Genomic DNA, 57,671 nt, shown 5'->3' with positions numbered 1-57,671 from the left:
TTCACCCCGTACCATCCGGTTGAATAGTGACTGGGGTATACCATCGGTGAGATCACGTCTACGTTTTCGGATATTTTAACAAAATCCTGTCCAATGCCTTCAGCTGCGGGTACAGAAGCGGCATAACCGAAAATATCAACCGAGACACGAACACCTAACGGTGCGAGCTCCTTACGTGCATATTGCACAAATTCAGCCACAACATCCACGCGGGTCTTGTCAGATTTGGTGTATTTCAGTACATCGGCACGAGTCTCGAAACCTTCCGGGAAACGAACATAGTCAAATTGAATCTCCTTGAATCCAAGCTTTGCCGCTTCCTTGGCGATCTCAATATTATAATCCCATACTTCCTTGCTGTATGGATTCACGAAGCTGTCGCCTTTGCCATTCGCCCATACAGATCCATCTTTGTTTCGGAAGGAAAGCTCCGGATTTTTCTTGGCAAGAATCGTATCTTTGAACACAACGACACGTGCGATCGGGTAGACCTCATGTTTTTGCAAACGTTTCATCAAGGCATCGATATCCCGAATAAAGGGTTGGGATTTGCCCATTTTCTGTAATGCTTTGTTTTCTGTAGGATAAGTTATGTATCCAAGATCGTCTTTGATATCAATAACCATGGCATTCAGTTCTGTACTGTCTGTCAGTTCCAGCAATTCTTTCATACGTGCGCCGCCAGCGCTGTAGGCTGTTACATAAATCCCTTTGACCACGGGTGCGTCAGGTTGAGGATCAATTTTGGCAGGTGGATTATCGGCATCAATAACAACCTGATCTTTTTGAGATTGGATAATTGCGGTGTTAAAACTGTTGGTTAACGATTGGAACTGGGGATTTCCCTGATCCGCGACTGCGGGGGCACCACCAAAACTTCCAAAGGCCATAGCCAGTAAAGCCCAAAACATATTCATTCATTTCCACTCCCTTATGTGCATTCCATGTATGAATTATACATTAAAGCCTCCGGGCTTTTACCCATATTTATCAAGAAATGAAACACATGGAAAAAATGAAAACCGCTTCCTGCTGAGGAAATCCTCTGCAAGAAGCGGCGTGATCAATCTGAAAAAAATTATTGAATGTAAATCTCGTTTTGATGCTCACAAATACTGTACTGAATGATTTCCATTGCGTCTCCCTGTTCCAGGATGCCCAGCCCATCCCGGAGGACAATCAGTGAGTCGAGTTCATTCGGTTTCAAGAAAGGGAGCATTTCCGGGCACCATCTGTTGACAATTTCAAACAGTTTTACCGTTTCCATATCCACAATAATCACCCTTTCCTACTCGAATTCCAAAATGGTAAGTCATTCGGTGCAATTCGGGAAAGCATATGGCCTGTGAAATTGAAGGGTTGAACCTGCTATACAACATATTTAGGAGCCGTACACCGTTATTATACCACAATGTTGTGAATTGTTAACCGTACAGGTGTCTTAACTTCTGCGAAAAGAACCCATAACACCAACCGTTTCCACAATGTTAACAAAAGCGTTTGGATCTGTGTCCTTGATAATACGTTTAATTTCAACCAACTCGTAACGGGTGGTTACGGTCATGAGCATGTCCTTCTCAATATCCGTGTACGCTCCCTGAGTCTTGATTTTGGTAACTCCGCGAGGCCGAACAAGTAATTTTTTTAACATGGCTTCGGTTTCGTTTGTGATAATGTACAGTGTTACCTTGACGTGACTGATATGAATCAGATCAAGCACTTTGCCCGTAATGTAGATGGATACCATGGACGCCAGGGCTGTATTCCAATTGTCACCCAGGTATCCAGCCAGCATAATGATTGCACCGTTCATGCCAGCCATCACTGTTCCAATCGGAAAGTCACGTTTACGCGTGAAGATGGAGCCAACAATGTCGAGTCCACCTGTGGAGCCGCCGACGCGGAAGGAAAAACCAGTGCCTATTCCGATAAGCACACCGCCAAATACAGAACTAAGTAAAGGGTCTGTAGCCACAGCAAAAACAGGCAGAAGCGCAATGAACCAAGAAGTGGCTGCTACCGAGAGAATGCTTAATGTAATGAAGCGTCGTCCAAGAATAAACCAACCTGCAATGAGCAGGGGAATGTTAAGAACAAAATACATTATACTAAGATTCAACGTTGTAAAATAACCCAGAAGCATTGAAATACCGGACACCCCGCCGCTTAAAAGCTGATGGGGGACCAAGAACCAGTTAAAGCCGCAAGCAATAGCTGCAGCACCCAAAATGATCACTATAGAGTGCCAAATTATTTTGGGCAATTTAATCACCTCATTTATATTTAAAACCAGATTGCTGGTAATCTTGAATTGTTTTGTGATATAATGATTTGTGGATATTCTTGAGTAGGAAACTTTTCCCAAATGGAACAATGAAATTTGAAATGTTTCAAACACATGTATGTAGTTTTAGTCTTATGTTGGGGACCCATTCATGGAATTATAATCATTGATGAAAATAATTTGCCCTGTTGGGATACCCTATAAATATTAATGCTACTTAAGAATACAGACAACAAAGTGGATTGTCCACCATGTCCACCATATAAAAGGAGTATGAATAATTTTGACAAATTTAAATTTCACAGATTTCAATCTTGAACCGCTGGTGCTGCAAGCCATCACTGAGCTCGGGTTTGAAGAAGCAACACCGATTCAATCCAAATCCATTCCTTTGGCACTCGAAGGAAGAGACTTGATTGGTCAAGCACAAACTGGTACTGGTAAAACAGCTGCGTTCGGTATTCCGTTGATCAGCAAAATTTCGAAAAGTGACGAAAAAATTCGCGCCCTCATTATGGCACCTACACGTGAACTTGCAATCCAAGTTGCTGAAGAGATCGAAAAACTCACTCGCTTCAAAGGTCTGCGCTCCCTGCCAATCTATGGCGGACAAGATATCGTTCGTCAGATTCGTGCACTGAAAAGAAAACCACAAATTATCATTGGTACACCTGGACGTCTCCTTGACCACATCAACCGCAAAACAATCAAACTTGATGATGTACAAACTGTTGTATTGGATGAAGCAGATGAAATGCTCGACATGGGTTTCATGGAGGATATTCAATCTATCCTGAAACAAGTACCAGACGAGCGTCAAACAATGCTGTTCTCAGCAACAATGCCTCCTAACATTCAAAAATTGGCTCAACAATTCTTGAACAACCCTGAACATGTATCTGTAATTCCTAAACAAGTAAGTGCACCATTGATTGACCAAGCTTACATTGAAGTTCCTGAGCGTCAAAAATTCGAAGCGCTTAGCCGTTTGCTGGATATGGAATCTCCTGAACTGGCGATCGTATTCGGACGTACCAAACGTCGTGTTGATGAATTGGCTGAAGCTCTGCAAAAACGTGGATATTCTGCTGATGGTCTCCATGGTGACCTTTCCCAGAATCAACGTGATACAGTAATGCGTAAGTTCCGTGACGGCAGCATTGATGTACTCGTTGCAACAGACGTAGCTGCACGTGGTCTCGATGTATCCGGCGTAACTCACGTTGTGAACTTCGACCTTCCGCAAGATCCGGAGAGTTATGTTCACCGTATCGGTCGTACAGGTCGTGCGGGTAAAGAGGGTGCTGCTTGGTCCTTTGTTACACCGCGTGAGATCGATCACTTGCACTTTATTGAGCGTGTGACACGTCACCGTATTCCACGCAAGCCACTGCCAACAATGGCTGAGGCTGTAGAAGGAAAACAACGTTTGACAGCAGAGCGTTTGCTCGAAATCGTACAATCAGGCGAACTGAACGAATACAAAGGTATCGCGATTCAAATGCTTGAGCAATATGATTCTGTTCAACTGTTGTCGGCTGCTCTGAAGCTCCTGACAGGTGATAAGAAAGATGCTCAAGTTGACCTGACTCCTGAAGATCCAATCCGTGCGAAGCGTCGCAAACCGGATGTTCGCTCTGGCGGACGTAAACCATCTGGCTATAGCGGTAACCGCAGCGGTGGAAGCAGCAGCGGTGGTGGCTACAACCGCGATCGTAACAGCAGTGGCGGCGGACGTGGCGGTTACAACCGTGATCGTAACAGCGGTAGCAGCACTGGTGGCGGAAGCAGAGAAGGTAGTTACAACCGTGACCGCAAACCGCGTCCGAGCAACAACGAAGGACGTCGTCCAGCGAAAGATTCTTCTTTCGAGTAATATATAGGTGTGGACTGGAAAATGGAGCAGGCAACTGCTCCATTTTTTTATTTTAGTGGCTAATCACTTTCTTGCTGACTACCAAAAGCACTCGGCGAGGGCGCGTACCCGATCTCTTTTCGGGAAGTACTGGCTTTTCCTATCTATAATAAGGTATATTAATATTAGAATTCAGGTAATACGCAAGGCTGCGGAGGAGGAGAAGTGTTTGGAATTTAAAGGAGCTATGGGTGGGATCTACCGGCTTACAGAGTGGATTACGAGACTGGCCGCAACCAATCTGTTGTGGGCTATTTGTTCGTCTCCGTTCTTGTTTTTCTTGATTATGAAACTGCTCGTTATGCAGCAGAACCTCGCCAACGAATCATTGCAAATGAACTGGGCTATAGCCATTGTGGCACCGCTTACACTGTTTCCGGCGACGTCTGCGCTGTTTACGGTTGTTCGTAAATGGAATATGGGGGATACGGATGTACCGATCTTCCGTACGTTCTTTGTAGGTTACAAGGAAAACTACAAGCAAAGTTTAATCGGGGGCATTTTTTACACATTGTTGTTCGCGATAATGTATCTGGATTATACCGTGTACATGACGCAGTTCCGCAACATGCAGCTCGTGGGAATCATTATGCTTGTGCTGCTTCTCTTGTTATTTGTGTCACTCTTTAACTTTTTCTCGATGGTTGTACATTATCACATGTCCATTGGACTCATCATTAAAAATGCAGTACTGTTAACGCTGATCAGACCATTCCGTGTGTTTTCCACATTGCTGGGAAGCGGCTTGCTGTTCTACATCGGTTTCCGTTATCCGGTTCTGTTCGTTTTCTTCATCATCAGCATTATTGCGTGGTTCGCGTTCTTTAATTTCTACGCAACCTTCAACAAGATGCAGGAGCAGATGGAGAAGATGCAGCTGAAGAAGGAAGAAGAGGAAGCTGCTGCGCTGGCTGAACAATCCGCAGAGAATGGTGGAACATCTGAGCCATCAGACGACAAAAACATTACATTGCAAAAATAAAACATGATGGTTCGCCATTTACTTTTTACACAGTTAGGGATATAATAATTGTACATCCTGCGATGTACGTTTCGGTTATTCGTTGTTTTGAACCAATGATGATGTCTTCGGGAGATCAACACAGAATGTTGCTGAAAAGCCCTGTCTATACGACATGGGGACTTCAAAAAACATTTTTGCGGTCACCCACCTGCCAAGCAGGTTCATAAGACAATGTAGCCGGACGGCATAGGCGGGTTTCTAAATTTTCATGTACAGCACCCTGACTTTCCCTCTTCTGAAGGAATCTCAGGGTGTTTTTAAGTTGTGATGATTGTTTTCGATCGGTTTTATGATAAATATGATGCTTACCCTTTTGTTACTACTTGAACAATGTTACACTTAGATACATAAATGGAACGGTTACAATCAAAGGAGGAAGGGTCTTGACCTTAAAGAGAACGCTCGTCGGTATCATCCGCAGCATGGAGGGGACCAGCGATCGAGCCAAGGATCCCAAATTAAAAACACGGTATTATAACTTATCCAAAGATAGAGCTTGGGAAGAGGTCTCTTCGACACTCAAAAAGATTCCAGGTTATAAAGTGCTGCATGAAGTGCCTTCTGTTGGAGAAGTTATTCTGGAGAAGCGGACTACCTTTGGACGGACGATGGACATTACAGTTTCCATTATCTCGGTAAGTCCTGTTCGTAGTGCGGTGGATATGTATTCAGCTTCACGTGGTTCACTTGGAGATTTGGGTTCCAATTATCGCACGATTATGAACTTATTCGCTGTCCTGGATAAGAAGCTAAGCAAGTATAAAGCAAATGATTGAAATAGATGATAAATAACAAAAAGCGAGTGAAGGTTAACCTTCCTCGCTTTTGTTCTGAGCGTATGATAACTTCTACAGCAAAGCTTTTACAGCAGCAATGGCTTGTTCGAAGTTAGGGGAGTCTGTCATTTCAGGCAGATACTCCACATATGTAATCCGGTCTTCAGCATCCAAAACAAAAATGGAGCGCATGTCGAGTTGGAATTCTTTGATCAGAACACCATAGTCTTCACCGAAAGAACGTGTTTTGTAGTCTGACAATGTAACTACGCGGTCAACACCAGCTGCTCCACACCAACGGGCTTGAGCGAACGGAAGGTCAACGCTTACTGTCAAGACAACAACGTTATCTCCGAGTTCTCCGGCTTCAACGTTGAAACGACGAGTTTGCGCATCGCATACGCCAGTATCCAGGGAAGGAACAACGCTGATTAATTTAATTTTGCCTGCGAAGTCTTTCAGGGAAGCATCTTCAACCAGGTTCTTGCTCAGGGTAAAATCAGGTGCTTGATCGCCCACTTTCAGTTCAGGGCCGATCAATGTAATAGGGTTGCCTTTGAATGTGGCTGCGCCTGTACGTTCTTGTGTCATAATAATGTTCCTCCTTATAAATTGGTGATCCGTGCCAAAATCCATTATAATCTTTTATGAAAGGCATTGTCCAATTCGGACATGTACCATTACGATGGATCAGAGATGTAAGTCCGATCTGAACAGGGTGGAGTGAAAGAAGAAATTTATGATATTTATTCGCTATGAGAACTGGAAAGGTTATTTGAAGTATTTCCCTTTGACGTCGATTTTTTTAATTGCCAATGTTGTGATGTTTATTGTGTTAACGGTGAACGGTGGCTCAACAAACAATATGGTGCTGCTGAAATTTGGAGCACTTACGAATCATGAACTGTTCGCACAGGAGTGGTGGCGTTACATCACTTCCATCTTCTTGCATGCGGGCTTCAGTCATTTATTGTTTAACAGCTTTGCGTTAATCGTATTTGCACCACCGATGGAAAGGTTACTTGGGTCGGTAAGGTATGGTGTATTGTACCTAGGTGGTGGCGTATTGGGTAATATTCTTGCTGTAGCATGGTATAACTCGATTGGGAGTATTACCATCTCGGTAGGTGCTTCAGGAGCGATCTATGCCGTCTATGGTGCATTCTTGTATGTAGCACTGTTCCAGCGGACAATGATGGATGAAGCTTCGCGCAAAACGATGTACACGTTACTTTTGTTCGGAATCATATTCTCCTTCGCCATGTCGGGCATCAATTGGATGGCACACCTTGGAGGATTGTTGGGTGGATTCTTCATTTACGGACTGTTGATCAGATTGTGGAAACCCCGTAGCTTAAAGCGGTAGTCAGAACGTTCTCAAGATGGAATGCAATCCAGGATAAGTAGGGTATAACAGATTGGAGCGATCAGGACGAGTGGAATTAAGACAGTTGCATTACTTTTTGAAAGTGGCACAGAAGGAACATGTAACACAGGCTGCTGAAGAGTTGCATGTGGCACAGTCGGCGGTGAGTCGTCAGATTCATCAGCTGGAAGAAGAACTGGGCGTGGACCTTTTTATGCAAAAGGGACGAAACCTGCAGTTGACTGCAGTAGGACAGCTTTTTTGCAAACGAATTGAAGGTATATTAAAAGATTTGGACAAGGCAGTGGGGGAAGTTCATGAATTTCTTGACCCGGAGCATGGGGAGATTCGAATTGGGTTCCCGCACAGCCTGGGGATACATCTCATTCCTTCCGTTGTGGCTGCTTTCCGGCAGCGCTACCCCAACGTGAAATTCAGATTCAAGCAGGGGATGTTTCCTACATTGATTCGTGATGTGTTATCGGGAGAGGTAGATCTGGCATTCATTTCTCCTTTTCCCGAGAAGCATGATCAAGTAGATGGTGATATTGTACTGACGGAAGAATTACATGCGATCCTTCCTCCTAATCACCCGTTAGCTGGTGAAGAGACCATTGCGCTTGAACAGCTCAAGGATGATAAATTTGTATTGTTTAGCAAAGGTTATTCTCTTCGTCCTATTGTATGGCATGCATGTCTGGAAGCAGGTTTCACACCCAAGATCGCTTTTGAAGGGGAAGAGACCGACACCATCCGTGGATTGGTCGCTGCGGGCATGGGGGTAAGTCTCCTGCCTGAGATGGCGTTATTCCAGACGAACCCGTTGCAGCCGGCACATGTGGCTATCTCTCATCCGAAAGTAACACGGACCATTGGCTTAATTCACCGGGCGGATGACAAACTGCCGCTGGTTGCCCAGTCCTTTCGTTCGTTCTTACTTCATTATTTTGGTTTACAACAGAATAATACCCCATCCGATTAACGGTGGGGTATTGTTTTTTTGTTGTATTGATATTCAATTAATCACGGCTGTTGAAGATTCCGATGTAACGAATCAACTCAAGCAGTGAGATCAACGCTGCAGCAACGTAAGTCAAGGCTGCGGCATTCAGAACTTTTGCAACACCTTTTTCTTCTTCGTTACGGATGTATCCTTCGGATACCATGATCTCTCTAGCACGATTACTTGCATTAAACTCAACCGGTAAAGTGATGAGTTGGAATGCTACAGTTACGGAGAAGAAGATGATACCGATCCCTACAAGGTTCATGGCATTGAAGAGGAATCCTGCAATCAACAGGAATGGAGCTAATCCGGATGCAAAGTTCACAATCGGGAAGATCCGGTGACGCAGTGCCAGCATCGGATAACTTTCTTTATGCTGAATGGCGTGACCAACTTCATGACACGCTACCGAGACAGCTGAGATTGAGTTTTCATAATATACTGGTTCTGATAAACGTACAACCCGATTGATCGGATCATAGTGATCAGAGAGCGTACCGCGTACGGGTTCAATTGGAACATCGTGTAGCCCGTTAGCATCAAGCATCTGGCGAGCGGCATCGTAACCCGTGATTCCGTTCTGGTTCGGTACCTCCGACCAACGTCTAAACGTACCTTTAACGCGAAATTGCGCCCATAAAGAGAGCAAAAAGGCGATAATGATCAATACGAACATACCGTTATTAAAACTCATATTCATTCCTCCGCTTTCTAGAAAATAAGCTACATCATGGTGTTCTCAAGCAAGATTTTCAGTGCCTCCATTGTACCGGCACTTTTGGTGAGAAGCCCTGCCATCATTTTGCGTGCTTGTACAGGTTTCATCTCTCCAAGTAGCGGTTTGAGTTCGTTAACCTCTCGCTCAAGTTGTTGTACATGAAGCTCTAATGTTGTCAATTTGCTGGCAACTTGCTCTTCTGTACTAACCAGACGCCACTTCTCAAGAGATTGCTTAATCTCGTCGAGACTATACTTCTCTTGTTTCATCTGTACAATACGTTCAAGCCTCGTTAAAGTTTCATTACTATAGAGACGATAATTTTTTTGTGTACGTTCTTCGGGAGCGATCAGTCCAAGCTTCGTATAATAATCGATCGTCCGTTCACTCACACCAGCGGTCTTGGCGAGTTCGCCAATCCGAAAAAGTTTCATATCCCCAATGATATTCACCTCGCTTGCAAGTTCAAATGTAGGGAATTGTAGTTTCCACTTGCGAATTTCTATACTACGCCCAATTTTTCTTACTAATAAGTATGATACATGATCTTTAACCGTACAGTCAAACGTTATGCTTTGGTAATCAGCTTACTGCATTTCTATATCTATGTACTCATAGAATGTGATTATGTACTTAAGTGCAAGAAAAAGACGTATGACTTTATTCCCAGAAATAATTTTCAGTTTTGATGAAAATACTCTTGTCAACTTTCCTCTCTTCTGCTTATAATGACATTAAGAGTTTCACGTTATGTGAATAAACTTAACATAAGAGGGAGTGGGGTATATGAGAAAGAAATGGTTGGTTTCCGTGTTAGTAATGCTTACTTTGTTCGCTTTTCCGGTCAGCGCATTTGCGGCTGCGGAGGGTCCGACTAACATTGAACTTCAAAGTGGTTTGAACTCAGCCTTTACGTTTTTGGCTGTTGTACTCGTGTTCTTGATGCAAGGGGGATTTGCTTTACTCGAAGCGGGTTCAACACGAATGAAGAATGCAGGACACATTGCGGGTAAGACCATCCTGACATTGGGGATTTCAGTTATTGCCTTCTGGGGACTGGGTTTTGGTCTAGGCTTCGGTAATGGTAATGGATTTTTTGGAACTACCGGATTCTTCCTGAGTGGAGACAGTATGGCAGCTTCCTTTGAATCCCTGGCTTTCTCGGATGTTCCACTGACTATTAAATTCGTATTCCACCTCGCCTTTGCGGCGGTATCTCTGGCCATTGCCTGCGGTGGTATGGCTGAACGTGCGAAGATGAGCGTATATATTGTTTTCGGTACATTGTATACCATTATCATGTATCCGGTGGTTGCTCACTGGGTATGGGGCGGCGGCTGGTTGGCTGAGCTGGGTATGCAAGACTTTGCGGGATCGACAGTTGTTCACTTGACTGGTGCAACTGCAGCATTGGTAGCTACCATCTTGTTGAAACCACGTATTGGTAAATATAACAAAGACGGCAAACCTAATATCATTCCAGGTCACAACCAAGTGTATTCCGTACTCGGGGTTATTATCCTCTGGATTGGTTGGTTCGGATTCAACCCAGGTAGTACATTATCTGCCATGGGAGATGGATTCTTCGGTTATGTTGCACTGACTACGAACGTAGCTGCTGCAGCCGGTGGTGTTGCTGCGCTGTTGATCTCATGGGCAGTACTTGGTAAGTCTGATATTCCTAGCATGTTAAACGGTGTGCTTGCGGCACTCGTTGCAATTACAGGAGCATGTGCATTCGTTGAACCTTGGGCAGCTCTGGTTATCGGTGCTTTGGCAGGTATCATCACATTCTTCACAGCACAGTACTTCGATCGTAAAGGAATTGACGATCCAATCTACGCTTTCTCCGTACATGGTATTGCTGGTATGTGGGGTGCGATCTCCACAGGTTTGTTCGCTACACCTGAACTTGCCGAGAATGCGGGTGTAGGTCAAGCGGGTCTGTTCTATGGCGGTGGCTTCCACCAATTGGGGGTACAACTTCTAGGTCTGGCAGGTGCCTTTGCCTTCGTACTGGTAATGTCCTTCATTATTCTGGGCGGAATGAAAGCGATCATGGGCATCCGTGTTACTGAAGAAGAAGAAACAATGGGTCTGGATATCAGTGAGCACGGTACTTACGGATACCCTGAGCAAATGAAAAATGTTGAAACTAAATCGGGTGGCGGTACGTTCAGCTCCTGAGGTGAATAATGCTGAAACATGCTTCAAGGAGGCTGGACATGATGGAACCCATCTCGTTTACAAACTATTCCTGCTCTTATCGGGGAATCGATGGTGCGGCGTCTGTTCCAGAACTGCGCCAGGCACGTGTGATATTACAGAATGAGCTCCAGGAATTGTTGTCCGCTTCCTTGTCGCCAATCGAGTGGTACCAGACGGTAAATGAACTGCATGACCGGATTGCACGGAAAGCAGTAGAGTTATGCATTCAGGGGATGGTTGAGGAAGGCTTCGGCCAACCTCCCGTCCCCTATGCCTTTATCGTATTTGGCAGTTCTGGCAGGGAAGAAGCAACGTTATGGAGTGATCAGGACAATGGCATGATTATTAGCGATATTCCACATGAGGGTAAAGGGACATACTTTGCCGAGCTTGGACAGCGAATGACGAATATGTTGGAGGGGCTAGGTTACGCCAAGTGCGAAGGCAAAGTCATGTGCTCAGAGCCGATGTGGAGAAAAACGCTGGCGTCATGGAAGCAACAATTAGCAGAGTGGAGTTCTGATCTGAATTGGGAGCCCGTTCGTAATCTGATCATCGCTTCAGACATGCGTTTTGTTGCAGGGGAGCAAAGTCTGGCAGAGGAATGGATCACGAGTTTTTATGAACAGTTCAGACTAGTTCCAGAACTTTCGGATGCCGTTCTTCGCAATACGGTTAAACATAAAGCTACATTAAATGTACTTGGACGTGTGGTCACAGAACGATTTGGTGAACATGCAGGTGGATTTGATGTCAAGTATGGTTTGTACATTCCGCTGGTGAACAGTGCCCGTTATTTGGCTTTGCAACATGGGATCAAGGAGTCATCTACGTTAAAAAGAATGGAGAGATTGACTTCACTTGAAGCTGTCCCGTTTACTTTACTGGATGCATGCCAGCGGGCCTTCATCGCGGCTTTGAAATTTCGTAGAAATACGCCGGTTGTCATTCAAGGTGATCTGCAACATAGCAGTGGGTTCCTGGATGAGAAACAGATGAAACAAAAACAGATTCATTATGAGCTCAGGGATACGCTCGGATTGGTACGACGAGTTCATCGTGCATTACAAAGACAGTTGCGTTTTGCAGAAAGGAGACGTCCATGAGAGAGCCGGCAAGGGGCAATACAGGATTCTGGAATTCGCTGCGTCAGGGAGGGGTTCCTTCCGCCATCGCTTCCATTATGGGAGCCCCTACGGCGCAACACATGGCGTTTATCCGCTCGATGATGCGAGAACAGCGCAGACCTGAGGTTCTGCATACGCCTCTAAATGAGCTGGAAGCAGTTGTATTTGATCTGGAAACGACGGGTTTTTCGCCCCAGCATGGGGATGAGATTATCTCATTTGGTGCGGTCCGTATACATGGTGGTGTGATGCTGGAAGGAGAACAGTTCTACACGGTAGTGCAGTCCAAGACTGCGGTTCCGGAACATATTACTGAACTTACAGGTATTACACAGGAGATGACGCTGGACGCACCAACGTTGCTGGAGGGATTACATGATTTCATGTCTTTTGTAGGCGGAAGTGTTCTGATTGCACATGCAAGTGCGCATGATCGAGCCTTTCTGAATGCTGCTCTGTGGCGGACTTCGAAAGTAAGACTGTCGCATCGTTTAATTGATACGATGATGTTGGCCCGCTGGCTTGAACCAAGCAGGCCGGGGTATGGTCTGGATGAATTGCTGGAATCCAGAGGTATTCCGATCTATGGACGCCACCATGCACTGGAAGATTCAAAAATGACTGCACAGTTATGGTCCTGTTATCTGGAGGACATGACTCGTAAAAATGTGGAGACCTTGGGGGATCTGTATACCCAGTTAAGTCACGCATAATGGAACGGGAAGCAGATTGTACGAAGGTATAATGTGGCGAGGTTGGTCTTGTTGTACCTTCGAGGATACAATCTGATAACCGTTCAGATGCATATGAGATCGCAACCCGCTTGTTAGGTCAGGTGAGCCGATGAGGTACATCTGAAGCAAACCGGCGAAGGCCGGAAGAGCTTGCAAGTCCTCTAAGGAAGGAATGGGCTTTGTATGCGGATGCGAATGGAAGATGCCAATGAGCTCAGGTTCGGAAAATACGCACCTAATCCATTCGGCATCGTCCAGAGCAAAATGATGCAGCGGGTCAGGTGCTACGTTACGAATGGGCTGAAACCGACTGATTCGTATACCGCCCGCTGCGGTTTCACCCAGCATAACCCCGCAGGCTTCTTGCGGCAGCGAAAGGAACATGTGCTTACACATCTCTTGTTTTACGGAAGAAGGGATGTAGAAGGTGTTTTGCTGCCCGTGAAGTGCTGCCATTTGTATTCACCCCTCTCTCTTTGGCTCCTGCTTTGGCAGGGGTCCTTTTTCATTTTATTTTCTACGATGCAGATTGTAAAATTTTAAAGGAAAAGGGTACAATATTAAAGAGAACGTTGGTAAATCATGTTCTGAGAATGGTCATAAAGCCTGCTAAACATGTAGCAAGCACAGAAAAAAGTGTTTCTGTTTCAATAGGCTAATTATATAAAAGGGTGGCGGGTTATGAAACGAAACAAATACATACTCATCGGTGTTATCTTGCTTGTTACTATTACAATGGCCCGGAATACGGGAGACGGGATTGCCACCGTATTCAAACAGGATGAACCCCTGCCTACTGAGACGGGACCCCGTGCGGGTCTTCTGGCACCAGCATTTTCTCTGACCGCAATGGATGGGAAAACGTACAGTGTGGGTGGCGCCAAAGAAAAGGCCACTTTCGTCAGCTTCTGGGCATCCTGGTGTGAGCCATGTAAACAGGAAGCTCCTGAGCTGAACAAAATGGCTACGAAATATAAGGATAAGCTTGACCTCTATGGCGTTAATGTAACATCCTACGATAAGCTGAAAGATGCCAAAGCTTTTGTTGATGAGTACCAACTGACGTTCCCTATTCCTCTGGATGAGAAGGGAACAGTGTATGCTCAATACAATGGAGTCGCTTTTCCAACGAACGTTCTGATTGACTCCAGAGGAGTTATACAGGAGATTGTGCTGGGCATATTGCCCGAGAAAGAGTTGGAACGTAAGATTAAAAAGTTGATTGCTAATTAAATTTCTGCAAAGAAAGAAGCCGCTGTATCCATGAATCATGGGTACAAGAGGCTTCTTTTATTTTCCGGGAAATACACGTTAATGATTACTTAGCCCGTGAGCAGGAATAGGGAGTGTACCGGGCTCATCCTGCAATTTTTCTTGAAGTAACGCATAGCGGAAACTATGCACGAGAGCTTCCCAACTTGCTTCAATCACGTTCTCGGATACACCTACAGTGTTCCATGTGTTTTCCGTATTTTTGGATTCGATCAATACACGAACTTTGGCAGCAGTGGCATCTTTCTCATCAAGTACACGAACTTTGTAGTCTGAGAGATGCATATTGGCAAGTGAAGGGAAGTACTGTACCAGTGCTTTCCGAAGCGCGTTATCGAGTGCGTTAACCGGACCGTTACCCTCAGCAGCGGTGTAGACACTTGTTCCACCTACATTAAGTTTGACAAAAGCTTCAGAAACAACGGATTTGCCAGCCGTTTTCTCCACAAGCATTTTGAATGATTCAAAAGTGAACAATTCTTTCATGTCACCGTTGGCTTCACGGATTAACAATTCGAGCGAGGCATCTGCGCCTTCGAATTGGTAACCCTGATGCTCCAGGTCTTTGATTTTCTCAATAATCTGACGTGAATTAGCACTGCTTGGATCGAACTCAAGCCCCAGTTCCTGCGCTTTGGACACGATGTTACTCTGTCCGGCAAGTTCCGAAACAAGCACGCGCTGCTTGTTACCGACAAGTTCAGGCACAATGTGTTCATACGTACGGGAATCCCGCAGGATGGCAGAGACGTGAATTCCACCTTTATGAGCAAAAGCAGCATTGCCGACATAAGGCTGATTGATCGGCATATTTACGTTGGCAATCTCACTAACATAACGGGCCACGTTGGTAAGTTGTCTCATTGAATCGTCAGTAACACATTCATAGCCGAGCTTCAATTGTAGGTTCGGGATAATGGATGCGAGATTGGCGTTACCGCAACGTTCTCCATAACCGTTCATCGTTCCTTGAACCTGACGGGCTCCGGCTTGTACAGCGCTGAGTGTGTTGGCCACAGCCAGCTCGCAATCATTATGTGTATGGATACCGAGATGGGCGTGAGGCAGGCTTCTATGCAGTGTGGATACGATCTCGTGCACTTCGTTCGGCATTGTTCCGCCGTTGGTGTCACACATGACAAGCCAGTCCGCTCCAGCCTCGTGAGCCTTGGTCAAGACAGATTGAGCATACTCCGGGTTATGTTTGAAGCCGTCAAAGAAGTGTTCTGCATCAAAGATGACTTCCATACCATTCTGTTTCAGATAGGCGATGGAATCATAGATCATGGACAGATTCTCTTCCAGTGTGGTTTGCAAAGCGGTATGCACGTGAAAATCCCATGATTTTCCAACAAGGGTTGCGGCCTGAGCACCAGATTCGATCATGCGTTTCAGGTTGGCGTCTTCACTAGCGACACTGCCTTTACGGCGTGTACTGCCAAAAGCAACGACCTTTGCGTTCAGGTTCAATTCCTTGACTCTTTTGAAAAACTCAATGTCCTTGGTATTGCTGCCGGGAATTCCGCCTTCAATATAATGGACACCCAGGTCATCAAGCTTCTTGGCAATTTTGAGTTTGTCGTCTGCCGATAAGCTGACACCCTCCCCTTGTGTGCCGTCACGTAAAGTCGTATCGAAGATGGAAATGGCCTTTGACATGAAGATCCTCCTTTGAGATAAAGCGCTCTTTTAAAAGTTTGGATTGTAAGTTGGGAAAAGCAGTTAAGTACGGTAATGGATAAATCCTTCAATTCGGCAACGCTACACTGTGTTAAACTGGATGCGTTGATTTGTCCTAAAGTCGTCAATTTGTATAATTAATTATTATAGCACCATTATAGCCAAATGCTACATCGAAATCACAGTTTCATGTAATAATTAATGGATTTTAGAGCTAAAAGAAGAATGTTAATCATAATTCGTAGGTATGTTATAATTTATTATTGAGTTTTAATAGAAATATGTGGAAAAAAAGGAGGGTTGATTTTGACTTTTGTATGGGAAAATACAATTATTGCCCTGATCACGTTGATTCTTTTTGTGAGTGTAGGTTGGTTAATCATCAGGTCTCTGATCAGATCTCGCAGAAAATAAATGCTCGTGACTGAATTAACATAACATGTTTGATATACTATAGAAGAAAGAAATTCGTTTCATTAATTAGTGTGCATGAAAGGGCGGGGGTCATGATGTCTTCAGACGGCAATCCTCCAGCGAATGTGGATCAATATTACCCTACAGCCGGACGGGTGATTCTGCATGTGGATATGAATGCTTTCTACTGCTCTGTACATGAAGCGGAGGAACCGGATCTATATAGAGGAAAAGCAACGGCCGTTGCGGGTAGTAGCGAACTGCGAAAGGGTGTAATTGTAACCTGCTCATATGCCGCTCGTAACCGGGGGATCTCAACAGGCATGGTTGTACACCAAGCGATGAAGAAGTGTCCTGATCTCATTGTGATTCGTCCTGATTTTCATTTATATCGTCAATATTCAAGAGCGTTCATGCAGATAGCATATAGTTATACCCCTCAACTTGAGGCAACATCCATTGATGAGTGTTATCTGGATATTACAGGTTCAAGGCAATTCGGAAATCCGATGGAGATTGCGGAGAGCATACAGCGTAGAATCAAGGACGAATTGGGGTTGCCATGTTCCATTGGTATTGCACCCAATAAATTATTGGCGAAAATGGCCTCGGATCTGAGAAAACCGAACGGTATCTCCATTTTACGCATGAGGGATGTACCTCGTATTCTTTGGCATAGGCCGTGTAACGAGATGTTTGGCATTGGCAAAAAAACGGCTGAAAAGCTGAAAAAACTGAGCATTGAAACGATTGGTCAATTGGCCAAGTCGGATGAGAAGATGTTGACCGAAATATTCGGAGTCAATGGAGCATGGCTCAAAAATTCTGCGAATGGCATTAACCATTCCGCAGTTCACGCGGAACGGGAAGCCAATAAATCCATTGGGCATACAACCACTCTACCTGCGGATGTATCGGATATGAATGAGATTCATCGGGTATTCCTCAATATAAGTGACCAGGTAGCCAGAAGATTGCGCAAGCACGAAATGTTCAGCCAGGGGATTCAGATTACGATTCGGACACCGGATATGAAGACCATCACCCGATCACGTCTCATGGAAGTTCCTACGGAGGATGCAGCGGTCATCTACCGTGAGGCATGTAAACTATTCGAGAAGCATTGGGGTAGTGGCAAGCCTGTACGAATGCTGGGAGTGACACTTCAAAACCTGATTCCAAGAGAAGAATCCGCTGTGCAGATGGACTTGTTCGAATATGAGCAGAAGCCGAAGAAGGACAATCTGATTCGCATTATGGATCAGTTACGTGATAAATTTGGTGAGAATGCTGTTGTGACCGCAGGCATGCTTGGAGATGATCCTTCCGTGCTTCTTCGCAATCATAAAGTACGCGGAACTTCCCTGCAAAAAGATAACTTGCAAAGTCTTGATTAAATAGGGGATAATAAAGACTTGTGGTTGCAAAATGATTTGTAATTATTCTTACTTTGGTTTAATATGTTTCTAGATAAAAACACTGTACGTTTCGAATTTTAGGAGGAGAGAATGTAAATGAGTAAATATACTTGGGTTGAAAAAGACACTTGCATCGCTTGTGGCGCTTGTGGAGCAACGGCTCCAGACATCTACGATTACGATGATGAAGGTTTGGCAGAAGTTATCTTTGACGGAGACTCCAACAAAGGGATCAAAGCGATTCCAGACGACTTGTTTGACGATATGCAGGATGCATGCGACGGTTGCCCTACAGATTCAATCAAAGTAGCGGACGAGCCTTTCAATAAAGAGGGTTAAGGTTTTCTCACATGAACACAGAGCACTTTCTTTTGTCTTTATGACAGGGGAAGGTGCTTTTTTGTTTTCATTTTAACAGGGATCATCTGATCTGTGGATCAAGGACGAACATTGTCGAAATGCCTTTTTCCTACCGGGTACTCAAGTCCTATGGATTCAACGCCTGCTTATGCCGATATATATGGATATTAAGGAAAAAGGCGAAATAGTGGAGGATCGGATGCAAAATACTCATCTAAGAACGTATGTCAAGAAACATCCAGACAATAAAATGGCCTGGTATTTGCTTGGAAAGGAGTACTTGGGCGAAGGACAGGAGGCCAAAGCCAACTATTGCTTCCAACAAGCGGGCGAGGTTTACGAGGCATTTGAACGCAGTAAAGCTCCTGCTGACATCTGGGTGGACTATCAGGAGAAACTGGTGGAGATGTCGGAGCAAAAGGAGAAAAAACAAAGTAGACGCAAAATGTGGCTTACGTTGTTCATGCTGCTTGTGCTGGCAGGTCTGCCACCTGCGGACGCTCCAGGTTTCAGTCGTGAAGCAGCCGATGTACTATCGGCGGCACTGGAATCCACAGATGACATCGCAAAGCCTGTAGAGGCGGATCAACAGGCTGTGACTGCGTCCACACCGCCACCAAGTAATGTGTTCACCGCTGCGGCGTTTGGCGGAGGAAGTCATGGCGAGGCTGCGCTCGCAGCTGCATGGTCCGGTTCTGGACCGAAAGTTGAGACCTCTGCTGTATTGGGCATGCAAACCTCGGAGGATTGGTCTTTGTGGAAGCGAAATATGCCTGTGAAATACATCGTGCAGACGAATACGAGCGGGAAACTAACTGCACAGAGTTATGATGCCAAGCAGTGTAACTGTGAACCTCCTGAAGTCACGCCGAAAATCAAAAAGATGGCAATGGCTTGGACCGCGAAGCAGGAAGCCGCTGCATCATTATCAAGTGCAATCGTTGCCTATCGTAAAAAAAATGACGCTTGGCCAAAGAGTGTAACACAGATGGCTCAGCCATTTCCCAATAATATTCTCGGAGAGACTGCGCCAGGCATGACCGAGATGTTTCCGAAGCTGTTAGCCTTGCATCAAGGAAAGGCACAGCAAGGAAAGGGTGAAGCGAGCGGTGAAGAGAACGGTTCGACGACTTCGAATTCATCTCAAGGCCAAAATGCCGCTTTTGCGGATACGCTGGGAGGTCAGCCTTTTCTGCAGGAACCGCTTGAGATTGTCATTGATAAGGATATACATAAACTTGCATTAATCAGTGGGGATACGATTGTTCGGATATATGATGTGGGACTTGGCGGTGATCGAACACCGGAAGGTTCATTTGTCATTACGGATAAAGTGGTGAATCCGAATGGACGCTCGAATGGTGAGTTTGGAAGCAGGGGGATGCAGCTTTCCAACACGAATTATGCCATCCATGGGACTAACGAGCCAGACAGTATCGGACTGGATGAGTCCCTTGGATGTGTAAGAATGCGTACAGGAGATGTAGAAGAACTATTCGCTCTTGCTCCGCAAGGTACTCCGGTACGCATTGGAGAAGATCTACTGCCAGATCTGACACTTGTTCCAGAAGCTAAGCAGCGTTATCAGCATACGCTTGTTCCAAAACAAAATAATCCGAACAAAACGTATCACTGGCTGAATTGATCTGTTGGATATGTAGAATCAGATGATTCAGCCTGAATCATCTACATATTGGCAATAATGATAAGAGCACCAATAATGATGATCAAGCCGCCTACACATGCTGCAGTCCATGCAATGGCTTTGCGATTCACTTCTTCTTTCTTTTGCTGTAATGCAGGTGGTTTACGTTTGGGAGCCATGAGTTATTCCTCCTTATTGGAATAGAACTGGTGTAGAGTAACCATGCTCTCATTGTAAAGAATTCAACTCGTCATTACCAGTGGACGGGTGGATTTCTTGTGAGCATTTTGCATCATTCGATTTGTGGTGTCTATGCGCAAACTACTTTCCTTTTTAATAAGAAACAGATAGACTTGTGTGTAGAGTGTTTTTTTACATATGAAAAGACGGAAAACGGCTTATTGGCGTACCGGACCAGAACGGAGTGAGTGATATGTTATACAGAAGTCTTGCTAAACCTTTGTTGTTCAAAATGGACCCTGAGCAGGCCCATCATCTGATTATTGGCGGCCTTAGTGGCGTGGGTAGCATCCGGCCGGTTCCTTCCGGACTTCGAGTGATGTACGGCGTTCGTGAAACGTCTGATCTGGCTGTTGACATGTTTGGGTGTCATTTCCCTACACCTGTTGGTCTGGCTGCGGGTCTGGACAAAAACGGACAGGCCGTGACGGGCTTTTCCTCCATCGGATTTGGATTCATGGAAGTGGGAACCGTGACACCACTTGCACAACCAGGTAACGATCAGCCACGATTGTTCCGTTTGCCTCCAGATGAGGCTTTGGTGAACCGAATGGGCTTCAACAATCTCGGTGCGGAAGCCATGGCTGGTGAGTTGGCGCGTCTTCAGGATCGTCGCATTCCAGTGGCTGTTAACATCGGCAAGAATAAGGCAACGTCTAATGAGGAAGCTCACCTGGACTATTCGAAGTGCATTCAGGCACTATACGATTACGCTGATCTGTTCGTGGTGAATATCAGTTCACCAAATACACCGGATTTGCGTAATCTGCAACATGGGAATGAATTAAAGGAACTGCTCGCTGCGGTTATGAACGAGATGGACGTGCAGCATGCACGAGCAGGCGGAGCGATCAAATCCGTTCTGGTGAAGATCGCACCTGATGTGAATGACCAAGAACTTGAATACATGGTTCGCACCATTGCAGACAGTGGTGTTGCGGGCATTATTGCAACGAATACAACCATCAGTCGTACAGGACTCTCCCACCAACATGCGAAAGAGACTGGTGGTCTGAGCGGTAAACCTCTGCGTGAGCGTTCTACAGAGATTATTCGCCAGATCTATCGTCAGACCGAAGGCAAACTTCCGATCATCGGTTCAGGTGGCATTTTCACCAGTGAGGATGCATATGAGAAAATTAAAGCCGGTGCAAGTCTGGTCGAAATATATACCGCATTGATCTACGAAGGACCTGAGGTGAATCGGCGTATTCATGCCGGACTGCGTGAGTTACTGCGCAAGGACGGTTATCGCCATATCTCTGAAGCGGTTGGTGCGGAGCATCGTTAAGAAGGATTGTGAATCCCCGGAATAATAATATAGAAGCATGGAAGAGCGTAAAATGCTTCGGGACTCTTCCCCCCACCAAACATCATGTATAATGGAATAGAACAGGGGACGCTATAGAGACAGGAGGCATAAGCATGGACGGTAGAGACTGGGGTACATTTTTACTTCCTTATGAACAAGCGGTAGAGGAACTAAAAGTCAAGTTTAAGACAATGCGGGCGGAGCTGAAAAAACGGGAAGAGTATGCCCCGATTGAATTCGTTACCGGTCGTGTCAAAAAAATATCCAGTATTCTGGAGAAATCCAGACGACTGAATGTGTCACTTGATGACGTGGAGACAGGCATTGAGGATATTGCAGGTATCCGTATCATGTGCCAATTCGTAGATGATATCCGTCGGGTTGCCGAATACATTCGAGGCCGCAAGGATCTCACGGTACTTATTGAGAAAGATTATATAACGAATTTCAAAGAGAGCGGCTATCGCAGCTTCCATATGATTATTGAGTATCCCGTTCAGACGGCTCTGGGACAAAAGATCGTATTGGCAGAGATTCAGATCCGGACACTTGCCATGAATTTCTGGGCTACGATTGAACATTCATTAAGTTACAAATTTCGGGAGAGCTTACCGGATGACATGCGAGCCAGGTTGAAAAAAACAGCTGAGGCTGCTTTTGTACTGGATAATGAAATGTCTGCCATTCGTCTACAGATTTTGGAGGCACAGAAGGCATTTGAAGATGATTCCAATATCGTATCAAGAACATTGAATATCATTCATCAATTATACTTCTACCACCTTGTCAGTGAAGCGATTGAAGCACAGAAGCGTTTTAACGATTATTGGGAACGGCATGATATGGAAGGGCTAAAAGACTTGCTGGATGATGTGAAAGAACTTCTGAACAACGCCAGAAAGGGCGAAAATCCGGATGAGCATCTATGAGTCACTGTACATTGATTACTTAATCTACTTCAATCGGGATCAGGATTATTTCGAGTGCCATGAGGTGCTGGAAGAATTGTGGCTTGAACGGAACCGGGATTCTCTCTATAAAGGATTGCTGCAAATTGCGGTTGGTTTGTACCACTTCAGGAACGGCAATCTTCGCGGAGGCACAATGATGTTACAGAGCTCACTTGACCTTCTGGAACCTTATCCTGATACGATTCTGGGCATTGACCTTGGGGCTTTGGTATCGGATGTACGGGGAATCGTGAAGGAACTGTCCCAATCAGATGCTCAGTCTGTGTCATACAGGGATTTATCCATACGAATTGTTGATGAGGTCTTGGAACAGGAGATCTCTAGAAGATCGCTTGAGCTTAAACCTAACATTCCGCAACGCCGGAGTCCTACCAGAGGGCGAATATACGAAGAGAAGATGAAGGCGATGGATCAGGGTAAAAGTTGAGTTGTAATCGGCCGTTAACATTCAAATGAGCATCCCATGGAAATGAATTTCCATGGTTATGAAACACCCCGACGATTCCTGTAAAGGGAAAGATCGGGGTGTTTTTGAATGTTGCGTCATATTCAGATAATTGCAGGTGGCACAGCCTGTCCTTAAACAGAACAGTGTCTGGTGACATAAGTACCTTTATTGTGCTTAATTATGAAAATGATCTATTAGTTAGCTTGCCGAAGGAGTGGCACTGCCTTTATATTTTTGGAAAAATTGTTTGTAATCGTCCAACGTGTAGCCTTGGTCACTGCCATTCTCTTGCAGTCCGCCAACCATGCGGTCTTTCTCCACACCAGCCTCATAATAGACGAGGGTAGGCGTGAACTCGATATTGTAATCGGTCCAACCTGCTTCGAATTCGCGCAGATTGAACTGCGGAAGCTCAATACCTTCACTGTCAACCAGTGGCATCAACTGAGGTGTTGTGGCACGGCAGTGCGAGCAGTCGGAAGCAAAGAAATAAACAAAAAAGCTGTCTTTGTTATCGATTTTGGCTTTGAGATCAGCGGGCACAATAATTTGTTGATAGTTGGGATCACTAAGCAGTTCCCGTGTAGCTGGATTAAGCTTGGAAGCAGCGATGCCATAAGCATTTTCCACTGAATCCATCTGTTTTTTGGATTGCTGGTCTACGACAACCAATGCTGCAATCATAATGACTAAAATACCCAGGAATATAAGGATCGCAGCACTTTTCTTTTTCTTCTTGGATTTCATTGGACATCCCCCATCGATCATATCGAAATATAGTTTGGGCAAAAATAAAGGTTGGGATAATATGCATAAACACCCGAATTTTTGCTCAGGAATCAATCTACTTGCCATTATACTACATTACACGCTGTAGTGGAATAGATACGATATGATAGGAAAGCAAAGCCTGGATATGATAAAATAAAACGATATTGCAATCTTACCAAGACAGGATGAGTGGGAATATGGGTGTAAAGTTACCTTTGATATTTGCTGAGCGAATGAAAAGTTTGCTGGGTGATGAGTTTGAACAATTTATGAAGTCTTATGAACAGTCGCCCCATGCGGGACTGAGAGTGAATACGCTGAAAATATCGATGGAACAATTCGATGATATTGCTCCGTTTGATCTAAGACCTATTCCTTGGTGTGAGACAGGGTTCTATGTACCTCATGGTGTTAAACCGGGGCTGCACCCTTATTATCATGCAGGGCTGTATTATATACAGGAACCAAGTGCAATGGCTCCAGTTGAATTATTGCAGGTGAAACCTGGCGATCGCGTGCTTGATCTGTGCGCTGCTCCGGGAGGGAAAACGACACAGATTGCTGCAAAGCTGCAAGGCAAGGGTGTGCTTGTCACGAACGATATCCATGCTGAACGCACCAAAGCGCTGGCCAAGAACGTGGAATTGTACGGGGTGCGGAACGCCGTTGTTTTGAATGAGTCGCCCGAGCGGATCGCGAATGCATTTCCTCATTATTTTGACAAAGTATTAATTGATGCGCCTTGTTCAGGTGAAGGCATGTTCCGCAAGGATGAAGACATGGTGAAATCGTGGGAACATCATTCGGTGGAAAAATGTGTACTCATGCAGCGGGATATTTTGGAGACTGCGGCACGATTGCTGGCTCCAGGAGGTACAATTGTATATTCGACATGTACCTTTGCGCCGGAGGAAAATGAAGCGATGATTGCGGAGTTTCTGGATCTAAACCGTGATTTTGTTGTGAGGGACATTTCTGAAGAGACAGGATTTGCTCCAGGGCGTCCGGAATGGGTGCGTCAGATGATGCCTGAGAAGGCCGATGAGACCAAAGATGTGCTGGATCAAACGCGTGGTACCGCAAGATTGTGGCCTCACCTTTTGGAAGGGGAAGGACATTATGTCGCCGTATTACATCATCGTGCAGGACAAAGATTAGAAACAGATCAACCAGGAGTAGTTAAAGAAGGAGCAATGGAGTATGGACAGGTCGAGGATGTGTCCAGGAATGAAGTAGAGGGGAACGAGGATTACTCTATTGCTGCTTCTTCAATTGCTATGACCAAGGCTGATCGTAAAAAGGAACGTTTGCTGCGAATCGAATCCAGAGAGTCCCATGACAGACACGCTGGTGGCGGCAAGAATCCGGGTAGAGCGAGCAAAAAAGGTAAGGATCACGGTGGACGTAGATCAGAACGGGGTCAGGGACGCGGAGCTAATCCGGCAAGTATTGATCCGGTTGCGATCTACAGTCAGTTTATGAAAGAACAATTGGAGATTGAGTTAACTGGAGAAACGGTATGTTATGGAGATCGTGTGTATCAATCCTCGGTTGGTGCAGCACGGTTGGAGGGACTGAAAGTCATTCGTGCAGGCTGGTTTATGGGCACGATCAAGAATGGACGATTCGTTCCGTCCCACCCGCTTGCGTGTGCTCTGAATGCATCTGAAGCACGGAGAAGCGTAAATCTGTCATCCACTGATGGCGAAGCCGTGAGATACCTCAAGGGTGAAACGTTAAATATTGAAGAAGAACGAGTGGTGCTCAAGGCGGATACGTTTGCCAAAGGGTACGTTCTTGTATGTGTAGATGGTTATGCCGCTGGCTGGGGGAAATGGCTGGATGGTGTACTGAAGAATGAATATCCGGCAGGTTGGAGGTGGACATCGGCATGAGTGGAAAAGGTAAACAAACGCTGCGTCTGGACAAAATATTAAGCCATATGGGTGTGGGGACACGAAGTGAACTCAAAAAGATGGTGAAGCAAGGCAGAATCCATGTGGACGGCAAAGTGGTTAAAGACAGTGGTGTACAGGTGAATCCCGAGGTCAACGTCATTGAAGCCGATGGCGAGAGGATTGTGTATCGGGAGATGATCTATCTGATGCTGCATAAACCTCCGGGTGTTGTATCTGCTACAGAGGACAACAGAGATAAGACGGTACTGGATCTGCTGCACAAAGAGGATCGGGTCTTCAATCCTTTTCCTGTGGGACGACTGGATAAGGATACGGAGGGACTGCTCATTCTTACGAATGACGGTCCACTTGCCCATGATCTGTTATCTCCACGCAAACATGTGCCCAAAACCTATGAAGCCCGTGTTCTGGGAAACGTGGATGAAGCGGATGTACAACGTTTCAAGGCGGGCATCCAATTGGATGACGGATACGAGACGTTGCCGGCCGAACTGACTATACTTGGTCAGGAAGAGACGGAAGAAGGCACGATCTCGTCGATCTCGCTTATTATTCATGAAGGGAAGTTTCACCAGGTGAAACGTATGTTTCAGGCGGTAGGCAAGCGAGTGATTTATCTGAAACGCGTAGCGATGGGTGAGCTTGAACTAGCTTCCGATCTGGCCATCGGAAGCTATCGTGAACTAACCGCAGAAGAGTTAAGTCTTCTGCGGAAGTAAAAGCTCCCGTCCTTCGCGAAGCGGAGCAGGGAGTTGTGGAGGGAAGCGAAGCCCCGATACCAACGCCGAAGGCGAGAAAGCTCCCGTTCTTCACGAAGTGAAGCAGGGAGCCGGGCAGAGAGCGAAGCCCTGCCCGTAATGGTCCCGGTTAAGCTTGGGCGGGACCGCCGCTGACCAGCGGTGTGCCCGGCAACAAGCGTTCCTACGACAACCGTTACATAGCAAGACCCGACCTAACACCGATGAGCAAGACGGGAGTCCAGAGGGCAGAGCCCTCTGGGGCCCTCCCTCGGAAGGGAGGGTTTGGGTGGGTGCGATTACTACAGAAATGAGGAATGAAGCCAAAATGACTTATAAATTAATTGCACTTGATGTAGATGGAACACTACTGAATGATCATCATGAACTAACCGAGTGGACTCAGGAGACCTTGATCCAAGCTTCCCGTCAGGGAGCAGAGATCGTTCTGTGTTCAGGCAGAGGTCCAGCCAATACCATTCCTTTTATGGAGCAGATGGGACTGGATGGATATGTGATTACACATAATGGCGCCGTAACGGCGCAAGTGGATACCCGTGAGGTGGTTCATCACTTTGCATTAGATGGACAAGGACTGGAGCCGATCATATCCTACTGTCGAACCAATGGAGTACATTTTGACATCAATACGGCATTTGGTCTGTATGTGGATCAACCAGAAGGTCTCGGGTTGCAGGTGCGTGAGATGTATTACAACTTTATGGCAGAGCCAATGAAGCTACCCAAGTGGGTTGACATGACAGAACCACTGGCCAAATTCACTGCATTTGGACCGATTGAACAGATGGATGCCGTGCTTCAGGAGTGGTCTACCTGGAATCTGCCTTATTATATGACACGGAGTGGTGATTTTTTTATTGACCTGATGCATCCCGAAGCGTCCAAAGGTGCTGCACTTAAAAGACTTGCCGAATCCAAAGGAATCAAGCCTTCGGAAATCATGGCGATTGGCAACTACTTCAATGATATTACGATGCTGACCTTTGCGGGCAAAGGTATTGCTATGGATAACTCACCGGACGAGGTGAAAGCTGCTGCGGACGAGGTGACACTCTCCAATAACGACCAAGGTGTTGCACACGCAATCCAAAAATATGTGTTATCGGTCTAACCTTACATCTTATATTTGAAATGCACGTTTCCCTCATAATCTACCTTCCTTAGGGGCATCCTAAGAGAATAACGTTAGGAATGGAGGAGGGCATGTGATGAAATATGATGTGGAATTGGTTGCAGACCTGCGGACATCAGGTGGAGAAGTGCAGGACGTGATGGTCAATGGTCAATATGCAGGGTCACTTTTTCTTGTATACAGAGAAGGAGATCGTTTATCAGGCAGTCTTCAGATCGAGCAGGAGTCTCTGCCAGATGACACAGAGCAACTTATTGTGGATAAAGTGCATGCCTATGTCCGATCTCTTGCAGATGCATTGGAAGCTGCATATTATGAAGTGCTGGTTAGTTGCGGCTTACTACATTCGGTTCTGCATAAGCCTGAGTCAGAGACAGTGTGGGCGTCTGAAAATACCAATCATGACGAAGGCGGTCATGACGATACAGACTGCAGTGACAGTAAGGTAATTCCTGTATCACAAGCCGAGTCGTTTACATATGAAGATCGGGATCAGGTTCTGGAGATGGAAATAGTAAGCGCAGGGCGCAGCATATCCACGTATATATTCAATGATGTCGAAGGACAGGAACTTGCAGAAGCTTCCTTAAAACAATATGGCGCTGATGTACAAGGTGAAATACACTGGTATGACGAGCCGGAAGAGAATCAAATGGATGCTGCGGCAGAGTTGCTGGTCAGAGAGTTGGATGAGGACATCATCGATACGATTACGATCCGCATGTGGCATCAGGGTAACGAACTCGAGACGTTAGAGTGGATACATCGTGATTTCACCGAGGAGTTTGAGGATACCGATGAATCGGATCTGGATGCGTCGGAAGCTGCTGAAGAAGCATGTTATGTCATGCTGAGACGTAAGGATCGGGAGTTCCGAGTATACGAGCTGTTTCTTCAGGAACGAGGTGGATTGCCTGTTGGAACAGCAACGATAGACACTTCTCAGTCCGATCTGACGGGATACATTGATTATGAGGTTCCTGGAACCAGCGTGCAGCGAAAGAATCTGGTCGAAGTGTTGATGCAGGAGCTGGACAAGGAAATGGAGTTTGATACGCTGCACCTTACGATGTTGTATCGAAATCAGATTATTGATGAAGCCAGAATAGATGGGTAAAGGGCAACTGCCTTTTACCTTTTTTTGTTCTCATTTTGACGAAAAAATCATTTCCCGGTATAGTACCATTAGTTTAATCGAGATCAGGAAGCGGAGGAAAACAATCATGCACTCATTCCGAATCAGTAACGAATATATTAACGATGGTTTTCAAGCGGTTCAGGCGAAGCCCGAAGATACGGAAGATGTGATGTCGCTGTTGGTGGAGACAGCCGAATGGTTACAGAGTCAAGGTTCTTCCCAATGGAGCGCTTTGCTTGAAGGCGAAGATTCACATGATACGGCAGGGGCAATTCGGCGTGGGGATGTGTTTGTATTTAAAAAAGGAGCGGACGTAGCCGGGATGGTCATCCTTATGGTTCAGCCAAGCCCGTGGGATATTCATCTCTGGGGTTCAAAAGCTCACCCCGAGGATGGAGCAGTATATCTGCATCGGCTTGCGATTCGAAGAAAATATGCCCAGAGCGGTCTGGGACGGTCCATTTTGCAATGGTCCAGCAGCGGCATTCAGTTTGAAGGCAAACATACGGTCCGCTTGGATTGTGGAGCAAACAATACGACGTTGAATGCTTTTTATGCACGGAATGGTTATACCTTCTTGGGTGAGACAGATGGTTACAGTACATATGAGAAGCCTGTGGAGCTACTGAACTGAGAATTGTGACTGACCAATGGAAAGGTTGACGACAATCGCGAGGAGTTGATTGCTGGTTTAGAGCTTTTGCTTCTGAGGGGCATGCTTTATGAATATGTTGTATATACGAGTTGGTGAACAAAAGTTGATGGAGCGGTTTATATAGCCAAAAGTTTGCAGTATCTTTCGTAATATAGATGTTCCGGCTTCGCTATGTCATAATGGATCTATAGCCGTATCCAGATATAAATGGATCATGAATGAAGATGCATTGAAAGAAGTAAGTTAGAAAGGGGGAAACTAACGGTGAAATTGCTGCAGGCGCTTTTCTTTCCTCCGGAGCAGCCCGGAGGTGTATCCTCTATGATTCCGTATATGCAAGAGAGATTTACAGCCCCGAGGTGGGAAATGGATCTGTTCTCGTTGCCGAAGCGGATTCGCAACAAGGGCAGAGAGGAAGTTCAGTTCGAAACGTTTGACTGGACGGAGTATCAGGATAGTCCTGTTGTCCAAAAATATATTCAAACCTATCGTGATTATCTATGGTGGACCAAACTGCGTATTCAGAAGCCCTATGATCTGATCCATGCTCACCACCCGATTGCAGGACTTGCGATGAAATCGGTATTCCCGGACACCCCCCTCATTCAGACGATTCACTCCAGTTATGAACGGGAATTAATTCTTAATGGACGCATTGAAACGGATGGACCGGAGCATCGATTCCTGCTTGCGATATATGGTGAGCTGGAACACCAGGCAGAACGCCTCTTAACAGTGTCGGATTCATTCCGTCGTTATCTGGCTCCCTACGTGAAGGAACCTGATGTCATTGGTGTGATACCCAATGGATTCGATGAGAAGCGGTTTAAGCCGATTCCTCATGATAATGCGATACCACAGTTGGTCACGGTATGTCGGCTTGTTCCGGCGAAAGGGTTGGATATTCTTTTCAAAGCTTGTGCCGAACTGAAGGACCGAGGGCATGATTATGTGTTACATATTATTGGAGATGGACCGATTCGTCCTGATTTGGAAGAATTGGCGCAGCGATTGGGGATCTACAATGAAACCATTTTCTATGGTTACACACTGCATCCTGAAGAATTTATGCCATTCTTTGATATTTTTGTACTTCCTTCACGGGCGGAAGCCTTTGGTTCCGTCTTCGCTGAAGCAGCGCTGAGTTGTCTTGCCCTTGTGGGTACGGATGTAGGTGGTATACCGGAACAGATCGAGAACGGTAGCAATGGGTTGCTTGTACCGGCAGAAGATCCTTCTGCATTGGCTGAAGCGCTTGGAAAGGTGATGCTGGACCCGGCTTATCGTTATGAACTTGCCCGTTCAGCGTGTGAAAAAGCCAAGACACATTACTCGCTCGGCAGATCAGTCAATGAGTTGAAAAAGATGTATCTGCAGTTTCCTAGCAAAGCCTAAAACGTAGAGCAAAAAGCCGCTGTGCTAAACAGCGGCTTTTTGTCATGTTTAAGGAAACAGTGCCCGCGATGACTTGTGGATATGAAACAACCGGATGCTCATATTCATGAAAAAGCACATCACCGTTTATATATTGTTGCGTCCACGAAAGGCGCCCCAGCGATTCAGTACCAATTTGGCAGCCCAGATCAGTGCCATACTTCCGAAGATCGGGTAAAGGATGGATAGCAGCGAACTGAATCCAAACTGACTAAGTGAGTAACAGAGCAGCATAATGGTTAATGTAATGAGACGGGGATGGACACGTATATGTTGTCTAAGTTGCAAGGTCATTCCATAGATATCGGCTACAAAGGTACTGAATATTTCCATGAAAATAAGGGATACATATACAGATTGCACTGCCCATCCAAGTTGGAAGGCAATACTGCCCATCGGGATTTCGAATTGGATGATGCCCGGCATCTGTGCTGACATTGCAAAATGAGCTGCCATGAGCATGAAACCTACCCCAATTCCACCGAGTACGCCGCCCCACTTCAGTACATTCCGACTGCGAATCTGGTTCCCAACAGGCACCAGAACAGCCTGGGCTAATACCAGATTGAATGAAGTATACAGCAGTGGAGACAGCCACACTTGCATAGGGTTTGAGTCTGTGGTCAGTGTGATGAATCGGGAAGCACCTGGATGATGGATGGTACTGGTGATCATAAGCAGAGATAATAGGAGCATCATGGGAACAACGATGCTATTCATTTGAAGGATGGCTTGAATGCCCCGACCGAGAAGCAGATATGTGCCTACAAGTGTGACGATCAGACCGGTCTGATAATGCAAACCCAGATGTTCGACAAAAACGGAACCTGCTCCGGCAAGCATGACACTGTTCACGCCAATGAGAATGAGAAGGGTCACCCACGTGATCCATTTGCCCGCCTTGTGGCCGAATAGATGTTTGTTCAGATCTTCATAAGAGCGGGACCCGGTATCGTGAGCAATCAGCATCATTTTGGTACCTAACCAGACAAAGAGCATGGTGGATAAGCCTATGGTGACGGTGGCCCATTTGCCATACTGGGTAAAAAACTGCAAAATTTCCTGGCCTGTAGCGAAGCCGGCTCCGACAACCGTTCCGATGTATGTAAATGCGATCTGCAGCACCCGAAATGCCTGTTTCATGTGTTTCCCCTCTCAGGCCCCTGTTTAGTTTGGACATGCGGGTACCATGGTACAAGGTATGCTTGACCCACGAAAGTCATGACAATCGATAATGAGCTATGGCTTGAAATACGTCCCAAGGACAGTGCCGAGGCAATTTCGCTTGAACTTATAGATAGATATATGATACTTTTACCTCATAGGATAGGCTTGGGAGGTCAAATCATGGAATTATTGAAACAACGAATTTTACAAGAGGGTGTAGTCATCTCGGATCAAGTATTGAAGCTGGATGGTCTGCTGAACCATCAGATTGATCCTGCATTAACAATGGAGATGGGACGTGAGTTCGCTGCCCGTTTTCGTGAAAGTGGAGTGACTCGGGTGATCACGGTGGAATCCTCAGGGATTCCGGTTGCGTTTGCCGCAGCGTATGAACTTGGGGTGCCACTTGTATTCGCCCGTCGCAAAAAAACACTTCTGGCTGATCCTGATGCTTACTGTGAACGTGTTCCTTCCTTTACCAAAGGAATTGTAACGGACATTATGGTATCACGCGAGTTCATTCATGAGAATGACCGTATTTTGTTCATTGATGATATTATTGCCAATGGAGATGCCGCTCGTGGCGTCATCAAAATAATTGAGCGTTCCGGTGCGGAACTCGTCGGATTCGGCGTTGTGGTCGAGAAAAGTTTCCAGGCAGGTGCACGCACGATTCGTGAACAGGGGATTCCGGTGGAAGCCTTGGTACGCATTCGTTCTCTGAACGATGGAACGGTACAATTTGACGATAACGAAATGTGACATTTTAAAGGAATAGGGCCTATTTTTTGAACTATGCCTTTGCATGACCGCGGATTTCATTTATAATGGGGTTATGTTAGGGAGAGGAGGCAACACCATGGGGAACCAACCGGCAACAGAACAATTTTTTAATGATAAGCTGGCGGAATCGAAAGTTCATTTTGAACGTGCCCTGGATTGTAAACATACGGAATTCGATGACCTTTATCCCTATATGATTGAACATCCTCAATTTTTCTGGTACAAACGCTACGTTGCCTGGTCAGAATTACTGACGATTGTAGGCTTATGCGAAGAGTTGTCCTTCTCTTGGAAAGAACAATTTACACCGCATCAAGTGGAGTACCTTGAAGAACGTGTGATGTCCGCCAAAGTGCTTGATTTTTGGTTCGAGAAGAACGACAGCAAAGAGCACGCGCAGCGGTAACTTTCAGTCGGGACATAATTTCGAATGACATGACAGTCCAATACAGTCACGTGAGACCTAAATGACTTTTCATTTAGGTCTCTTTTTGTAAATAAATTTGGAATATAGGAGCCATGCGCATGATTAGTGATACACAATTGGATGCCCTGCGTCTGTCAGGTGAGAAAGTCAGAGTAGTACGGGACGAGCTGGAATCGAACGATGTAACCGGGATTGTTGTTGCCTGGGATGGGGAGCAGGTACTTATCCGTCGTCAGAATCGACGTGTCGTCAAGTTGGATCGTGGTTACCGATATCAGTTATTCAGCGAACCGCGCCAGAGCCCACTTGGTGAGTAACAACTAGTACCAGGGCAGAACCGTGAGCGTTTAAATGTTTGGAATTACCATGATTACTTGGCATAATTGTCTCGCTCGGGAGAGAAGATAGGTACAGTGAGGAAGATCTGTAACTATAGCCGAGAGGGTGTGCTACAAGCCATGACATTGATGAATGATAAAGTTCATGCCTACAAAGATCAGATTGGAGCATTAAGCGATGTGCTGCCAGGTGTGGTCAAGTCGTATCATGAGTTTACGGGAGAATGTTTTCAACCTGGTGTGATTGATGCCAAGACAAAACAGCTGATTGCGCTCGGCATTGGATTGTTCGCCAACAATGAGGTATGTACCTTCTACCATGTAGAAGAAGCCCGTGCCAAGGGCGCTACAGATCAGGAGATTATGGAGACCGTTGCTGTGGCCGGAGCTGTAGGCGGCGGACATGCCTTGTCTCAGGGCGCGATGCGAGTGCAGAAGGCGCTGCATTAAGTGCAGATGGGGTAGTCAAAGACTGTTCTCATAAAAGGGAAGACAAACAAAAAGAGGAGGTTCCGAATTGATCCGGAACCTCCTCTTTCTTTATCCTGCCTACATTTTACCCAACATTTTATCATACATAAACTGTCCAGTTACCCGACGTGCTGTCACGTAGCGGTCATTGAAGTATGGATTCGATAACTTCGTGATGCTTACACCTTTACTGCTGGAGGCGTGAGCAAACTGTCCGCCGCCGATATAAACACCTGTATGTGAAATGCCTTTGCCTGTTGTGTTAAAGAACACCAGATCACCTGTCCGAACATTGCTCTTGGCTACCGGAGTACCTGCTTTGGCTTGCTGTTGCGAAGTGCGTGGCAATTCAATGCTGTATTTGTTGAAAATATATCTCATAAACCCGGAACAATCGAAGCCGGCCAGAGTCGTGCCACCCCACTTGTAAGGTATACCTGTCATGTTGTTCACTACGGAGTTAATACTGCTTGCCTCTGTGCTTGTTGCCCCGGATGTAAATAGTACAGCCGCTCCAAAAATGGAGATAATCAGTTTTTTCAAAATCAATGTTCTCCCTTCGATGCCTACGGAGTTAGCTAAGGGTTCGGTAGAAGGTTCCCTATATTTCCTATGTATAAGAATAATTCACCCAAAATGGTTCCCCCGTTTTCAAATCTGAAACTCGGCAAATGAATAATTAAGTTTTTGTAACTATTTGAAACTATATTGCATAAATGCGTAATTGTCAAACCCATTTAAAACCCTTCTTAGTGCCCCAATGTTATCGGAATTACAGTTTTTTTAGGCAAGAAGGGATTAAGTTTGGGTATCATTCATGACAAAAACGTCATTATTGATTCGTTTAAGACGAATTTGGATAAATAAATAGGTTTGTCATGAGTTGAAAGAACTATTCCGTTATGTAGAATTAAAGAGATTATATTGATTAAGTTGCATATATTGACAAAAATATATTTTTTGCATATTATCTCATTATCCACACCACATATTGGATGAAAATAGATTTTATTGGTTTATACATTCAAATGAAGGAGGTGTAGGGACTGGCTTATAGGTAAGGTAGAACTTTGGGTTTTATTAAAATGAACATGGGAGAGTGTTACATTTGAAAGCGAAGAAAATAGTTACTTTTGTCCTGGCATGCACCATGGTGTTCTCAACAGTTGGAATGGCAGTTTTCCCTGTAGCGACGGTATCTGCTGCAGATGCATCGGGAACCACAGCGAGTATTTCTGATATTTTGAAGAACCAGCTGCCGGATGGAGGTTGGAGAAAAGATTATAAACAAACAAGCGGAGAGTGGGCGAAGTCCACGATAGACAACAAGGCTACATACTCAGAAATTAGAAGATTGGCGAAAGAATTTAAGAAGACGAATGATCCGCGTTACTCCGCAGCTGCAATCAAAGGAATTAACTTTTTGATCAATATGCAGTATTCGAACGGCGGATGGCCGCAAGTCTATCAAAGCTCCGGATATCACAAACATATCACTTACAATGACGATGCCATGATTAATGTGATGATCATGCTCGATGAAGTAGCATCACGCAAAGGTGATTTCTCGTTTATCGACAGTACACTTGCCAATCGCAGTAAAAATTCAGTTGCCAAAGGTGTGGAGGCGATTCTGAATACACAAGTCGTTTCAGGCGGCAAGTTGACAGCGTGGGGACAACAACATGATTCCAGTTCCCTTAAACCGGCGAGCGCAAGAATCTACGAAGTACCATCGTTGACAGCTGGAGAGAGTGTAACGATTGTTAAATTCCTGAAAACGAGACCTGCCAACGCCAAAATTACCGCATCCATTAAAGGAGCGGAGGAATGGTTTAACAAGGTGAAAATTACGGGTTACAAGTATGAAAGAGCCAATGGAGATAGCAAAATTATCGCTGACTCCAAAGCGGCACCGATTTGGGCACGCTTCTATGAGATCGGAACGGATAAACCAATCTTTATTGGTCGTGACGGGGTAGTTAAATACAAATTAAGTGAGATTGATAAAGAAAGAAGAGGCGGTTACGCATGGTATGGTAACTGGCCTTCCAAGCTGTAATTTGTAGTATCCGTTGCATTCGCTTTAATGAACTTATAACAATGAGCATTTAAAGGTAAAGCCCGAATCGACATGGACGTCTGGTTCGGGCTTTCATGTTATTATTTTCAGTATTGACATGATAGATTCTGCATGATATATTATTTCTTGTCGCTGAGATTGGTCAGTGAGATACAATATGCGGTCGTGGCGGAATTGGCAGACGCGCACGGTTCAGGTCCGTGTGGGCTAACCCCCCGTGGAGGTTCGAGTCCTCTCGACCGCATCTAATAAAAAGACTCCTTAAGCTAACGCTTAAGGAGTCTTTTTTGTTTGCTTTTTTTGATATTATCTTTTTAGTCTGACGGACCTTTATTGTGCTGCGGTAATATTAATGCTGTCAATATTCGGTCCTTCGGTTCCCGTGGTTACAACTTTCAAGGTATTGGTTCCCGTGTTCATGGGGACCTGTATTGTTTTTTCAACCCAAGTGGACCAGCTTCCTGTTGCCGGAAAGGACTCGTTGCTGATGACTTTGGCTCCGTTAACAAAAATGTCAAGGTTACGGGTTCCGCTTTCCAGCGCATAACGAATCTTTACGTTTTTGGTACCTGTAATCGTATTGTTAATGGCGTTCCATTGAATGGCTGAACCAGTCGTTGCATTGAAGTTGACATACCCGGAGCCAGTGTAACCAGGGTAGATCGTTTCAATGGTAGCATCCGTAAGAGTTGTTCCGGTCTCGGCTTCATAAGTAGTGCCACTACCTGTATTTCCGCCGTTATTCCCGCCAGTAATGTTGGCAACAAACGTTGTTACGCTCTGAGCCGGGAGCTGTGCCGTGAAGGCCCCATTGGATACGTTAAGCGAGGCCGCACTTGCCAGGTTGCGACTGCTGTCCGTAACCCATGAGGACACCGTGGAGGCATTACCATTTTGCAGAACGAATTTTTGGCTTGTGGCCGAAGTTCCACGGTTAATTGCTACGACAACGACCTTGTTATCCCCTTTGTAGGCAGAAACAAATGTGTTCGTATCCGGGTTTTTGGTTGCATCCACTCTGAGATAGCCAGGACGTACAAATTTGGAGAAATGGGCCATATTATACCCGCGTTTGCTTATGGTACCGTCTTCTTTCATCGGACCATACTGTCTGCGGATGTACCACCACACATAGGCTTGGAAATCACCTTCTACCATGGCATTGTGCATGTGATAGGAAACTTCTAGTGCTTCAGGCCAGCGGTCTGCTGAATTGTTGTCACTGTTTGGAACATACACCTCAGTCATCCACAGTTCTTTGCCAGCTCCTTTTTGCTTAAAGAGAGGGTAGGCAAAATTCGAAATCTGGGTTCCGTACGTATGTGCTCCCAGAATGTCCATGTTGGCAAGGGCCTGCGGATCATTCAGGATTGGGTCAGATATGTTCTTTAAGTACTGGAAGGATTCAGGTGCCATGACTTTGGTACCTTGAATGGAACCAGCATTTTCTTTCATGAATCGAAGGATCTCTTGTGGAGTCCACCAGGTCCAGTCATGAGCATAATCCGGTTCATTTTGTACCGAAATGGCATAGAGATCTACACCGTTATTTTTCATGTAGGATACAAAGTCGTTCAGATGTTGCGCATATGCGGCATACTTGTCGTATTTCAGACGTTTGGCATTTGTATCCCCGTTACGGTTGAATGTTTCAACCATACTGCTCGGAGGATTCCAAGGGGATGCGAATACGATAGCCCCCTTTTCAATAGCCCGTTTGGCTGTGGCAACTTCACGATACCAGTTATTAGAATCTGGATCGACGTAGATCCTGAGAATTGAAAAGCCTAACTGATTCTGGTCGTTACCGAAAGCAGTTTCACGCTGAGCGGGCGTCAGATCACCAATCCAGGCAGGAAGGTTAATACCCCCAAAACCCTTGATCAGTTGTTTTTCCGAGGACAAATTAATGTTGGCATCACTTGCCGCCGAAACTTGTGTAGGACTTAACATGAGGGGCAGAGCTGTTAAGCAGGCCAATAAAACATTGATCGTTTTTTTGAATTTGAATTTCATTACTGTCATCCTCCTCGATAATGGTAAATGGTTACATAGAGAAACCGCGACCAGGGTAACAAATAAGAAGAATTGATAGTCTGCATTTATTTTATGTAAACCCTTTCAAAACCCCCTTCCACAAATCATAGGAAAGAAATAAAACACACTAACTTCTTTCATTTGTTGATTCTACTAAATAATTCCTATACTGAAAACCTGACAAATTACAGTATTTCTTCTAATTAATCTCTTTTTTCTACGGTTCAATGACAGTTCCTGTCTGAATAGAAAGGTGAAGAGTGGGATGTTGTAGATTCTCGGCTAAGATAGAGGTCTCCAATGGTGGAATGTTGTTTTAAGGAAGGCTTTGGCTTACATATTACTCCCTTCAATATCAAACAATGAGATCACAGAAACTTACGGGGAGGGAATCATGATGAAGGAAAAGAGAAAGCACTACTATCGGTTCATTGCAGGTTGCATGGCATTGTTGATTGTCATTTGCGCAGGCATATCGGCAGGAGGGAAAACAGCGGCCGCTTCAGAATCCACATCGAATCACAAACGGTTAGCGATTATTATCGATGATGTTGGTAACGACATGAAGGGTACGGCGGAGATCCTGGCGATGCCAGTTAAACTAACGGTAGCAGTTATGCCTTTTTTGCAGACAACGAAGAAAGATGCGATAGCTGCACATGAAAAGGGAATGGATGTAATTGTGCACATGCCCATGGAACCCAAAAAAGGAAGACCTGAATGGCTGGGCCCGGGTGCAATCACATCCAATCTGACAGACGAAGAAGTCCGCTCACGCGTGGAGAAAGCAATCGATGATGTGCCTTACGCGATTGGCATGAACAATCATATGGGTTCCAAAATTACTTCGGACAAACGCATCATGTCCATTGTGCTCGATGTATGCAAAGAGCGGGGCCTCTTCTTTGTCGACAGCCGTACGAATTTTCGCTCCGTGGTGGGGGAACTTGCCATATCCAAAAATATGCCGCCTGTAGGTAATGACATTTTCCTGGATGATCAAAACTCCAAGCAACACATTCGCAAGCAAATGAATCTGGCAGCTCAGCGATCCATCGACAAGAATATATGTGTTGTCATTGGTCATGTCGGACATACGGGGATGAACACCTCCGCAGTGATTCGTGAATCCGTCTCCCGTCTGCAGGGGCAGGTTGAGTTTGTAGGAATCGGTGATCTGGTTCGAGATGTGTGGCAATGGCAGTCTGCACCTACACTACCGACAGATAATAAATAATGCCCTTGGCAATAGACTCTGCGATTCGTTTTTGCTCAGCGGGATCACTCATTCTGGCTCGATCTTCGGCATTGCTCAAAAATCCGGTTTCGACGATGACGGCAGGTTGCTTCACGTAATTCAATAGATAAAAGGGCTTGCCCCACACAACCCCGTGCTCCGTTCCGAACAATTGGTTCATGGCGTTCTGAATGGATTGGGCCAGCAAATAACTCCTGCCTTCCTTCTGGTGCAGTACCACCGGACCGTGTGCAGCCGATCGGGGACTCCAGTTCGCATGGATGCTGACGACGATATCTGTACTTACTTCTTCGCTAAGGCTCTTGCGTTGGGCAAGATCCTTGGTATGACGGGAGCGGCTGTTCAGCCAGCGGTTCTCATCACTAAGTGCATAATCACCAAGTCGATTGATGATAACGGCATAACCTTTGCTGCGAAGCAGGAGATAGACCTTTTGGCTAATGGCCAGGTTGATATCTTTTTCCAGAACGCCTTGGGCTGACGTACCACCATCAATACCGCCATGGCCGACATCGAGCAGGATCACGGGTGCTGCAAAGGCATGATGACTTGAACGGTAAGCATCTCCATCGGTCACCGGCAACATGGATGGACTGTTCTGGGACGGAACTGCTTTTCCATAAGCAACATGGGGTAGCATGGGAAGGCAATAGAAGCTGATTAGCAAGGCTACCGAAGCGGTCAGCAGCTTATACATGGCAATACACACTCCTTCATGAAATAGGTATGGGATGCAGATTAATGGCTGTCTGGATACCTTTGGCATTAGACTGTGCATTTTGAGGTTTTTCATACCCTTTTCAATAAAAAAATGTTTAACCATAACACATCCTGCACACAATAGAACTATCGTAAGCTCTGCGAATGTGCAGGAGCGAAGGAGGCAGATGTTATGGCCAAAAGTGATGAATTGGTAAAATATATTACGCAGCGTGTTGTTCATTATATCGATACGCCGAAGGATGAGCGGAAAGAGCGGGCCAAAAGGAAAGAGCCGTGGGCGATGAAATGGTTTGGTATGATTCCGTTCGCTGTATCCCTGTGGGTGGGGAAAAAGGAAAAGGAATTGGATACACCGTCTCATAAACGAAGTTCTTCAGGCAAAGGATAACTTCGCATGCCTACTCCACTCAGCGAGTTTGAAGACACGCCCTATTGTAAAACCAAAAGACGCAATCCCTTTAATTCATGGGAAGGCGTCTTATTTGTTGTGGATGTCTAATTGTTCTAACATTCTTGAATGATCTGTAGAGTTAACTGTCCGTCAAGGCTTCATGATGTAAAACTGACCGTCTTGTTGTAATGTGCTCATAGGCACAAAACGTTGAATAGATGTTTTACCGCCTAGCGCTACATATAGAATGGGCTCTGCTTCCTGTTCTGTATGCCATAGCTGATATCCGCTAACGGGTAGAGGACCGCCGTATATGACATTATGATCATCCGCTGAGAAAACAATCTCTTGAATCTCCCCATGTTGTATCACATTTTGTGCCCGGTCGGCCGCAACAGGCTTGGATGTAATCCATAACAGATTATCAGCCGGATTGAAGGCTGGTCGCAGATGAAGTGGATCGACTGAACCAGATGGAGCTGTGGTTAATTGAGTTATGCTCGCAGAGACTTGTTTGGAATCAGCCTCCAGCAGGTTCAGAAACTCGGAAGGTAGTACATCTCCGTTCGTAGCATCAATATAAAGTGCAGGTTGACTAGGTTGTTCCACTTTCCAATATGCCAGCAGGGGAAGAGCATAACCAAGATGAAGCTCTCCTCCGCCAGCAAGTAACGCTTCGAGGTTCATATGTTGTCGATCTAAGGCTTGTCCAAGAAGTTCATTGTTGTATGGTGACTGTTCTCCTTGACCATATTCACTAAGCATCATATGTCCCTGTTCTGTGGCGGTAATAATCATGTATCCGATAGGTTTACCCTCAAATGCAGCTTCCACCAGCCAGCTATGTGTACCCGGCCCTAGAGGATAGAAGTCCAGGTCGGCTTTCTTCCAATTTGCTTCGGCGTTAGCCGTACCGAGTGTAACTGCTTGTTGCTCTGCAAATCGTTGCACAGCAGCGGGAGCTAGCTTGTCATTCTGGAATGCATGATGTTCGGGACTATATTCTGTGGATGATACGAGAGATCGTGAAGACGTTTTTTGTTCCTCGGCATTGGCTATCGACCAGTAGGAGAATAGGGCAAGACAACTGAGCAAACCCAAGGTCATACAGGTTGTTTTCCGAGCGTTGTTCCAACACGTATGGAAGAATTGTTTCAAATTCACACCTACTTTTCATTTATCCGTTACCTGAGTCGGTCCTAGTTTCATTCTAGGGGACAGGCTATGCAAAGGTTGCCGCAACCTGTCGGGCAGCTGATCATGAATAAACACTACTTTTGCCAGCATTTGCAGGAAAAGTAGTGTCTTCGTCTATCTTAAGTGAAACATGCCGCTGCTAATCGCAGTCACTTTCACTTTGGGTTCATATTGCCAGATCATCTCGGTCCGGCGTGTCTCGTATTGCAATTTCATGGCTTCACGATCGATTACCGCCTGCTTGGCTTTCTCTTCTTCGGCTTCTGTCTCGGTGTCGATCGGTATTACGGCCTCTGCGGCCAGTTCTACATCTGCTCCAACGGTTTTAGCGTTAGCGTTAGTTATATCCAGAACTTTTTTCAGGGGTACAGGTGACGTGCGGTTAGAATGGAGATTCTCCGTGGCTGAGGCTGTGTTACTTGTTGGTTCCACCTCAGGCGTATCTTCCCGGAGTACTGCTTCATAATAAGTGTCCAACACGTCCAGTTCCAGATCAAGTCGCTCTTGGGCTTTCTCAGCCCAGCTATAATCGAGTTCCAACAAGCGGTTCGTCAAATGAGATTCGAGAGCAGCTCCGGCATCGGATAACGAAACTTTAGCTGTCTGCACATGCATGTTCTCCGCGAGCCTTGGACTGAGATCACGTCGATTCAGCTTGGTTCCGAATTTCTCTATAATTTCACCCGAGCGAAGGGAGATGCCGAGAAAATGCAATTCCTCCCGTTTCAAATCACAGGCGAATTCTACCTTGAAACAGACACCGAGCCAAGGCTCATATACGGCTGGCGCTGTAGCGCGCAATTGCCGTTTGGCAGCCTGTTCGAACAGGTTCACGAAGGCACCGCCTTCACGGGCTGCACCGAAAATCTGCTGCAGCCTGCGACTGCCATACACCACTTCTTCACGCAATATTCGTCCTGGTCCCAGTAGTGGCATGGATGGAGTAATGCCGAAGTAACGACCCAGGATGGTTTCTTTTGGCTGCTCGCCTTGAGGAATGCCGTTGGTCACGCCATTTTTTTCAGCAGGGTCAGGTACAATTGAAGGTAATGCTTGCGCAGCTTTGGCTTCTGCAGCTTCGGTGGCCTGCTGATAACTGTCGGGATCGAATATAAATGTAAAGGACATCGTCTCAGCGGGTGCTCCGGTTCGCTCCACGAACCCCCAATAATAGGGGCGATTGGTCAATGCTTTGTCCGCCTCGGGCGAAAGTTTGACTGTAACATGTGCAGGTGAACGCTCCATAATCTGACAATCGAGTGCTTCCAGATAGGTGAGAACATAAGCCTGCACTTCATGGGGAGACATGGTCATGGGTCAGCTACCTCCTTTGCGAAGATCTAACAACCCGGATACGGCAGGGCCTTCATCGGCAACCTCACGTTGAATGGAACTCAGCGATTGTCCAAGTGAATCCATTTTACGGCGAATATCTTCATCATTTTGTGATTCCAACATGATTTTGTACAGGCTTTTCTCAATGGACTCCTTCTTCTCCAGCCGTTCCAGAATGACATCCAGCCCGCCGATCACCATCTCAAACATATTGATCTTCTCATGCAGCAGATTCAGAATATGTTCCTCAATGGTTCCAGTCGTGGATAGGTTGAAAATGTTTACATCATTTTGCTGCCCCAGCCGGTGTACCCGCCCGATTCGCTGCTCTACGCGCATAGGGTTCCAAGGCAGATCGAAGTTGATCATATGATGGCAAAATTGCAGATTAATGCCCTCGCCACCCGCTTCGGTTGCAATCATGGCCTGCACGCGCCCGCGGAAGAGATCCATCATCCAGTCTTTTTTTCCTCGATTCATACCACCCCGATAGGGTACAGCCGTAAGCCCATTGTTGCGGAAATAGTTTAGCAGATACTCCTGCGTGGCCCGGTATTCGGTGAAGATAATTACTTTTTCATTCATGTTCCGAATCAGTTCCATCGTTTTCTCGGCTTTGGTATTTTCCTTGATCGCTTTAATATGAGCAACGAGTTCCCAAATCTTGTCCCGAAGGGGAGAGTCCAGCGGAAGTTTCTTCGACAGATTAACTAGTGTCACGAATACCGCATCTCGACTACTACATACTTCACGCTGCAATGTAACAAGGGAGAGCATACTGCTCAGGTTGCCGCCAGCTTCCTGGTACTGGTCTTTAACAAAGGAAGTCACACCATCATAAAGCGCTTGTTCTTCGGGCGATAGTTGCAGATTCACGTTGGAGACGTTCCGTTTCGTAAATTGAACGGGGCCTTCGCCGCGGCGGTTACGAATCATGACTTTGGATAACTCGTTCTTAAGCTGTTCCTGATTCTTCGGAACCCGCTTGTCTACAACAAAGTTGGCCGCGAAGTCACCCTGACGACCCAGTTGACCGGGCTTCAGCAGGTTGATCAGATTGAACAATTCGCTCATATCGTTCTGCACAGGTGTAGCTGTGAGCAGCAAACAATACTTTTTGCGCAATTTCAGCATGAATTGATAGTTGGTTGTTTTCTTGTTTTTGAGTTTATGGGCCTCGTCAATAATAATCATGTCGTAATCGGTATTCAGCAGCATATCTTTATGCGGATCACGTTTGGCTGTATCCATGGAAGCAACAACCACTTCATTTTGCCAGGAATAAGCCTTTTTCTGGGCAATCGCAGGGATGCCAAACTTTGAATTCAATTCCCGTACCCACTGCAAGACAAGAGACGCCGGTACGAGAATGAGTACCTTGGATACGAGACCCCGAACCATATATTCTTTCAGAATGAGACCGGCTTCAATGGTTTTGCCAAGACCCACCTCATCGGCGAGAATGGCCCGGCCTGACATTTCAAATAATACTCTGCGTGCAGTGTCCATCTGGTGAGGGAGTGGAGTGAGGCCTTGCAGATGCTTGAGACATTGGATCTCGTCAAAATTGGGAATCAGATTGGTTTCTTCGGCTTGAATGCCCAGTTGGAAGAGTCGATAATCCCCCCAAGGGCCTCCTTTATCCAGTCGTGATTCCAATTGATTGATCCAGCTTCGATCAAATTCCAGTGGAACGGGCAGCTCGGCTACAGGTTGATTCGTGTGGTGCGGGTTTTTCCGGTTCATGGTGCTTCCTCCCCTGCCATACGTGATGACGTTTTATTCGTAGGTAATAGTATGGACGAATGAGAGTCAGTTCATAACTATACAAGTTGAACTACAGTTTATTTGCACGAACACTACGATGACAGAACAACCTTCCAATCGCTGTTATCCCCAGATTTCTTTGATTCCCTTTTCTGGAGGGGAAATCCGGTGATAGCGTATGCTTTCGATGCAGCTTTCTTTCAGAAAGCTTTTAGGCGAACGCTTCGCTTTTTCAGGTTTTTTCTGTCCCAAAAAATTCACAGGTTTTGTATGCGTGAGTCTAAGGGTGTGTGAAGAAGCTTGTCCGAGCAGGAGAGTCTAAAAAATAAGGTCTGTGATAAAAGTCATATAGAAAATCAATATATGGTGTAATATACTGGTTTTACATCACTATATGTGGTGTTTCATCATAATTTGCTTTTGAAGTGAAAATGGAGCTTTATACCGGGGAGGTTGAATGTAGCGATGAAATCAAACCAACGATCTTACCAATTAGAAGGACTTAGCGAAAAAATATTTCTGGACCGATACGCCTGGAAGGATGCTGACTCGAATCATGCCAAGGTCGGAGATGTGGTACTGGTATTAACAAAGGATGATCCCAAGTTCCCGACCAAGGAAGTGGGCGAAATCATAGAACGTCAGGGTCAGCTCGTACAAGTGAGAACCCGAAGCGGAGAGATCATCGAGACCAGCGTGGAGAAACTGACACTCAACATCGAAAAAACACCGGAAGAGATGTGGAGCCGGCTCGCCAAAGCCATGGCCTCTGTTGAATCCACAGCAGATCAGCGGGCAACGTGGGAGTCCAAGTTCCGCTCCGTTTTGGAAGATTGGAAGTTAGTACCCGGAGGGCGTATTGCTGCGGGAGCGGGGGCAAGCGATGAGCTGACACTCTTTAATTGTTATGTCATTCCGTCTCCGCAGGACAGTCGGGGTGGCATCATGAAGACCTTGACCGAGATGACGGAGATTATGGCACGTGGGGGAGGTGTGGGCATCAATTTGTCTTCTTTGCGTCCTCGCCGAGCGGTGGTGAAAGGTGTTAACGGATCATCCAGCGGTTCCGTATCGTGGGGCGGATTGTTCAGTTATACGACAGGACTGATTGAACAGGGAGGAAGCCGCCGGGGTGCGCTCATGTTGATGATGAATGACTGGCATCCGGATGTGCTTGATTTTATTACCGTAAAACAAACGATGGGGCAGGTGACCAATGCCAACCTGTCTGTGTGTGTAAGCAACGCATTTATGGAGGCTGTCAAGCAGGACGGAGAGTGGGATTTGGTTTTCCCCGATACGAACGATCCTGACTATGACACTGTATGGAACGGGGATATGCAGCAATGGAAAGCCGCAGGTCATTCGGTGGTGCACTATCGTACGCTTAAGGCGCGCGAAATCTGGCATACCATTATTGAATCAGCCTGGAAATCGGCAGAGCCTGGTGTGGTATTCATGGAGTACTATAACCAGATGTCCAACAGCTGGTACTTTAATCCGATCATTTGTACTAATCCTTGCGGTGAACAAGGCCTGCCTGGTTGGGGTGTATGTAATCTGTCAGCAATTAATCTGTCCAAATTCTACGATGAGACGAATCATGATGTGGCATGGGATGAACTGGCGGAAACCACTCGCATCTCGGCTAGATTTTTGGACAATGTCATCGATGCAACACCATATCATTTTGAGGAAAACAGACTGAATCAGCAGCGTGAACGCCGGGTGGGGCTTGGCACGATGGGACTGGCAGAGCTGATGATTAAGCTGCGTATAAGGTACGGCAGTCCTGAATCCCTTGAATTTCTCGATAAACTGTATGGATTCATGGCGAAGGAGGCCTATCTGGCATCGGCAGAGATTGCAGCAGAGAAGGGAGCTTTCCCAGCATTCGAAGCTGAACCGTACTTACAGAGTGGATTCATGAAAAACATGATTGCAACTTACCCTGAAGTAGGAGAGGCTATTCGTAAACAGGGCATTCGAAATGTCACACTGATCACACAGGCGCCAACGGGAAGTACGGGGACGATGGTGGGCACATCAACAGGGATTGAGCCGTATTTCGCCTTCAAGTATTTCCGTCAAAGCCGTCTGGGTTATGATGAGCAGTTCGTGCCGATTGCGCAAGATTGGCTGGATGAACATCCGGGTGAAGCTTTACCAGACTATTATGTGACGGCAATGGATCTGTCGGCTGAGAACCACATCCGGGTGCAGGCTGCGATCCAGCAATGGGTGGATAGCTCCATCTCAAAGACGGCCAACTGTCCGGCTGATTTTACGGTTGAGGATACGGCAGAGCTGTATGAACTGGCCTTCGACCTTGGCTGTAAGGGAGTAACGATATATCGCGATGGCAGCAGGGATGTGCAGGTGTTGTCCACGTCGAAGAAGGAAGAGACCCATTCTGAAGATCAGAACACGGCGGGAGCTGAAGAGAAGACGGACGTATCAGCAATAGATAACCCGAATAATATCGGAGGGCATGTAGGTGTTGGATCTTTCAGTAGCGAGGTTGATGTTGAGACTCCTTCTTCTGATCAATCCTCTTCATCTGCTACAGTACTGGATAAACAATACAGAAGCCGTCCTCAGGTACTGCGTGGTGCCACATACAAAATCAATACGCCATTCGGGATGGCTTACATTACGATCAATGATCTGGAGGGAACGCCCGGTGAAATCTTCCTGAACGTGGGCAAAGCGGGATCGGACGTATTCGCCATGGCTGAGGCACTCGGTCGAGTGTGTTCTCTGTTCCTTCGATACGGAGATCACGGGCACAAGGTTGAACTGTTGATCAAACATCTCAAGGGAATTGGTGGTTCGGGAGCGATTGGCTTCGGAGCCAACCGGGTGGAATCAATTGCTGATGCAGTCGCCAAAGCATTGGAAAGTCATGTACAGAGCAATGCTCAGGAGAACGAAACTAGAGCATTACAAAAACAGAGTCAAGTGGAGAGCATGTATCCAACAGTGGAGGATCAGAAAACCTTTATTGAATCGAGAGATTTATGTCCTTCATGCGGATCGGCATCCCTGATGAATGTGGAAGGATGCAAAACATGCAGCAACTGTGGGTACAGTAAGTGCAATTAAATAGCATTTGAAAAAAAAGAGAAAAAGAAAGGCATTCCATGACTCCATCAAGAGTCAGGAGGAATGCCTTTTCTTCATTTAGCTAACTAACACCACTCATGACAACAATCTGCAAGTGATTGCAATTCGTTGAAAAGAACTCCAGCGTGATATCCGTCGCACACGGCGTGGTGTAACTGAATAGATAAGGGAAGATGGACTTTATCGTTTTGTTGAACATATTTCCCCATCGTGAAAATAGGCAACAAGTAGGTTCCGTCATTGTAAATATTCAGATTAAATCCCGTAAAGTTCACCCAGGGAATACTGGAAACGGGAAATGTATTTGGTGGTTCACTCGGCTTGGCAACAAATTGTTTGTGATCTTTGTAATTCTTCATATCATCCAGATAACGATTGTAGAATATCTCAAAATCTTCATGGAATGCCGTCCAGATCGTTGAGAAACTTTTGTTGTCCTCATGAAAAATCGTATAGCTCGGAGACATCTCGTCCCAGTAGCCCAATCTCCCCTCGGCGTCGAAACAAGTTCGAAATTCTTTGTGTGCATTGACGACTGTAGAGATCATATGAATAAGAGCGGGATAGAACTTCAATCCTTTAAGCTTCAGTTCGTTGATCAATAGAGTGATATCCAGATTAGCAGTCATGCTATAGGTACATCTGACCTGATTCAAGTAGTGGTCAAAGTAAGGCTTTCGATCCCACTGATCTAACACGATTGGATTAAACATAAAGTTAAAACCTCCTAAATTATAATAATGCCTTTATTTAGGAGGTATATTTGACTGATTTGACCATATCCTATCACATTCCCGGTATCGTATTTTTAGACATTGATCCCTCTCAGTATAACATAATAATGAATGTGTGCTTATAGCGTAATCCCCCGCAAAGAGCTTCTTCAACCTGCTGCATTACTTTATAATGAAAGTGTATTTATAACGAAGAAGAGAGGGGATTAGATGCTTCAGTCGATAGAAGAACCCAAGTTTTATTCTTATCCTGGAATGGTAGCGGTGGTGACTTCACGTCATGAGGGAGTCCAGAATGTGATGGCGTCCGGATGGCATACATACATCGGATCATCTCCAGGCGTATATGGCATCTCCCTTCGTAAGGAAACATACTCCTATGAACTCATCGAGAAGAGTGGCGTATTCGGTGTTCATTTTCTACCCGCTCATCGATCGGAGTGGATTCAAGCTGCAGGAACGTTCAGTGGAAGAGATACGGATAAATTCACAAGATTCGGCATCCCGTATGAGGAAGGAATTAAGGTAAGTGTACCCATTTTGAAAGACGCTTATTTTGCTTATGAATGCAAAGTTATTGATATTACAACATACGGTGACCATGAATGGATTGCAGGCGAAGTGCTGCAGCGATATCAGGATCAGAAGTACTTTCTGGAGAATGGAATGGTTGATCTGGAGAAGTTGCAAATCCCAATGTACACAGGGCGCTCAACATACCGGATCTTGGATGCAAGGACAGAAGAAAAGAATCACCCGTTCCACCTCTAGGGTCCTAGGCAAGAAGAAGCAATTATGAGCAAAACTTTCAATCCGGTCTGACATAGGTTTATAATGGATATTGGCTGCTGAGCAAGTCGGCAGCCTTTTGTTATGAATTCAATTGTTTCAATCGATGTGTACGTGGGTATGCTGGTTTGCGCAAGCGAGACAGGTAATTTTAGCCACTCGATGAAAAGGACTATATTTAACGACAAAATTAGAGTATGATTTTACAGCTATATGAGCTGGCAGGAAAGGTTACATCGGTTTCATTGTTTGTAACTATTCCTGTAAATTATGAGGCTTATTTCGGGCGTATAATGCTAAACGTAAACGTGAACTCACGAATCAATATAAAGAATATGAAGGATTAAAACTTAATGGACAGGTAACACGTCTTCTTTAAGATTATAGAATTTATCAAAGTGTAGCATCATCGGATAGCGCTTCGACTCAGGAGCTTTTCTTATGCTGTATGCTGTAAATGAAAGATGGAAGGTGCAATACGTATGTTAATGACAACCAGAACGATCAGGAGTTCCTTTATGCCCCCAACACCGATGTTGTTGACCCACAGTAATAAGGAGGGGCATGCATGTCACAATCGCCTAATACCAAGCGACATATGAACGGACTGGATGGCTTACGAGCCATCGCTGTACTTGCGGTAATCGCGTATCATCTGAATTTGGATTTTATTCCGGGCGGACTGCTCGGTGTAGGTATATTCTTTGTTCTCTCTGGATATTTGATTACAGATATTCTCGTGTCACAGTGGCAGGAACATGGACGCATTTCACTCGGTGATTTTTGGGTAAGACGGGTAAGACGTTTGCTTCCAGGCATGCTGACCATGACAGCTGTGGTAATGATCTGGTTGGCCTGTACAGACCCATCCCGCCTCGCTGCGCTTCGTGGTGATATCGTTTCGGGTGTATTATACATAAGCAATTGGTGGTATATCTTTCACAACGTTTCCTATTTCGAAAGTTTTGGCCCGCCATCACCGTTTGGACATTTCTGGTCACTGGCTGTGGAAGAGCAATTTTATCTCATATGGCCTCTTCTACTGATCGCAGCAATCGTCGTGTTCAAAAGAAAGGGATGGCTGGTCGTTTTCATTGTCGTCGCAGCTGAGTTGTCTGCTGGCGCAATGGCCATCATGTATAATCCGGATCTGGACCCGAGCCGTGTATATTATGGAACAGACACACGGGCATTCGCACTGCTTGCTGGTGCTGCTCTTGCCGTGGTGTGGCCTAGTCGCAAGCTCTCGAACTCTCTGCCTGGCATGAATCGCCTTGTACTCGACGTATCGGGACTAGCTGCACTTGCTTTGTTAATTTACATGATGCTGAATAGCAGTGAATATGATTCGTTTCTGTATCAAGGGGGCATGGTGCTTCAGGCTATTGCAACAACGTTGCTGGTAGCGGTGTTGGCTCACCCATCGTCTTTCCTGGCACGTATCATTGGCGCGAAGCCATTACGCTGGATCGGAGAGCGATCCTACGGATTATATCTGTGGCATTATCCTGTTATTATTTTAACGAATCCGGCGGTGGATACGGGAGGAGCACATCCTGTACGAATCATTTTACAAGTTGCTGCAACGGTTGTACTGGCCTCATTGTCCCTTAAATATATTGAAAATCCGATTCGGTACAACGGATTCCGTGATTCTTGGTCCCGATTATGGGGAAGAGGGCGGTCAACGATCGGTATACGTAACGTATGGTGGAAGCGGGCAGGCCTGTTGATGACGATTCTGTTGTTGTCCTATACGGTATCTCAGATGATGGTCTCACATGCAGCGAACTCTGACTCCCATTCGGTATCGATGTCCAACACATTGAATGGAGAGAATTCCGTGGTGGAGGAACAGGGACAGGATGTGTTGCCAGCTATTACAGCGACGTCAGGCTCTGGTCAAAAGAACGATGCTCATACCCATAAACCGGAAGCAGGAACGAAAGATGATCCGGGGAAAAACGAGAAGCCAACAGGAGAGTCTGCTCCAGACTCAAAACCTGACGACCAAGACAATGCAGTGAATGCTGGCAAGGACGGTCAGTCTGAAGATAAGCCGGCTGATGACTCCGTGACTAACGAGAATGATACACCAGATGACGCTGGAGCGAATCAATCCGATAATACGGATCATACAGATGATGCACCTGATTCATCTCAGGACAATGAAGAAACGGCTCCTCCTGCCCAGGATGGCAAGGTTCATTATACCGTCATTGGAGATTCAGTGATTTTGGATGCAAAACCGTATCTGGAGCAAAGTATATCGGGAGTGTATGTGGACGGACATGTCGGTCGTCAGATGTGGCAGGCAGGTGATGTATTGGAAGGTCTGAAGCAAAACAACCAAATGGGCAGCAAAGTGGTGCTGGAGCTCGGGACGAATGGTTCCTTTAACTCCAAAAACTTGAATGCTGTGCTTGATTATCTGAAGGATGAGGATCACGTATATCTGGTTACTGTGCGTGTACCTCGTCCGTGGGAACGAACGGTGAACAGGGCTTTGAATGAGGCAGCATCCAAATACAGCAATGTCTCGTTGATTGACTGGAACAGTGCAAGTGAGGGACATGACGAATATTTTGAAAAAGACGGCGTACATCTTACTACGCAAGGGTCCGAAGCTTTTGCAGAACTGGTGAAAAACAGTATCCAATAATACGCAATCCATATTTAATACGATTTAGCACTTATTCATTATATAGCCTGGGGTGAAGCTACCGACGGCTGCAACAAGAAAGAGCTCTCATTGTGAGGGCTCTTTTTAGTTGTTATGAACAATAAGTCAGCAAAGTAAGTTCCAAACAGGGGAACCGATATTTTTCACCCCTGCATCCGTGGATCGTCACCTTACGGTATGATAGCGTTACCATTTACAATAAGTGTATTCAAATCGCCGAGGGGGATTATAGAGATGTTGAAAAAATGGCTTTCGGGTTTCCTGGCAATAACATTGTTCTCCATTATTCTGGCTGGCTGTGCTGGCGGGGACACTTCAGAAGGAGGCAGCGGCAATGACAAAGTAACCGTCACTCTCTGGCACAACTGGACCGGACAGGATGCCAAGGCGGTTGCGATGCGCAAAATAATTGAAGATTTTCGCGCGGCGCATCCGGATATTGAAGTTGTGGACGAAGGACTGCCTACAGATGGTCTCAAAACCCGGCTTCGTACGGTGGCAGCTGCCAACGAGATGCCAGACCTGTTTGTGATGTGGCCGGATGCCATGACTAAGGAATTTGTAAAAGGGGATCTGTTACAGCCCATTAATGCAGAGCTGGACGCAAAGTCGGAGTGGAAAGACAACTTTATTCCGAATGCATTAGATGGATACACAGTGGACGGAAATATTTATTCTGTGCCAATGAATCTGGCGCCAAGTTCCTTCATTTATTACAATGAAGCTCTTTTCAAGCAGTACAACGTGAAAGTGCCTGAGACGTGGGCGGAACTGGAACAAGCGATTGCTACGTTTAATCAAAATAAAGTCATTCCCATGGCGCTTGGCAACAAGGCCAACTGGGTAGCACAATCGACGATATTCAGTACATTGGCTGACCGGATTACCGGTACAGACTGGTTCCTGAAAGCGGTAGCTCAAGATGGTGCAAGCTTTACCGATCCACCATTTATTGAAGCCCTGAACAAAATGCAGGAGCTTGGCAACAGCAAGGCGTTCCAGGATGGATTCAACAGTATCGATGAGACACAGATGATGCAGCTTTATTTCCAAGGTAAGGCAGCGATGGTCATGAACGGCGGATGGGCCTTGGCCAATCTGGTGAACAATGCACCTGAAGAGGTATTGAACAACACCCATATTACGATCCTTCCTCCAGTAGACGGAGGTAAGGGAGAACCAAGAACCACATCTGGTGTTGTAGGAACCGGGTTGGGTGTAAGCAAAAAGCTGAGCGGTGCTCAAAAAGAGGCAGCGATGGAACTGTTCTATGCACTGGCAGGACCTGATGGTCAGAAGGCCACATTGGATAGCAGCACATTGGTGAGTTACAAGATTGATCTGGATAAAACCAAGGCGCATCCATTGTTCGTTGAATTATATGATCTAATGCAGGAAGTGAAGATTACGCCGGTTTACGATTCCAAGCTGGGATCAGCAACGGTTGAGGTTATTAATAATGCGTTGCAAGAGTTGCTCATGGGTGGTAAGGCTGAAGACATTGCAGCCAAAATTCAGGCGGCTCAAGCCAATGCAGTTAGTCAGTAATTATTGGTCAAATTAGATAGCGACTGCGATAGTACAGCCAGACGATGAAGATTCAATGGACTCATCACATCGCTTATTAGCTGGTTATTCGTTAAAACCCCTTCCCGGCAGGGGAGGGGTCTTTAGTATGGAAGGGGAGTGAACAGATGAACGCACTGCGAAGTCGGCGTTTTATTATGCTGGGGCTGGCCCCGGCAGTCATCATTTATGCATTGTTTGTATTTGTCCCGGTCGTATGGTCGGCATACTATGGTTTCTTCAACTGGTCCGGCATCGGCGCATCCAAATATATCGGTATGGATAATTACGTGGAGATCTGGCATGATCCGGTATTTTGGCGGGCACTCAAAAATAACGTTATCTTTGTGTTGGCATCGGTATTTGGACAGATTCCGTTAGCACTGATGCTCGCGGTTATCTTGCACAAAAGCAATCCATTACAGCGGTTTCTCCGTTCAGCCGTATTTCTGCCGATGGTGTTATCCACTGTAGTGATCGGTATGATCTGGCAGTATATCTATCATCCGCAGATCGGGATATTGAATTTTCTGCTGGACGCACTGGGGCTGGAGAGCTGGAAGCTGCAATGGCTTTCCGATGACAAGATTGCCATTTTCTCATTGGTACCGCCTTTGCTCTGGAGCTTTGTGGGGCTGTATCTGATTATCTTCATCTCGGCACTACAGAATATCCCAGGCGAGATTCATGATGCTGCCCAAATAGATGGGGCTTCAGGAATCCGTAAGCTGGTATCCGTCTCTTTGCCCATGATCTGGGGAACGGTTCAGGTTGCGATCATTCTATGTATCTCGGGTAGTCTGAAATCATTCGATCTGGTCTACATCATGACCAAGGGCGGTCCGGCACATGCAACAGAACTGCTCGCAACGTACATGTACAATTCAACTTTTACAACATACCGTTATGGGTTCGGTAGTGCGATCTCAACAACCATCGTGCTGATCTCCCTGCTTCTGATCGGAACAAGCCAGTGGGCGACCAGTCGCAAACGAAAAGAGAATCAATAGAGAGGAGGGGCTAACATGCAAGTAACACCTGTACCTATGCCATCACCACGAAGTGGCTCAGGGCATCCGATTCGCCGCCTTCGCAGCGGAATTGTTTGGACGCTGCTAACGGTCTATGGTATTTTAACATTGTATCCGTTCTACTGGCTCGTGATTAGTGCATTCAAAACGAATGAAGATTTCTATAGCAGGCCCTTTGGACTGCCGGAAAACTGGAATGTAGCCAACTTCAGCAATGCATGGGAAAGCTCCAGGTTGGGGACTGCTTTTGGCAATTCACTCATTGTATCCGTGGGATCACTTATTCTGACGCTGTTTATTGCAGCCCTGGCTTCATTCATCCTGGCCCGTTTCCAGTTTCGGTGGAAAGGGTTAATCATGACCTTCTTTGTTATTGGTATGCTCATACCGATCCATAGCACGCTCGTCCCTTTATTTATCTTAATGAAACAGATGTCCTTGCTAAATACGTACTGGGCATTAATATTACCGTATACGGCTTTTGCATTGCCTACAGCTATTTTCGTGCTTACTGCTTATCTTACAAGTGTTCCGCGTGATATTGAAGAAGCAGCTTTTATTGATGGAACAGGACTGTGGGGGCTGTTTACCCGGATTATGCTACCCATGTCCGTACCTGCCTTATCTACGGTTACGATCCTGAGTTTCCTGCATGCGTGGAATGACTTTTCATTTGCGCTTGTATTCATCAACAAAACCGGATTGAAAACGTTACCGCTGGCCATTGCGAACTTTGCGGATGGGTATCAAACCGATTACGGGTTAACGCTTGCTGCCATGACCCTGTCGGTCATTCCGACCATTATCTTGTATCTCGTTTTCCAGGAACAGGTTATGAAAGGCATGACAGCCGGAGCTGTCAAAGGGTAAGCGAAAGCGCATCCAGAGGAGGAGAAACGTTTGGCACGCTGGCTCACATCTTCGTTACAAAGGAAGCTATCCGTCGTTGTGACGGCTTCAATGATTGTGCCTTTGCTGGCTTTGGGTCTGTTCGCCTTTCTAATCTCTTCCCGCATCACGGAGCAAAAAACAAAACTGTCCGGCATGGATACGTTGAAGCAGGTGGAAGCCAATCTTCGTTATATGCTGCAGGATGCCGAGAACCTGTCCATTTTCCTGATTGGAGAACGGGATATTCAGCAGTACCTTAGCCACAATGAGGATCATGAGCTGGACAGAGTGGATATCTTGGGCAGGATGACCAATCTGGCTGCTTCCAAGAAATATATCGCCAACATTGCCATATACCCTGGACGTTTTGATGCCACATTGTCGACCGCTACCTGGTATGAATCCAATAATTCAAGCTTATCTTATCCACCAGTGCCGAGCGAAGAAGCAGTAAAAAAATGGACGGGGGTATATCCGGTCCAGAATTATGCGGGTATACAAAATGTGATCACATTGGTTCGGCCGATTCGCAGTATCCATGATTATCGACCCATCGGTTGGTTAGCCATTAGTCTGGATGAGAAGGCCATATCCAAGGGATGGGCCGCTCTGGGATTAGGCAGAGGGCAAGGCAGACTGGAGCTCATCGGCAGTTCTGGAGAGATTCTGTCTTCGATGGACAAATCCCGGCTTGGACTTAAGCTGGAAGGTGTCGAACCAGGGATTACAACGTTAATTCAGGATGGCGGTAGCGGAACCACCACGTATGGCAGTGGTGACGATAAACGGACGTTGCTCTATTATCCGGAAGAATTGACGGGGTGGACGTTGGTTGGAACGGTTCCTTATGACCAGTACAAGTCGGAGAATCGGTACATTCTTATTCTAACCGGCTGCGCAGTTGCGATGTCTGCTGTGATCAGTGCTGGATTGGTCTGGTTTACGGTGCGGCGTGTGACGAGGCCGCTTCGTGTGCTTACCCGGCATCTGTCCCGAATTGATCCGGAACGTCCGCTTCCTTTGTTTCGATCTGAAAGTGATGACGAGATTGGCAGGCTTGGGGAGAGTTACAATCTGCTCGGTGCACATATTCAGTTATTGAAGGAAGAGGTTATTCGAGGTGAAGCCCGTAAAAAAGAAGCGGATCTTCGGGTGCTTCAGGCGCAGATTAATCCGCACTTTCTGTATAACACACTTTCTTCAATTCACTGGATAGCCTTGATGTCTGAAGAGAAGCGGATCGCGGACATGGTTGAGGGCTTGAGTGATTTTCTGCGCATCAGCTTAAACAATGGTCAGGATTATTATCCTGTGGAACAGGAGATTGCTCATATCCGCCATTATGTGCGTGTGCAGTCCATTCGTTTCCCTGATCAATTTGTCTTGCATTATATCGTTGATCCAGCGCTTGAGAAGCGAATGATGCTGAAGCTGTTGCTGCAACCGCTTGTTGAGAACGCCATGATTCATGGCATTCAACCGAAAGCGGGCCTGGGTACCATCACCATAATGATTCGCAAGGACCCGGATAATGAACAGATGAATGTGCTGGTGCTGGATGATGGTGTCGGCATGGAGCCGGACAGACTGGAGCAATTAAGGATAAGCATTAGGGAATGGAAGGGAAAACAGCCGGAAAAACAGCTAAACCAAGGCGGTTATGGACTCTGCAATGTGAATGAGAGGCTGCTGCTCCATTATGGAGCGGATGCACAGCTTGAAGTAGACAGCAGAGTTGGGGGAGGTACCCGGATTTCGTTTTCCATTCCAATCTTGGAGGGTTCGCCATGAGACTATTAATTGTGGATGATGAAGTGATTATCCGTACAGGACTTGCCAGCGTTATCGCCTGGCATGAACTCGGAATTGAACTTCTTCAACCGGCTGCCTCGGCAGAGGAGGCGTTAACACGCATGGCTGAGGAACGTCCGCATATCCTGATGACGGATATTCGGATGACAGGCAGATCAGGGCTGGAACTGGCAGAAGAGGGTCTGCGATTGTTACCTGAGCTGGAGGTCATTATTTTGTCCGGATACGATGACTTTTCTTATGCGCAGCAGGCGATACGCCAAGGTGTTACAGATTATCTGCTCAAAACAAGCAAGCCGGAAGAGATCATCAAGACGGTATTACAGGCCAAACAACG

Annotated in this window: 54 protein-coding genes, 1 tRNA gene, 1 other RNA gene and 1 riboswitch (2 of these 57 cut by a window edge); of the genes, 38 read left to right on the top strand and 18 right to left on the bottom strand. The window is 46.0% G+C overall.

Annotated features, from left to right (window positions below; all coding sequences use genetic code 11):
• From MHH93_RS18805 to MHH93_RS18795, 3 genes are all read right to left on the bottom strand, one after another.
• A protein-coding gene (locus MHH93_RS18805; RefSeq protein WP_500055254.1) for a putative glycoside hydrolase crosses the window boundary here: on the bottom strand, window positions 1-917 show its 5' portion. 265 nt of this gene lie to the left of the window's left edge; only the first 917 of its 1,182 coding nucleotides appear in the window; the start codon lies at window positions 915-917; its stop codon lies off the left edge, out of view.
• A 161-nt stretch (window positions 918-1,078) separates the two neighbouring features.
• Window positions 1,079-1,267, bottom strand: coding sequence for a hypothetical protein (locus MHH93_RS18800; RefSeq protein ID WP_029880762.1), 189 nt, complete (start codon window positions 1,265-1,267; stop codon window positions 1,079-1,081).
• A gap of 174 nt (window positions 1,268-1,441) precedes the next feature.
• A complete protein-coding gene (locus MHH93_RS18795; protein ID WP_500055253.1) occupies window positions 1,442-2,263 on the bottom strand; it encodes a YitT family protein in 822 nt (273 codons plus the stop codon).
• 304 nt (window positions 2,264-2,567) lie between these two features.
• On the opposite strand from MHH93_RS18795, the gene cshA reads away from it, so the two are divergent.
• The 4 genes from cshA (at window position 2,568) to MHH93_RS18775 (ending at window position 5,999) form a co-directional block, all read left to right on the top strand.
• Window positions 2,568-4,160 carry a degradosome RNA helicase CshA gene (gene cshA / locus MHH93_RS18790; RefSeq protein ID WP_500055252.1) on the top strand — a complete coding sequence of 531 codons (1,593 nt, stop codon included), beginning with the start codon at window positions 2,568-2,570 and terminating at the stop codon, window positions 4,158-4,160.
• Window positions 4,161-4,368: 208 nt separating this feature from the next.
• Window positions 4,369-5,181 (top strand): YesL family protein, encoded by an 813-nt coding sequence (locus MHH93_RS18785; RefSeq protein ID WP_500055251.1) that lies wholly within the window; start codon window positions 4,369-4,371, stop codon window positions 5,179-5,181.
• 51 nt (window positions 5,182-5,232) lie between these two features.
• Window positions 5,233-5,424, top strand: a non-coding RNA gene (gene ssrS, locus MHH93_RS18780) — 6S RNA.
• A gap of 182 nt (window positions 5,425-5,606) precedes the next feature.
• Window positions 5,607-5,999: a DUF1499 domain-containing protein gene (locus MHH93_RS18775; protein ID WP_278295859.1), complete on the top strand. Its 393-nt coding sequence runs from the start codon at window positions 5,607-5,609 to the stop codon at window positions 5,997-5,999.
• Window positions 6,000-6,071: 72 nt separating this feature from the next.
• On the opposite strand, the gene tpx is transcribed toward MHH93_RS18775, so the two are convergent.
• Window positions 6,072-6,590 carry a thiol peroxidase gene (tpx, locus tag MHH93_RS18770; RefSeq protein ID WP_036609653.1) on the bottom strand — a complete coding sequence of 173 codons (519 nt, stop codon included), beginning with the start codon at window positions 6,588-6,590 and terminating at the stop codon, window positions 6,072-6,074.
• 148 nt (window positions 6,591-6,738) lie between these two features.
• Here tpx and MHH93_RS18765 point away from each other — a divergent pair, with 148 nt between their 5' ends.
• Together MHH93_RS18765 and gltC are read left to right on the top strand one after the other, a co-directional pair.
• Window positions 6,739-7,365 carry a rhomboid family intramembrane serine protease gene (locus tag MHH93_RS18765; protein ID WP_253433339.1) on the top strand — a complete coding sequence of 209 codons (627 nt, stop codon included), beginning with the start codon at window positions 6,739-6,741 and terminating at the stop codon, window positions 7,363-7,365.
• A 70-nt stretch (window positions 7,366-7,435) separates the two neighbouring features.
• A complete protein-coding gene (gene gltC, locus MHH93_RS18760; protein ID WP_062833647.1) occupies window positions 7,436-8,347 on the top strand; it encodes a glutamate biosynthesis transcriptional regulator GltC in 912 nt (303 codons plus the stop codon).
• A 37-nt stretch (window positions 8,348-8,384) separates the two neighbouring features.
• On the opposite strand, the gene MHH93_RS18755 is transcribed toward gltC, so the two are convergent.
• Together MHH93_RS18755 and MHH93_RS18750 are read right to left on the bottom strand one after the other, a co-directional pair.
• Window positions 8,385-9,065, bottom strand: coding sequence for a zinc metallopeptidase (locus MHH93_RS18755; protein ID WP_076330476.1), 681 nt, complete (start codon window positions 9,063-9,065; stop codon window positions 8,385-8,387).
• A 29-nt stretch (window positions 9,066-9,094) separates the two neighbouring features.
• On the bottom strand, window positions 9,095-9,523 hold the full coding sequence (locus MHH93_RS18750) for a MerR family transcriptional regulator (RefSeq protein ID WP_017689377.1): 429 nt from the start codon (window positions 9,521-9,523) through the stop codon (window positions 9,095-9,097).
• Between the two features lie 352 nt (window positions 9,524-9,875).
• Between MHH93_RS18750 and MHH93_RS18745 the strand changes: the two genes are divergently transcribed.
• Genes MHH93_RS18745 through MHH93_RS18735 form a run of 3 tightly spaced genes read left to right on the top strand, consistent with a single transcriptional unit; the run spans window position 9,876 to window position 13,137 of the window.
• On the top strand, window positions 9,876-11,276 hold the full coding sequence (locus MHH93_RS18745) for an ammonium transporter (protein WP_500055250.1): 1,401 nt from the start codon (window positions 9,876-9,878) through the stop codon (window positions 11,274-11,276).
• A 41-nt stretch (window positions 11,277-11,317) separates the two neighbouring features.
• Window positions 11,318-12,403 carry a DUF294 nucleotidyltransferase-like domain-containing protein gene (locus MHH93_RS18740; RefSeq protein ID WP_500055347.1) on the top strand — a complete coding sequence of 362 codons (1,086 nt, stop codon included), beginning with the start codon at window positions 11,318-11,320 and terminating at the stop codon, window positions 12,401-12,403.
• Window positions 12,400-13,137 (top strand): exonuclease domain-containing protein, encoded by a 738-nt coding sequence (locus MHH93_RS18735; protein WP_500055249.1) that lies wholly within the window; start codon window positions 12,400-12,402, stop codon window positions 13,135-13,137. Before MHH93_RS18740 ends, MHH93_RS18735 begins: the two co-directional genes overlap by 4 nt.
• Here MHH93_RS18735 and MHH93_RS18730 read toward each other — a convergent pair.
• Window positions 13,123-13,614: a M67 family metallopeptidase gene (locus tag MHH93_RS18730; RefSeq protein ID WP_500055248.1), complete on the bottom strand. Its 492-nt coding sequence runs from the start codon at window positions 13,612-13,614 to the stop codon at window positions 13,123-13,125. The genes MHH93_RS18735 and MHH93_RS18730 overlap by 15 nt on opposite strands.
• A 225-nt stretch (window positions 13,615-13,839) precedes the next feature.
• On the opposite strand from MHH93_RS18730, the gene MHH93_RS18725 reads away from it, so the two are divergent.
• Window positions 13,840-14,391 (top strand): TlpA family protein disulfide reductase, encoded by a 552-nt coding sequence (locus MHH93_RS18725; RefSeq protein ID WP_500055247.1) that lies wholly within the window; start codon window positions 13,840-13,842, stop codon window positions 14,389-14,391.
• 78 nt (window positions 14,392-14,469) lie between these two features.
• On the opposite strand, the gene cimA is transcribed toward MHH93_RS18725, so the two are convergent.
• Complete coding sequence (gene cimA, locus MHH93_RS18720) at window positions 14,470-16,089, bottom strand: citramalate synthase (protein WP_500055246.1); 1,620 nt, start codon at window positions 16,087-16,089, stop codon at window positions 14,470-14,472.
• A 530-nt stretch (window positions 16,090-16,619) separates the two neighbouring features.
• Between cimA and MHH93_RS18715 the strand changes: the two genes are divergently transcribed.
• The 3 genes from MHH93_RS18715 (at window position 16,620) to MHH93_RS18705 (ending at window position 19,947) form a co-directional block, all read left to right on the top strand.
• Window positions 16,620-17,921, top strand: a complete 1,302-nt coding sequence (locus MHH93_RS18715; protein ID WP_500055346.1) for a DNA polymerase IV — start codon at window positions 16,620-16,622, stop codon at window positions 17,919-17,921.
• 117 nt (window positions 17,922-18,038) lie between these two features.
• Window positions 18,039-18,281, top strand: a complete 243-nt coding sequence (locus MHH93_RS18710; RefSeq protein WP_482073544.1) for a ferredoxin — start codon at window positions 18,039-18,041, stop codon at window positions 18,279-18,281.
• A gap of 220 nt (window positions 18,282-18,501) precedes the next feature.
• Window positions 18,502-19,947: a L,D-transpeptidase gene (locus tag MHH93_RS18705; RefSeq protein WP_500055245.1), complete on the top strand. Its 1,446-nt coding sequence runs from the start codon at window positions 18,502-18,504 to the stop codon at window positions 19,945-19,947.
• Window positions 19,948-19,988: 41 nt separating this feature from the next.
• Here the strand turns inward: MHH93_RS18705 and MHH93_RS18700 are convergent, their stop codons facing one another.
• Window positions 19,989-20,126 (bottom strand): hypothetical protein, encoded by a 138-nt coding sequence (locus MHH93_RS18700; protein WP_339241200.1) that lies wholly within the window; start codon window positions 20,124-20,126, stop codon window positions 19,989-19,991.
• Window positions 20,127-20,380: 254 nt separating this feature from the next.
• Between MHH93_RS18700 and MHH93_RS18695 the strand changes: the two genes are divergently transcribed.
• From MHH93_RS18695 to MHH93_RS18685, 3 genes are all read left to right on the top strand, one after another.
• Window positions 20,381-21,478: a quinone-dependent dihydroorotate dehydrogenase gene (locus tag MHH93_RS18695; RefSeq protein ID WP_500055244.1), complete on the top strand. Its 1,098-nt coding sequence runs from the start codon at window positions 20,381-20,383 to the stop codon at window positions 21,476-21,478.
• Window positions 21,479-21,612: 134 nt separating this feature from the next.
• Complete coding sequence (yjbM, locus tag MHH93_RS18690) at window positions 21,613-22,428, top strand: GTP diphosphokinase (RefSeq protein ID WP_500055243.1); 816 nt, start codon at window positions 21,613-21,615, stop codon at window positions 22,426-22,428.
• The gene (locus tag MHH93_RS18685; protein ID WP_500055242.1) at window positions 22,415-22,897 is read left to right on the top strand and encodes a DUF309 domain-containing protein; all 483 of its coding nucleotides are present in this window, start codon (window positions 22,415-22,417) and stop codon (window positions 22,895-22,897) included. Before yjbM ends, MHH93_RS18685 begins: the two co-directional genes overlap by 14 nt.
• Before the next feature lie 219 nt (window positions 22,898-23,116).
• Here MHH93_RS18685 and MHH93_RS18680 read toward each other — a convergent pair whose 3' ends face one another.
• Window positions 23,117-23,665 (bottom strand): thioredoxin family protein, encoded by a 549-nt coding sequence (locus MHH93_RS18680; protein ID WP_500055241.1) that lies wholly within the window; start codon window positions 23,663-23,665, stop codon window positions 23,117-23,119.
• Window positions 23,666-23,886: 221 nt separating this feature from the next.
• Here MHH93_RS18680 and MHH93_RS18675 point away from each other — a divergent pair, with 221 nt between their 5' ends.
• The 6 genes from MHH93_RS18675 (at window position 23,887) to MHH93_RS18650 (ending at window position 30,686) form a co-directional block, all read left to right on the top strand.
• Window positions 23,887-25,584: an RsmB/NOP family class I SAM-dependent RNA methyltransferase gene (locus MHH93_RS18675; RefSeq protein ID WP_500055240.1), complete on the top strand. Its 1,698-nt coding sequence runs from the start codon at window positions 23,887-23,889 to the stop codon at window positions 25,582-25,584.
• A complete protein-coding gene (locus MHH93_RS18670; protein ID WP_500055238.1) occupies window positions 25,581-26,327 on the top strand; it encodes a pseudouridine synthase in 747 nt (248 codons plus the stop codon). Before MHH93_RS18675 ends, MHH93_RS18670 begins: the two co-directional genes overlap by 4 nt.
• 346 nt (window positions 26,328-26,673) lie before the next feature.
• Window positions 26,674-27,477 (top strand): Cof-type HAD-IIB family hydrolase, encoded by an 804-nt coding sequence (locus tag MHH93_RS18665; protein ID WP_500055345.1) that lies wholly within the window; start codon window positions 26,674-26,676, stop codon window positions 27,475-27,477.
• A 97-nt stretch (window positions 27,478-27,574) separates the two neighbouring features.
• A complete protein-coding gene (locus tag MHH93_RS18660; RefSeq protein WP_500055237.1) occupies window positions 27,575-28,615 on the top strand; it encodes a hypothetical protein in 1,041 nt (346 codons plus the stop codon).
• A gap of 106 nt (window positions 28,616-28,721) precedes the next feature.
• Window positions 28,722-29,270 (top strand): GNAT family N-acetyltransferase, encoded by a 549-nt coding sequence (locus MHH93_RS18655; RefSeq protein ID WP_500055236.1) that lies wholly within the window; start codon window positions 28,722-28,724, stop codon window positions 29,268-29,270.
• A 285-nt stretch (window positions 29,271-29,555) separates the two neighbouring features.
• Window positions 29,556-30,686 carry a glycosyltransferase family 4 protein gene (locus tag MHH93_RS18650; RefSeq protein ID WP_500055235.1) on the top strand — a complete coding sequence of 377 codons (1,131 nt, stop codon included), beginning with the start codon at window positions 29,556-29,558 and terminating at the stop codon, window positions 30,684-30,686.
• Window positions 30,687-30,812: 126 nt separating this feature from the next.
• Here MHH93_RS18650 and MHH93_RS18645 read toward each other — a convergent pair whose 3' ends face one another.
• Window positions 30,813-31,868, bottom strand: coding sequence for a YkvI family membrane protein (locus MHH93_RS18645; protein ID WP_500055234.1), 1,056 nt, complete (start codon window positions 31,866-31,868; stop codon window positions 30,813-30,815).
• Between the two features lie 204 nt (window positions 31,869-32,072).
• Here MHH93_RS18645 and MHH93_RS18640 point away from each other — a divergent pair, with 204 nt between their 5' ends.
• The 4 genes from MHH93_RS18640 to MHH93_RS18625 all read left to right on the top strand — a co-directional run bounded on the left by MHH93_RS18640 (window position 32,073) and on the right by MHH93_RS18625 (window position 33,890).
• Window positions 32,073-32,654, top strand: coding sequence for a xanthine phosphoribosyltransferase (locus tag MHH93_RS18640; RefSeq protein WP_036609617.1), 582 nt, complete (start codon window positions 32,073-32,075; stop codon window positions 32,652-32,654).
• A 97-nt stretch (window positions 32,655-32,751) separates the two neighbouring features.
• A complete protein-coding gene (locus MHH93_RS18635; RefSeq protein ID WP_036609615.1) occupies window positions 32,752-33,081 on the top strand; it encodes a hypothetical protein in 330 nt (109 codons plus the stop codon).
• 119 nt (window positions 33,082-33,200) lie between these two features.
• Complete coding sequence (locus MHH93_RS18630; RefSeq protein ID WP_500055233.1) at window positions 33,201-33,419, top strand: hypothetical protein; 219 nt, start codon at window positions 33,201-33,203, stop codon at window positions 33,417-33,419.
• Window positions 33,420-33,560: 141 nt separating this feature from the next.
• Entirely contained in the window at window positions 33,561-33,890 is a 330-nt protein-coding gene (locus MHH93_RS18625) for a carboxymuconolactone decarboxylase family protein (RefSeq protein WP_017689352.1), read from the top strand.
• Window positions 33,891-33,989: 99 nt separating this feature from the next.
• Here MHH93_RS18625 and MHH93_RS18620 read toward each other — a convergent pair whose 3' ends face one another.
• Window positions 33,990-34,454, bottom strand: a complete 465-nt coding sequence (locus tag MHH93_RS18620; RefSeq protein WP_253433393.1) for a C40 family peptidase — start codon at window positions 34,452-34,454, stop codon at window positions 33,990-33,992.
• 5 nt (window positions 34,455-34,459) lie between these two features.
• A riboswitch (cyclic di-AMP (ydaO/yuaA leader) is annotated at window positions 34,460-34,591 on the bottom strand.
• 428 nt (window positions 34,592-35,019) lie between these two features.
• Here MHH93_RS18620 and pelA point away from each other — a divergent pair.
• Both pelA and MHH93_RS18610 read left to right on the top strand, forming a co-directional pair.
• Window positions 35,020-35,973, top strand: coding sequence for a pectate lyase (gene pelA, locus MHH93_RS18615; RefSeq protein WP_500055232.1), 954 nt, complete (start codon window positions 35,020-35,022; stop codon window positions 35,971-35,973).
• A 180-nt stretch (window positions 35,974-36,153) separates the two neighbouring features.
• Window positions 36,154-36,238: transfer RNA gene (locus MHH93_RS18610), tRNA-Leu, on the top strand.
• Window positions 36,239-36,324: 86 nt separating this feature from the next.
• Here MHH93_RS18610 and xynC read toward each other — a convergent pair.
• The gene (xynC, locus tag MHH93_RS18605; RefSeq protein WP_500055231.1) at window positions 36,325-38,010 is read right to left on the bottom strand and encodes a glucuronoarabinoxylan endo-1,4-beta-xylanase XynC; all 1,686 of its coding nucleotides are present in this window, start codon (window positions 38,008-38,010) and stop codon (window positions 36,325-36,327) included.
• A 415-nt stretch (window positions 38,011-38,425) separates the two neighbouring features.
• On the opposite strand from xynC, the gene MHH93_RS18600 reads away from it, so the two are divergent.
• Complete coding sequence (locus MHH93_RS18600) at window positions 38,426-39,268, top strand: divergent polysaccharide deacetylase family protein (RefSeq protein WP_500055230.1); 843 nt, start codon at window positions 38,426-38,428, stop codon at window positions 39,266-39,268.
• On the opposite strand, the gene MHH93_RS18595 is transcribed toward MHH93_RS18600, so the two are convergent.
• Entirely contained in the window at window positions 39,243-39,986 is a 744-nt protein-coding gene (locus tag MHH93_RS18595; protein WP_500055229.1) for an N-acetylmuramoyl-L-alanine amidase family protein, read from the bottom strand. The genes MHH93_RS18600 and MHH93_RS18595 overlap by 26 nt on opposite strands.
• 195 nt (window positions 39,987-40,181) lie before the next feature.
• On the opposite strand from MHH93_RS18595, the gene MHH93_RS18590 reads away from it, so the two are divergent.
• Window positions 40,182-40,400, top strand: a complete 219-nt coding sequence (locus MHH93_RS18590; RefSeq protein ID WP_500055228.1) for a YqzE family protein — start codon at window positions 40,182-40,184, stop codon at window positions 40,398-40,400.
• Between the two features lie 153 nt (window positions 40,401-40,553).
• Here the strand turns inward: MHH93_RS18590 and MHH93_RS18585 are convergent, their stop codons facing one another.
• From MHH93_RS18585 to MHH93_RS18575, 3 genes are all read right to left on the bottom strand, one after another.
• Window positions 40,554-41,510 (bottom strand): hypothetical protein, encoded by a 957-nt coding sequence (locus tag MHH93_RS18585; protein WP_500055227.1) that lies wholly within the window; start codon window positions 41,508-41,510, stop codon window positions 40,554-40,556.
• A 204-nt stretch (window positions 41,511-41,714) separates the two neighbouring features.
• Entirely contained in the window at window positions 41,715-42,914 is a 1,200-nt protein-coding gene (locus MHH93_RS18580; protein WP_500055226.1) for a YqhG family protein, read from the bottom strand.
• 3 nt (window positions 42,915-42,917) lie between these two features.
• The gene (locus MHH93_RS18575) at window positions 42,918-44,681 is read right to left on the bottom strand and encodes a DEAD/DEAH box helicase (protein ID WP_500055225.1); all 1,764 of its coding nucleotides are present in this window, start codon (window positions 44,679-44,681) and stop codon (window positions 42,918-42,920) included.
• Window positions 44,682-45,167: 486 nt separating this feature from the next.
• Between MHH93_RS18575 and MHH93_RS18570 the strand changes: the two genes are divergently transcribed.
• A complete protein-coding gene (locus MHH93_RS18570) occupies window positions 45,168-47,807 on the top strand; it encodes an adenosylcobalamin-dependent ribonucleoside-diphosphate reductase (RefSeq protein ID WP_500055224.1) in 2,640 nt (879 codons plus the stop codon).
• An 86-nt stretch (window positions 47,808-47,893) separates the two neighbouring features.
• On the opposite strand, the gene catA is transcribed toward MHH93_RS18570, so the two are convergent.
• A complete protein-coding gene (gene catA, locus MHH93_RS18565) occupies window positions 47,894-48,541 on the bottom strand; it encodes a type A chloramphenicol O-acetyltransferase (RefSeq protein WP_500055223.1) in 648 nt (215 codons plus the stop codon).
• Between the two features lie 231 nt (window positions 48,542-48,772).
• On the opposite strand from catA, the gene MHH93_RS18560 reads away from it, so the two are divergent.
• The 7 genes from MHH93_RS18560 to MHH93_RS18530 all read left to right on the top strand — a co-directional run.
• Entirely contained in the window at window positions 48,773-49,333 is a 561-nt protein-coding gene (locus MHH93_RS18560; RefSeq protein ID WP_500055222.1) for a flavin reductase family protein, read from the top strand.
• Window positions 49,334-49,919: 586 nt separating this feature from the next.
• Window positions 49,920-52,013: an acyltransferase family protein gene (locus MHH93_RS18555; RefSeq protein ID WP_500055220.1), complete on the top strand. Its 2,094-nt coding sequence runs from the start codon at window positions 49,920-49,922 to the stop codon at window positions 52,011-52,013.
• Between the two features lie 255 nt (window positions 52,014-52,268).
• Window positions 52,269-53,582, top strand: coding sequence for an extracellular solute-binding protein (locus tag MHH93_RS18550; RefSeq protein WP_500055219.1), 1,314 nt, complete (start codon window positions 52,269-52,271; stop codon window positions 53,580-53,582).
• Window positions 53,583-53,728: 146 nt separating this feature from the next.
• Window positions 53,729-54,610, top strand: coding sequence for a carbohydrate ABC transporter permease (locus tag MHH93_RS18545; protein ID WP_500055218.1), 882 nt, complete (start codon window positions 53,729-53,731; stop codon window positions 54,608-54,610).
• 15 nt (window positions 54,611-54,625) lie between these two features.
• Window positions 54,626-55,501 carry a carbohydrate ABC transporter permease gene (locus MHH93_RS18540; protein ID WP_500055217.1) on the top strand — a complete coding sequence of 292 codons (876 nt, stop codon included), beginning with the start codon at window positions 54,626-54,628 and terminating at the stop codon, window positions 55,499-55,501.
• A 30-nt stretch (window positions 55,502-55,531) separates the two neighbouring features.
• Window positions 55,532-57,313: a cache domain-containing sensor histidine kinase gene (locus tag MHH93_RS18535; protein ID WP_500055216.1), complete on the top strand. Its 1,782-nt coding sequence runs from the start codon at window positions 55,532-55,534 to the stop codon at window positions 57,311-57,313.
• Window positions 57,310-57,671: the beginning of a helix-turn-helix domain-containing protein gene (locus MHH93_RS18530; RefSeq protein WP_500055215.1), read on the top strand. The gene runs 1,225 nt beyond the window's last position; only the first 362 of its 1,587 coding nucleotides appear in the window; it begins with the start codon at window positions 57,310-57,312; the stop codon falls past the right edge of the window. Before MHH93_RS18535 ends, MHH93_RS18530 begins: the two co-directional genes overlap by 4 nt.

It is taken from the genome of Priestia sp. FSL H7-0729 (assembly GCF_038005685.1).
Lineage (GTDB): Bacteria > Bacillota > Bacilli > Paenibacillales > Paenibacillaceae > Paenibacillus.
The sequence above is the reverse complement of the archived record's forward strand: the minus strand, read 5'-3'. Positions and strand labels throughout refer to the sequence as shown.

Coding starts and splice junctions, on each gene's coding strand:
- MHH93_RS18545 (WP_500055218.1), top strand. CDS start 53,729: ATGAACGCACTGCGAAGTCGGCGTTTTATTATGCTGGGGCTGGCCCCG.
- MHH93_RS18600 (WP_500055230.1), top strand. CDS start 38,426: ATGATGAAGGAAAAGAGAAAGCACTACTATCGGTTCATTGCAGGTTGC.
- MHH93_RS18665 (WP_500055345.1), top strand. CDS start 26,674: ATGACTTATAAATTAATTGCACTTGATGTAGATGGAACACTACTGAAT.
- MHH93_RS18800 (WP_029880762.1), bottom strand. CDS start 1,267: ATGGAAACGGTAAAACTGTTTGAAATTGTCAACAGATGGTGCCCGGAA.
- MHH93_RS18685 (WP_500055242.1), top strand. CDS start 22,415: ATGAGCATCTATGAGTCACTGTACATTGATTACTTAATCTACTTCAAT.
- MHH93_RS18745 (WP_500055250.1), top strand. CDS start 9,876: ATGAGAAAGAAATGGTTGGTTTCCGTGTTAGTAATGCTTACTTTGTTC.
- MHH93_RS18625 (WP_017689352.1), top strand. CDS start 33,561: ATGACATTGATGAATGATAAAGTTCATGCCTACAAAGATCAGATTGGA.
- MHH93_RS18695 (WP_500055244.1), top strand. CDS start 20,381: ATGTTATACAGAAGTCTTGCTAAACCTTTGTTGTTCAAAATGGACCCT.
- MHH93_RS18595 (WP_500055229.1), bottom strand. CDS start 39,986: ATGTATAAGCTGCTGACCGCTTCGGTAGCCTTGCTAATCAGCTTCTAT.
- MHH93_RS18555 (WP_500055220.1), top strand. CDS start 49,920: ATGTCACAATCGCCTAATACCAAGCGACATATGAACGGACTGGATGGC.
- MHH93_RS18725 (WP_500055247.1), top strand. CDS start 13,840: ATGAAACGAAACAAATACATACTCATCGGTGTTATCTTGCTTGTTACT.
- MHH93_RS18635 (WP_036609615.1), top strand. CDS start 32,752: ATGGGGAACCAACCGGCAACAGAACAATTTTTTAATGATAAGCTGGCG.
- MHH93_RS18705 (WP_500055245.1), top strand. CDS start 18,502: ATGCAAAATACTCATCTAAGAACGTATGTCAAGAAACATCCAGACAAT.
- catA (WP_500055223.1), bottom strand. CDS start 48,541: ATGTTTAATCCAATCGTGTTAGATCAGTGGGATCGAAAGCCTTACTTT.
- MHH93_RS18675 (WP_500055240.1), top strand. CDS start 23,887: ATGGGTGTAAAGTTACCTTTGATATTTGCTGAGCGAATGAAAAGTTTG.
- MHH93_RS18645 (WP_500055234.1), bottom strand. CDS start 31,868: ATGAAACAGGCATTTCGGGTGCTGCAGATCGCATTTACATACATCGGA.
- MHH93_RS18710 (WP_482073544.1), top strand. CDS start 18,039: ATGAGTAAATATACTTGGGTTGAAAAAGACACTTGCATCGCTTGTGGC.
- MHH93_RS18715 (WP_500055346.1), top strand. CDS start 16,620: ATGTCTTCAGACGGCAATCCTCCAGCGAATGTGGATCAATATTACCCT.
- yjbM (WP_500055243.1), top strand. CDS start 21,613: ATGGACGGTAGAGACTGGGGTACATTTTTACTTCCTTATGAACAAGCG.
- MHH93_RS18765 (WP_253433339.1), top strand. CDS start 6,739: ATGATATTTATTCGCTATGAGAACTGGAAAGGTTATTTGAAGTATTTC.
- cimA (WP_500055246.1), bottom strand. CDS start 16,089: ATGTCAAAGGCCATTTCCATCTTCGATACGACTTTACGTGACGGCACA.
- MHH93_RS18700 (WP_339241200.1), bottom strand. CDS start 20,126: ATGGCTCCCAAACGTAAACCACCTGCATTACAGCAAAAGAAAGAAGAA.
- MHH93_RS18580 (WP_500055226.1), bottom strand. CDS start 42,914: ATGACCATGTCTCCCCATGAAGTGCAGGCTTATGTTCTCACCTATCTG.
- MHH93_RS18670 (WP_500055238.1), top strand. CDS start 25,581: ATGAGTGGAAAAGGTAAACAAACGCTGCGTCTGGACAAAATATTAAGC.
- tpx (WP_036609653.1), bottom strand. CDS start 6,590: ATGACACAAGAACGTACAGGCGCAGCCACATTCAAAGGCAACCCTATT.
- MHH93_RS18750 (WP_017689377.1), bottom strand. CDS start 9,523: ATGAAACTTTTTCGGATTGGCGAACTCGCCAAGACCGCTGGTGTGAGT.
- MHH93_RS18735 (WP_500055249.1), top strand. CDS start 12,400: ATGAGAGAGCCGGCAAGGGGCAATACAGGATTCTGGAATTCGCTGCGT.
- MHH93_RS18630 (WP_500055233.1), top strand. CDS start 33,201: ATGATTAGTGATACACAATTGGATGCCCTGCGTCTGTCAGGTGAGAAA.
- MHH93_RS18730 (WP_500055248.1), bottom strand. CDS start 13,614: ATGGCAGCACTTCACGGGCAGCAAAACACCTTCTACATCCCTTCTTCC.
- MHH93_RS18660 (WP_500055237.1), top strand. CDS start 27,575: ATGAAATATGATGTGGAATTGGTTGCAGACCTGCGGACATCAGGTGGA.
- MHH93_RS18740 (WP_500055347.1), top strand. CDS start 11,318: ATGGAACCCATCTCGTTTACAAACTATTCCTGCTCTTATCGGGGAATC.
- MHH93_RS18755 (WP_076330476.1), bottom strand. CDS start 9,065: ATGAGTTTTAATAACGGTATGTTCGTATTGATCATTATCGCCTTTTTG.
- MHH93_RS18585 (WP_500055227.1), bottom strand. CDS start 41,510: ATGACCTTGGGTTTGCTCAGTTGTCTTGCCCTATTCTCCTACTGGTCG.
- MHH93_RS18590 (WP_500055228.1), top strand. CDS start 40,182: ATGGCCAAAAGTGATGAATTGGTAAAATATATTACGCAGCGTGTTGTT.
- MHH93_RS18540 (WP_500055217.1), top strand. CDS start 54,626: ATGCAAGTAACACCTGTACCTATGCCATCACCACGAAGTGGCTCAGGG.
- MHH93_RS18575 (WP_500055225.1), bottom strand. CDS start 44,681: ATGAACCGGAAAAACCCGCACCACACGAATCAACCTGTAGCCGAGCTG.
- MHH93_RS18550 (WP_500055219.1), top strand. CDS start 52,269: ATGTTGAAAAAATGGCTTTCGGGTTTCCTGGCAATAACATTGTTCTCC.
- MHH93_RS18655 (WP_500055236.1), top strand. CDS start 28,722: ATGCACTCATTCCGAATCAGTAACGAATATATTAACGATGGTTTTCAA.
- MHH93_RS18560 (WP_500055222.1), top strand. CDS start 48,773: ATGCTTCAGTCGATAGAAGAACCCAAGTTTTATTCTTATCCTGGAATG.
- MHH93_RS18570 (WP_500055224.1), top strand. CDS start 45,168: ATGAAATCAAACCAACGATCTTACCAATTAGAAGGACTTAGCGAAAAA.
- MHH93_RS18680 (WP_500055241.1), bottom strand. CDS start 23,665: ATGAAATCCAAGAAGAAAAAGAAAAGTGCTGCGATCCTTATATTCCTG.
- xynC (WP_500055231.1), bottom strand. CDS start 38,010: ATGAAATTCAAATTCAAAAAAACGATCAATGTTTTATTGGCCTGCTTA.
- MHH93_RS18640 (WP_036609617.1), top strand. CDS start 32,073: ATGGAATTATTGAAACAACGAATTTTACAAGAGGGTGTAGTCATCTCG.